At 52.6% G+C, this 57,671-nt stretch carries 39 protein-coding genes and 1 other RNA gene (1 of these 40 running past the window's edge); 18 read left to right on the top strand and 22 right to left on the bottom strand.

Translation table 11 applies throughout. The features are described 5' to 3' along the window. On the bottom strand, positions 1 to 827 hold the 5' portion of the coding sequence (locus C7B82_RS02310) for an aldo/keto reductase (protein WP_106254695.1). 133 nt of this gene lie to the left of the window's left edge; the window shows 827 of its 960 coding nt (coding positions 1–827); the start codon lies at positions 825 to 827; the stop codon falls past the left edge of the window. Between the two features lie 302 nt (positions 828 to 1,129). Between C7B82_RS02310 and C7B82_RS02305 the strand changes: the two genes are divergently transcribed. From C7B82_RS02305 to C7B82_RS02280, 7 genes are all read left to right on the top strand, one after another. Further along, on the top strand, positions 1,130 to 2,578 hold the full coding sequence (locus tag C7B82_RS02305) for a BCD family MFS transporter (protein WP_106254694.1): 1,449 nt from the start codon (positions 1,130 to 1,132) through the stop codon (positions 2,576 to 2,578). A gap of 100 nt (positions 2,579 to 2,678) precedes the next feature. Then, positions 2,679 to 3,497, top strand: a complete 819-nt coding sequence (locus tag C7B82_RS02300) for an inositol monophosphatase family protein (protein ID WP_106254693.1) — start codon at positions 2,679 to 2,681, stop codon at positions 3,495 to 3,497. Between the two features lie 211 nt (positions 3,498 to 3,708). Then, positions 3,709 to 4,227, top strand: coding sequence for an inorganic diphosphatase (locus C7B82_RS02295; RefSeq protein ID WP_106254692.1), 519 nt, complete (start codon positions 3,709 to 3,711; stop codon positions 4,225 to 4,227). Between the two features lie 599 nt (positions 4,228 to 4,826). Then, entirely contained in the window at positions 4,827 to 5,729 is a 903-nt protein-coding gene (locus C7B82_RS02290) for an MBL fold metallo-hydrolase (RefSeq protein ID WP_106254691.1), read from the top strand. 13 nt (positions 5,730 to 5,742) lie between these two features. Beyond that, on the top strand, positions 5,743 to 5,889 hold the full coding sequence (locus tag C7B82_RS31870) for a hypothetical protein (protein WP_181357313.1): 147 nt from the start codon (positions 5,743 to 5,745) through the stop codon (positions 5,887 to 5,889). Between the two features lie 390 nt (positions 5,890 to 6,279). Further along, a complete protein-coding gene (locus C7B82_RS02285) occupies positions 6,280 to 9,801 on the top strand; it encodes a response regulator (RefSeq protein ID WP_219903923.1) in 3,522 nt (1,173 codons plus the stop codon). A gap of 47 nt (positions 9,802 to 9,848) precedes the next feature. Continuing rightward, positions 9,849 to 10,796 (top strand): response regulator, encoded by a 948-nt coding sequence (locus tag C7B82_RS02280; protein ID WP_106254689.1) that lies wholly within the window; start codon positions 9,849 to 9,851, stop codon positions 10,794 to 10,796. A gap of 138 nt (positions 10,797 to 10,934) precedes the next feature. Here C7B82_RS02280 and ppk1 read toward each other — a convergent pair whose 3' ends face one another. The 6 genes from ppk1 to C7B82_RS02250 all read right to left on the bottom strand — a co-directional run bounded on the left by ppk1 (position 10,935) and on the right by C7B82_RS02250 (position 19,769). Next, positions 10,935 to 13,073, bottom strand: coding sequence for a polyphosphate kinase 1 (ppk1, locus tag C7B82_RS02275; RefSeq protein WP_106254688.1), 2,139 nt, complete (start codon positions 13,071 to 13,073; stop codon positions 10,935 to 10,937). Positions 13,074 to 13,280: 207 nt separating this feature from the next. Further along, positions 13,281 to 13,667, bottom strand: a complete 387-nt coding sequence (gene gloA2 / locus C7B82_RS02270; protein ID WP_106254687.1) for an SMU1112c/YaeR family gloxylase I-like metalloprotein — start codon at positions 13,665 to 13,667, stop codon at positions 13,281 to 13,283. 142 nt (positions 13,668 to 13,809) lie between these two features. After that, a complete protein-coding gene (locus C7B82_RS02265) occupies positions 13,810 to 14,109 on the bottom strand; it encodes a cupin domain-containing protein (RefSeq protein WP_219903921.1) in 300 nt (99 codons plus the stop codon). A gap of 49 nt (positions 14,110 to 14,158) precedes the next feature. Beyond that, positions 14,159 to 14,413 carry a cupin domain-containing protein gene (locus tag C7B82_RS02260; protein WP_106254686.1) on the bottom strand — a complete coding sequence of 85 codons (255 nt, stop codon included), beginning with the start codon at positions 14,411 to 14,413 and terminating at the stop codon, positions 14,159 to 14,161. Positions 14,414 to 14,499: 86 nt separating this feature from the next. Beyond that, complete coding sequence (locus C7B82_RS02255) at positions 14,500 to 16,899, bottom strand: tetratricopeptide repeat protein (protein WP_106254685.1); 2,400 nt, start codon at positions 16,897 to 16,899, stop codon at positions 14,500 to 14,502. 335 nt (positions 16,900 to 17,234) lie between these two features. Beyond that, positions 17,235 to 19,769: an ATP-dependent Clp protease ATP-binding subunit gene (locus C7B82_RS02250; protein WP_106254684.1), complete on the bottom strand. Its 2,535-nt coding sequence runs from the start codon at positions 19,767 to 19,769 to the stop codon at positions 17,235 to 17,237. Between the two features lie 434 nt (positions 19,770 to 20,203). On the opposite strand from C7B82_RS02250, the gene C7B82_RS02245 reads away from it, so the two are divergent. Continuing rightward, on the top strand, positions 20,204 to 24,721 hold the full coding sequence (locus C7B82_RS02245) for a tetratricopeptide repeat protein (protein WP_106254683.1): 4,518 nt from the start codon (positions 20,204 to 20,206) through the stop codon (positions 24,719 to 24,721). Next, the gene (locus C7B82_RS02240) at positions 24,634 to 26,055 is read left to right on the top strand and encodes a tetratricopeptide repeat protein (RefSeq protein WP_106254682.1); all 1,422 of its coding nucleotides are present in this window, start codon (positions 24,634 to 24,636) and stop codon (positions 26,053 to 26,055) included. Before C7B82_RS02245 ends, C7B82_RS02240 begins: the two co-directional genes overlap by 88 nt. A gap of 20 nt (positions 26,056 to 26,075) precedes the next feature. Here the strand turns inward: C7B82_RS02240 and C7B82_RS02235 are convergent, their stop codons facing one another. Both C7B82_RS02235 and C7B82_RS02230 read right to left on the bottom strand, forming a co-directional pair. Then, complete coding sequence (locus C7B82_RS02235; protein WP_106254681.1) at positions 26,076 to 27,920, bottom strand: glycosyltransferase; 1,845 nt, start codon at positions 27,918 to 27,920, stop codon at positions 26,076 to 26,078. 14 nt (positions 27,921 to 27,934) lie between these two features. Beyond that, on the bottom strand, positions 27,935 to 29,221 hold the full coding sequence (locus C7B82_RS02230; protein ID WP_106254680.1) for a molybdopterin molybdotransferase MoeA: 1,287 nt from the start codon (positions 29,219 to 29,221) through the stop codon (positions 27,935 to 27,937). A 213-nt stretch (positions 29,222 to 29,434) separates the two neighbouring features. Between C7B82_RS02230 and C7B82_RS02225 the strand changes: the two genes are divergently transcribed. Next, entirely contained in the window at positions 29,435 to 29,683 is a 249-nt protein-coding gene (locus C7B82_RS02225; RefSeq protein ID WP_106254679.1) for a hypothetical protein, read from the top strand. Between the two features lie 18 nt (positions 29,684 to 29,701). Here C7B82_RS02225 and C7B82_RS02220 read toward each other — a convergent pair whose 3' ends face one another. Then, a complete protein-coding gene (locus tag C7B82_RS02220) occupies positions 29,702 to 30,250 on the bottom strand; it encodes an alpha/beta hydrolase (protein WP_106254678.1) in 549 nt (182 codons plus the stop codon). Between the two features lie 306 nt (positions 30,251 to 30,556). Beyond that, positions 30,557 to 31,699 carry a pyridoxal phosphate-dependent aminotransferase gene (locus C7B82_RS02215; RefSeq protein ID WP_106254677.1) on the bottom strand — a complete coding sequence of 381 codons (1,143 nt, stop codon included), beginning with the start codon at positions 31,697 to 31,699 and terminating at the stop codon, positions 30,557 to 30,559. 149 nt (positions 31,700 to 31,848) lie between these two features. Here C7B82_RS02215 and C7B82_RS02210 point away from each other — a divergent pair, with 149 nt between their 5' ends. Together C7B82_RS02210 and C7B82_RS02205 are read left to right on the top strand one after the other, a co-directional pair. Next, positions 31,849 to 32,556: a TVP38/TMEM64 family protein gene (locus tag C7B82_RS02210; protein ID WP_106254676.1), complete on the top strand. Its 708-nt coding sequence runs from the start codon at positions 31,849 to 31,851 to the stop codon at positions 32,554 to 32,556. 422 nt (positions 32,557 to 32,978) lie between these two features. Continuing rightward, the gene (locus C7B82_RS02205) at positions 32,979 to 33,770 is read left to right on the top strand and encodes an ABC transporter permease (protein WP_339375152.1); all 792 of its coding nucleotides are present in this window, start codon (positions 32,979 to 32,981) and stop codon (positions 33,768 to 33,770) included. A gap of 135 nt (positions 33,771 to 33,905) precedes the next feature. Here the strand turns inward: C7B82_RS02205 and C7B82_RS02200 are convergent, their stop codons facing one another. Continuing rightward, positions 33,906 to 34,517, bottom strand: coding sequence for a molybdenum cofactor guanylyltransferase (locus C7B82_RS02200; protein WP_106254840.1), 612 nt, complete (start codon positions 34,515 to 34,517; stop codon positions 33,906 to 33,908). Positions 34,518 to 34,613: 96 nt separating this feature from the next. On the opposite strand from C7B82_RS02200, the gene C7B82_RS02195 reads away from it, so the two are divergent. After that, complete coding sequence (locus tag C7B82_RS02195; RefSeq protein ID WP_106254675.1) at positions 34,614 to 35,432, top strand: hypothetical protein; 819 nt, start codon at positions 34,614 to 34,616, stop codon at positions 35,430 to 35,432. Between the two features lie 116 nt (positions 35,433 to 35,548). On the opposite strand, the gene C7B82_RS02190 is transcribed toward C7B82_RS02195, so the two are convergent. Further along, complete coding sequence (locus C7B82_RS02190; RefSeq protein ID WP_106254674.1) at positions 35,549 to 36,742, bottom strand: GNAT family N-acetyltransferase; 1,194 nt, start codon at positions 36,740 to 36,742, stop codon at positions 35,549 to 35,551. Positions 36,743 to 36,993: 251 nt separating this feature from the next. Next, positions 36,994 to 37,728 carry a RibD family protein gene (locus C7B82_RS02185; protein WP_245939694.1) on the bottom strand — a complete coding sequence of 245 codons (735 nt, stop codon included), beginning with the start codon at positions 37,726 to 37,728 and terminating at the stop codon, positions 36,994 to 36,996. A gap of 180 nt (positions 37,729 to 37,908) precedes the next feature. Between C7B82_RS02185 and C7B82_RS02180 the strand changes: the two genes are divergently transcribed. Continuing rightward, a complete protein-coding gene (locus tag C7B82_RS02180) occupies positions 37,909 to 39,912 on the top strand; it encodes a sensor histidine kinase (RefSeq protein WP_106254673.1) in 2,004 nt (667 codons plus the stop codon). 66 nt (positions 39,913 to 39,978) lie between these two features. Here the strand turns inward: C7B82_RS02180 and rnc are convergent, their stop codons facing one another. The 8 genes from rnc to C7B82_RS02140 form a co-directional block, all read right to left on the bottom strand. Continuing rightward, entirely contained in the window at positions 39,979 to 40,695 is a 717-nt protein-coding gene (rnc, locus tag C7B82_RS02175) for a ribonuclease III (RefSeq protein ID WP_106254672.1), read from the bottom strand. A 93-nt stretch (positions 40,696 to 40,788) separates the two neighbouring features. Beyond that, positions 40,789 to 41,403, bottom strand: a complete 615-nt coding sequence (locus tag C7B82_RS02170) for a hypothetical protein (RefSeq protein ID WP_106254671.1) — start codon at positions 41,401 to 41,403, stop codon at positions 40,789 to 40,791. 270 nt (positions 41,404 to 41,673) lie between these two features. Further along, an RNA gene (gene rnpB / locus C7B82_RS02165) (RNase P RNA component class A) lies at positions 41,674 to 42,150 on the bottom strand. Between the two features lie 99 nt (positions 42,151 to 42,249). Beyond that, positions 42,250 to 42,996: a hypothetical protein gene (locus C7B82_RS02160; protein WP_106254670.1), complete on the bottom strand. Its 747-nt coding sequence runs from the start codon at positions 42,994 to 42,996 to the stop codon at positions 42,250 to 42,252. After that, a complete protein-coding gene (gene corA, locus C7B82_RS02155) occupies positions 42,993 to 44,198 on the bottom strand; it encodes a magnesium/cobalt transporter CorA (RefSeq protein ID WP_106254669.1) in 1,206 nt (401 codons plus the stop codon). Before corA ends, C7B82_RS02160 begins: the two co-directional genes overlap by 4 nt. Positions 44,199 to 44,462: 264 nt before the next feature. Further along, a complete protein-coding gene (locus C7B82_RS02150) occupies positions 44,463 to 45,278 on the bottom strand; it encodes an HAD family hydrolase (RefSeq protein WP_106254668.1) in 816 nt (271 codons plus the stop codon). Between the two features lie 133 nt (positions 45,279 to 45,411). Further along, a complete protein-coding gene (locus tag C7B82_RS02145; protein WP_106254667.1) occupies positions 45,412 to 48,738 on the bottom strand; it encodes an nSTAND1 domain-containing NTPase in 3,327 nt (1,108 codons plus the stop codon). A 346-nt stretch (positions 48,739 to 49,084) separates the two neighbouring features. Further along, entirely contained in the window at positions 49,085 to 50,410 is a 1,326-nt protein-coding gene (locus C7B82_RS02140; RefSeq protein WP_106254666.1) for a P-loop NTPase fold protein, read from the bottom strand. A gap of 123 nt (positions 50,411 to 50,533) precedes the next feature. Between C7B82_RS02140 and C7B82_RS02135 the strand changes: the two genes are divergently transcribed. The 4 genes from C7B82_RS02135 (at position 50,534) to gyrA (ending at position 57,479) form a co-directional block, all read left to right on the top strand. Then, positions 50,534 to 51,832, top strand: coding sequence for an acetamidase/formamidase family protein (locus C7B82_RS02135; RefSeq protein ID WP_219903919.1), 1,299 nt, complete (start codon positions 50,534 to 50,536; stop codon positions 51,830 to 51,832). A 521-nt stretch (positions 51,833 to 52,353) separates the two neighbouring features. Then, a complete protein-coding gene (locus C7B82_RS33530) occupies positions 52,354 to 53,052 on the top strand; it encodes a pentapeptide repeat-containing protein (RefSeq protein WP_245939692.1) in 699 nt (232 codons plus the stop codon). A gap of 720 nt (positions 53,053 to 53,772) precedes the next feature. Then, positions 53,773 to 54,456: a DUF4337 domain-containing protein gene (locus C7B82_RS02120; protein ID WP_106254664.1), complete on the top strand. Its 684-nt coding sequence runs from the start codon at positions 53,773 to 53,775 to the stop codon at positions 54,454 to 54,456. 314 nt (positions 54,457 to 54,770) lie between these two features. Continuing rightward, positions 54,771 to 57,479: a DNA gyrase subunit A gene (gene gyrA, locus C7B82_RS02115; RefSeq protein WP_106254663.1), complete on the top strand. Its 2,709-nt coding sequence runs from the start codon at positions 54,771 to 54,773 to the stop codon at positions 57,477 to 57,479. The last annotated feature ends 192 nt before the right edge of the window (positions 57,480 to 57,671 follow it).

Raw genomic sequence — 57,671 nt, 5'->3', positions numbered from 1 at the left:
ATCAACCAATTGAGCGCAACTTGAGCCGGAGTGCGCTGATGTGCAGCACCGATGGCCTGGAGCAAACTGATCACGGGTGCAATCTTCTCTAAACCGTTTTGGTTGAAGCGGGGATCGAGACGACGCGCACCCTGGAGCGGTTGACCCTGGGGCGATCGTGTCCCTTCAGCCGTATATTTCCCTGTCAACAATCCCTGTGCCAGCGGACTGTACGCCAGAATGGTGATGCCCAGTTCGCGAGCCGTATCGAGAATACCGTTGCTTTCAATTTGACGGGTCAGCAACGAGTAGCGCACTTGATTCACTGCCAGCGGGACGCCTCTTGCCGCCAGGAATTTGTGCGCCTGACGCATCTGTTCGGCTGAGTAGTTGCTCACGCCAATGGTGGCAATTCTGCCTTGCTGCACTTCATCTGCCAGAGCATTCATCAGCGCACGTTTGCCCAGGAGGAAGTCAAACGGCTGATGCACTTGATAGAGGGCTACCTGCGACACTTGCAATCGTTCTAGACTGGCGGTGAGGGCATCAGAAACCGATTGGGCATTAAAGCGCCAGGGCAATGGAAAGAATTTTGTGGCAATCTGTACAGGCTTGTCTGTTTGCCGCATGAATTGTCCGATCAGCCGCTCAGATTCGCCTAAACCATAGACTTCAGCCGTATAAAAAAAGTCTATACCCGCCTCTAGCGTGGCATCAAACGCTTCGCGCACCTGATCCGCACCGTAGTCGTTGCCATAGCTCCAGAAGAGTTTGTCGCCCCATGCCCAGGTGCCAATGCCGAGGGCTGTAACAGCGGGACCATCTTTGCCAAGCGTTACCGTTTGCACGCGATCGCTCCCTGTTCTTTAGATGTCTCATGCCCAGTGTATCGTCTGAGGAATGGAGAGGGGGCAAGGGGAGCGGAGGGGGCAGGGGAGCGGGAAGAGTTTTGAGTTTTGAGTTTTGAGGTCGGATCTTCTGTCTCCTGACCACTTGCTCTTGACCACTGACCGCTGACCGCTGACCGTTCGCTTCTACAGGCTCCTTCGCTAATCACATGAATGCCTGGTCGCGTTTGAGCTTAATCTGAATAGGAAGGCTGGATGTTGTTTAAAAATGCCTTAGTTTAAAGACGCTTTAGGAATGGGCTATGGCAACGAGCAAATTATCTGACTCGCACGACTTTCAATTGCCGCAGGATGCTGACCCAAGATCCAAAATCAGTTTGCTAACAATGTTTCGTCTGGGACTCTACCAGATGGGGCTAGGCATGATGTCGGTGCTGTTTCTGGGTGTGCTAAATCGAGCAATGATTGGCAATCTGGCGATTCCGGCAACGATCGCAGCAGGGGCGATCGCGGCACATCAATTTGTGGCACCCGCACGGGTTTGGTTTGGGCAGATGTCAGATGCTCGACCGATCGCAGGCTATCATCGCACGGGGTATGTTTGGGTCGGCACCGCGTTGTTTGCGATCGCTTCTTTTCTGGCGGTGCAGGTAATGTGGCGTTTGGGTGCGGCAGTGCAAATAGCGGGTGGCTGGACGTGGAATGCCGAGACGACTCTATGGACGATTGTTTTAGCAGGTGTTTTTGCCCTCTATGGCATGGCGCTCAGTGCTGGATCAACCCCGTTCGCAGCGCTGCTCGTTGATGTTTCGGATGAGACGAATCGCCCGAAGCTCATTGGTGTTGTCTGGTCGATGCTGATGGTGGGCATCGTCATTGGCGCAATTTTGATTAGCGTCTTGCTCAAACGGTTGACCCTGAATACATCGCTAGAGGTTCTGCAAGCGGCGATCAATCGCGTGTTTGTGATCGTGCCTGCGATCGTAGTCGGGTTAGCAGTGTTAGCAACGGCTGGTGTGGAGAAGAAATATTCGCTCTATGGTTCGCGATCGTCCTTAGCCGATCGTGAAGACAAAATCACATTGGGTAGAGCGTTACGAGTCTTAACTGCCAGTCCCCAAACGGGAATCTTCTTCACCTTCTTGCTAGTAATGACCATCAGCCTGTTCATGCAGGACGCGGTGCTGGAACCCTACGGCGCTAAAGTCTTTGGCATGGAGTTTTCTAAAACCACGCTGCTCAATGCCTTTTGGGGGACTGGCACACTCATTGGCATCAGCAGCGCTGGCTTTTTGGTGGTGCCACGTCTGGGGAAGCAACAGACTGCCAAAGTGGGCTGTTTACTGGTCGCAGCGTGCTTTCTCTTGCTAATTGTTGCTGGGTTCACGGCCAACCAAACCGCACTCAAAGGGGTCGTTTTCGCGTTTGGTTTAGCCTCTGGCATTACGACCACGGGCGCTTTAAGCCTCATGCTGGATCTCACTGCAGCCGAAACCGCCGGAACTTTTATCGGAGCCTGGGGCTTGGCGCAAGCACTGGCACGAGCCCTGTCAACCGTTGCAGGTGGTACGGTTTTGGACATCGGCAATAAGCTCTTTACGCTTCCTGTGCTGTCCTATGGGCTGGTTTTTGCGGTACAGGCGGCTGGCATGATTCTGGCCGTTGGGCTGCTTAGCCGCGTGAATGTAGCAGAATTTCAATCCAATGCCAAGGCGGCGATCGCCACCGTGATGGGCAACGAGCTTGACTAAGAAAGTTTTGAGTTTCGATTAGCACTTCGTGCCGCTACGCTAAAGAGGTATGAGTTAAAGGACGAAACTCAAAACTCATCACTTAAAACTCATCACTCTCATGTCAGATTTCTGGACTCAGATACTCGACTTTGCTCGTAGCACGACTGCTCGTGTGGGAACGCAACTACTGCAAGACTTTGGGCAGGCGCAGGCAGCAGAAAAAGCGGATGGAAGCCTGGTCACGCAGTCCGATCGCTGGGCGGATGAGGTGTTGAGAACCGCAATCGCCCAAACCTTTCCCACTCACGGCGTGCTCAGCGAAGAAGTCGAACACATTTTTCCGCCAAATGACTGGTGCTGGATTGTTGATCCGCTCGATGGCACGACGAACTTTGCCAGAGGTTTACCAATCTGGGGCATTTCGCTTGGCTTGCTCTATAAAGGTACGCCCGTTTTCGGCTATGTCCATTTGCCCCCACTGGGACAATCCTTTTACGGCTACTGGTGTGGCGCGTCTGGGTTAGAGATGCCAACGGGCGCTTTTTTGAACGATCGCCCCATCCATACCAGCACTGATGCCCTCACCTCAAACCATTTCTTCAACCTCTGCACTCGCAGCACTGCCTTGCTCCAAAACCCCTTTCCCTGCAAAATTCGAATGCTAGGAGTCGCGACTTATAACCTACTGACTGTCGCAGCCGGAGCCACTATGGGCGGTGTCGAAGCAACCCCCAAAATCTGGGATATTGCCGCGGTCTGGGCGATCATCCAAGCCGCAGGCGGCGTTTGGATGCCTTTAGAAGCAAACCCGATCTTCCCGCTCCTGGTTGGTCAAGACTACAGCGATCGGGCTTACCCTACCCTGGTCGTGAGCCAACCAGCATTACTGCCAATCTTCCAGCCCCTCGTACAACCATCAAGCTTGCACGAGGCCTAAGGTCTGATTCCCAGCGTAGGGACATGGCATTGCCATGTCTTTATAGGGTGGCTGCCCATTTACTACTGTCCTGCTCCTGTCTTCACCTAGAATGCTAATCGGGGAGAGCAGCAGAAAAGCTAAAAGATAAAGGTTAAATGATTGATTCTTTAGCCTTCATCCTTTAGCCTTTAGCCTTTCCCCAATCCCCTCGCTAGTTTGGAGAATTTCTGTGGATCTTTCCCGTATTCCTGCCCAACCCAAGCCCGGTTTGTTAAATGTCCTGATCGAGATTCCTGCCGGGAGTAAGAATAAATATGAGTTCGACAAAGACTTAAATGCGTTTGCGTTGGATCGTGTGCTCTACTCCTCGGTGCAGTATCCCTACGACTATGGCTTTGTGCCCAATACCCTGGCTGATGACGGTGATCCCCTCGATGGCATTGTGCTGATGGATCAACCGACATTTCCTGGTTGCGTCATTCCAGCACGCCCGATTGGGATGCTAGAAATGATTGATGGCGGCGATCGCGATGAGAAAATTTTGTGTGTTCCCGATAAAGACCCTCGGTATACTCAGGTAAAACGTCTTGCCGACATCGCACCTCACCGCCTGGATGAAATCGCTGAATTCTTCAGATCGTACAAAAACCTGGAGAAGAAAGTGACTGAAATCCTTGGTTGGAAGGATGTTGAAGCGGTCTTGCCGCTGGTAGAACAATGCATCAAGGCAGGCATCGGTAAAGGCTAAAAGCAGATTGAACTCTGCCTCTGTATAAAGCATGGCTTAGGAATGATGCTTCCTAAGCCATGCTGAAAATATCTATATTTAGGGAATATTAAGATTATCCTGATTGCTTCGAGACACCTGGTTTTAGGAAATAGGTGTGTTCTATTGACTCAGTCAAGAATGCTATTCTTTTACATTCTTGTTTATTCTGACTCTTTCTTAGAGAGGCTGACATCGTCCGATTGAGGTGCTGTCCTTCGGCTAGGCACAATTGCAGCTTGCTTGCTGCCAACGCTAACTATATGGGTAGCATAAGTATAAGTGGGACATTAGAACTTTACCGATGTATTCTATCTATGAATTAGGTTCGGTATTGGATCCCTTCAGGGTGAATGGTTGATGATCTCTATAACAATGAACTGTTGCATCGGTTCTAGTCGGGCTTCATGAAATAGTTACGGATCAGGCAGTACGACACAATCAACCTGTGACTGTGATCAATGCTCAGTCTATACCTGGAACCCTCAAAATAGTTGCCTCGATCGCTCTCCTTTTAACTAAGCTCAAGCAGCATTTTTATCATCTCCTAGACTTGTTAGAAAAGGCTAATCAGATCAGACATGTCAAATCCTGATTCACCTGCATCCAACCCCCAGAATCAAAGTGCAGACATCGAGTCTGTGTCTCCATCGCCAGAGTTCGTTGTTGAGTTCTGGGGGGTGCGAGGCAGCATTCCCGCTCCCGGCAGCGAGACGGTTCGCTACGGTGGCAACACCTCCTGCGTAGAGATGCGAGTGGATGGTAAACGACTCATCTTTGATGGCGGTACAGGACTGCGCATGCTGGGCAAGCATTTGCTCAAGCAGATGCCTGTGGAAGCCTATATGTTCTTCAGTCATTCGCATTGGGATCATATTCAAGGGTTTCCGTTTTTTGTCCCAGCCTTTGTGAAGGGCAACTGCTTTCACATTTATGGTGCGATCGCACCCAATGGCGCTTCAATGAAGCAACGGCTGAGCGACCAAATGCTGCATCCCAACTTTCCCGTACCGATTCAGGTGATGCAGTCTGATTTGAAGTTTTATGATTTGCTTGCTGGTGATATCATGCAACTGGGTGCTGTCACGATCGAGACGGGACCGCTTAACCACCCCAATTCGGCGATGGGCTATCGGGTGACATGGGAAGGGCGTACCGTCGTTTATGCCACCGATACTGAACACTACCCCGATCACCTGGATGAAAATCTACTCCATCTCGCCCGCAATGCCGATATCTTGATCTATGACGCTTGTTATACCGATGAAGAGTACCACGACCCCAAAGCACCCAAGATTGGCTGGGGACACTCGACCTGGCAGGAAGCCATTAAGCTAGCAAAAGCGGCAGGCGTCAAGCAAGCAGTCATTTTCCACCACGACCCCAACCATTGCGATGATTTTCTGGACAAGGTAGAAGCAGACGTGCGATCGGTGTTTCCTAATAGCGTGCTGGCGCGAGAAGGCATGATTTTGCCAGTCTAGTGAGAGCGTTGGGATGGCAACGCCAGTGGTTTCTTATGTGAGCGGTGCTGTCAATGACGATCGCGATACAGATTCCGTCAGTAGGGGGTTTGCCTTCAGCTACAGCGAAACCGATGACGTCGCACTCAAACCGATCCCTACGGCTGACTCCGTACTATAGCTGTTGTCACAAAGCTTAGGACATTGGGATCAAAGGGGGCGTGGGGGCGGTGCCCCCAGCCAGGGGTTCCACCCCTGCACCCCGTCCTAACCAGTATGGCTACAGCTATAAGACTGACGCAGTTGAGTCTTGAAAGCCCGATTTTCCCTGACGTACCTTGAAACGAGGGAAAGCTCTAAAGCCCTTTTTAAGGGACGTAGAGGTTTTCTTCTGCGTACGTCCTAAGTGTGCGCTTTCAGCGATTTAACCTCGGTTGAACGATTAAATTGGGTCGGTGTCTCTTACGATCTCAGTGGGCACTCTATAAAGATAATGTTGCTTGTCCATGTTTTGGATGAAGCCAACAATGTCTGGTTTGTGCGGTTTTCTCTGTTCCATAGTTGCTCCGTCATGCAGGCTCCACTTCCCACTAACGAAGCCCAACGTATTGAAGCGCTGTTGAGCTATTGTGTCCTCGATACAGCAGCAGAAGACGCGTTCGATGACCTGACAAAGCTAGCTGCTTCGATCTGTGGGACGCCGATCGCCCTGGTGAGTCTGCTTGACCAGCACCGACAGTGGTTCAAAGCAAGTGTTGGGTTAGAAGCAACCGAAACAAGTCGCGATGTAGCCTTTTGTGCTCATGCCATTCTGCAACCAGATGTGTTGGTTGTGCCCGATACTCTAGACGACCAGCGGTTTGCTGCCAATCCTTTGGTGACAGGGGTACCCTATGTGCGATCGTATGCTGGAGTCCCTTTAATCAACCCAGAAGGTTACCCGTTGGGAACGCTCTGTGTCCTTGACCATTGTCCCAGACAGTTGACGGAGCAGGAGCTAGACGCCTTGTCAGCGATCGCCCGTCAGGTCATCGCTCAATTAGAGCTACGACGGACGGTTGCAACGCTCACACGCACCCTTTTAGTGCAGCAGCAGACCGAAGTAGAGTACCGCGATCTCTTTGAAAATGCAGTAGAAGGGCTTTATCGGACAACGCTAACAGGACGGTATCTCAGGGCGAATCCAATGCTGGCCAGCATCTACGGTTATCGCTCGCCAGATGAGTTAATGGCTTCGCTTACGGATCTTCAGCAGCAGCTTTATGTCGATTCTGTGCAGCGACAGGCGTTTGTGCAGTTAATCGAGGCGAATGGCAAGGTTTCTGGTTTTGAGTCTCAGGTCTATTGCAAAACAGGTGAACGCATCTGGATTTCAGAAAATGCACGCCTTGTCTATGATGCCTTAGGGCAACCAATCGGCTATGAAGGTAGCGTGACGGATATCACCGATCGCAAGCAGGTAGAAGCAGACCTGGAACACCAAAACCATCGAGCTAATCTACTTAACGCCATCACATCACGGATTCGCCAGTCACTCAACTTGGATGAAATTCTCACTACCACTGTGACTGAAGTGCGGCAGTTTCTGCAGGCCGATCGAGTCATCATCTACCGCTTTGAGCCAGACTGGGATGGGACTGTTGTTGTCGAATCCGTTGCCGCTGGTTGGACATCGACCCTTGGCCTCACTATTGAAGACACCTGTTTTAAAGCAGGTGGTTGGCGGCAGTATGATGCAGGCAAAACGCAGGCGATTGACGATCTTGACCAGTCATCCTTAACGAACTGTCACAAAAAACTGCTAACTCAATTTCAGGTCAAAGCTAACCTGGTCGTTCCCATCATTCAAGCGCAGGGCACGATCGGTAAACCCCGTCTCTGGGGGCTTTTAATCGCGCATCAGTGTGCTCATCCTAGACATTGGCACACCTATGAAACCACTCTGCTGACTCAATTAGCAGACCAGGTTGGTATTGCCCTAGCGCAAGCGCAACTGCTGGAACAAGAGATGCAGCAGCGAGAGCAACTCACCATCCAAAATGTTGCCTTGCAGGAGGCACGATTGGCGGCTGATAAAGCCAACCAAGCAAAAAGCAACTTTTTGGCGACCATGAGCCACGAAATCCGCACGCCGATGAATGCCGTTATTGGCATGACTGGGTTGTTGCTCGATATGTCACTAACGCCTCAGCAGCAGGATTACATCGAAATCATCCGCACCAGCAGTGATTCTCTTTTAACGATTATTAATGACATTTTGGACTTCTCCAAAATTGAATCGGGCAACCTGGATCTGGAGCAACATCCCTTCAGTCCGCTGACTTGTCTTGAAGAAGCGCTGGATTTGTTGGCAACGAAAGCCTCTGAGAAAGGGCTAGAGCTCGCTTATTGGAGTACCCCTGCTGTACCCCAACGGCTGCTCGGTGATGTCACTCGTCTGCGGCAAATTCTCGTTAACTTGCTCAACAATGCCATTAAATTTACAGAGGCAGGCGAGGTTGTGGTGACGGTTGATGCCCAACCGCTTGATGCTGTTCCGCTCAAAACAGCTTATGCCAAATACGTCTCCCCACTCTACGAAATCCGGTTTGCTGTTAAAGATACCGGCATTGGCATTCCGAGTACGAAGCTGGAACGACTCTTCAAAGCCTTTAGTCAGGTTGATGCTTCGACCACTCGCCAGTACGGAGGGACAGGACTAGGCTTGGTGATTAGCAAAAAACTGAGTGAGCTGATGGGTGGCAAGATGTGGGTCGAAAGCCAGCCAGGGGTTGGCTCTACCTTCTACTTTACGATCGCCGCTCAGGTTGCTCCAGAGGTCGCAACGCCTGTCATACAACACTCTCTGGTGGGTAAGCGAGTGCTGTTGGTGGATGATAATGCAACCAATCGACAAATTCTGACTCAGTATACTCAATCCTGGCAAATGCTGGCTCAGGCTGCGGCTTCTGGGGCAGAGGCTCTGGAGCTCATGCGCCGGGGTGAACGCTTTGATCTGGCAGTTTTGGATATGCAAATGCCAGTGATAGATGGTTTGATGCTGGCTGCTGAAATGCGCACCATCCCTAGCTGCCAGTCCTTGCCGCTGGTGATGCTGTCCTCGATCGGCAAGCCCGAAAATCTGTCTCAGGAAGACCAGCTCCACTTTGCAGCATTTCTCAATAAGCCTATTAAAGCCGCCCAACTCTATAAAACGTTGAACAACACGTTTAGTACCCAGCCAATGTCAACACCACAACCGTTAGTGAATAGCAACTGCCAAGCTACAGCCGATCGCGTACACTCTCTCAGAATTTTGCTGGCAGAAGATCACCTGGTCAATCAGAAGATTGCCCTACTCATGTTGCAACGTTTGGGCTACCGGGCCGATGTCGCAGGGAATGGGCTGGAAGTTTTAGAGGCGTTGCAACGCCAACCCTATGATGTGGTGTTGCTGGACGTGCAAATGCCAGAAATGGATGGGCTGGAAGCCGCTCGTTGTATCTGTCAGCAATGGCAAGTGCCGAGGCGGCCCTACCTGATTGCGATGACGGCTAATGCCATGCAGGGCGATCGCGAAATTTGCCTCGCAGCGGGCATGGACGACTATATCAGTAAGCCAGTGCGCATGGAGGAATTGGCTCAAGTACTCAGTCTCTGCCCATCCTTAAAGATAACGATTGACCATCCTGAATCTAGCCCTGAGATGGCCGCTGCGCCACTTTGCCAAACTTCTCCCACACCAGAGCCAGAGCGCTCCGCGTTGGACTTAACGGTTTTGGCCTCTTTTCGGCAGGAAATGGGAGAAATTGGGAGTGAAGTGATTGCCGAATTAATTGATTGCTATCTTGCTGAGGCTCCTATCCTCTTGCAAACAGCTCACACTGCCATCGACCAACACAACCTGAAGGAAGTGCAACGGGTTGCCCACGGGCTCAAAGCGAGCAGTGCGTCCCTCGGTGCCATGGGTCTCAGTCAGGTTTGTCAGGAATTAGAAACCATTGCTCTCAGTGCACCGATCGACCAGAGCCTTGCAATCACTGTGCGCCTGGAAGCGGAATACAAACGCGTTGCAGTCGCTTTAAGGCATGAACAATCACACCAACCATCATGACGCCTGCAAGCTTTTCGCTGACCGGAACAGTTTAGTCTCTCACCTTTATGCCTAAAGCATCACCCTTGATCCTGCTCGTTGATGACGAAAACATGATGCGCACTCAGATCCGGCGTTTCTTAGAAAAAGGGAGCTACCAGATTATTGAGGCGACCAATGGTGAAGAAGGCATTGAAGCGTGCATTCGATTTCAACCAGACATTGTGCTGTTGGATGGCATGATGCCGGTAATGGATGGCTTTGAATGCTGCGCCCATTTGCAAGCGTTGCCTGGTTCAGACCATACCCCAGTGCTGATGATTACCGGTTTAGATGACCAGATCTCGGTCGATCGGGCGTTTGCTGCCGGAGCAACCGACTATATTACCAAGCCGATCCATTGGGCAGTCTTGCGCCAACGTGTGCGCAGGCTGATTCAACAATCTCAGTTATTGAAACAACTGGAAACAGCGACCAAAATGTTTCAGCGATTGGCAACGGTCGATGCCTTGACGCAACTGGCTAATCGCATGATGCTGGATGCGCATCTTGACCAGGAATGGCGACGGATGATGCGGCATGGAGAGACGTTGTCGCTGATTCTTTGTGACGTGGATCTGTTCAAACGCTATAACGACGCCGAAGGGTATGGGCATCGAGCTGGAGACGCTTGCTTGCGTCAGGTTGCGAATGCGATCGGTGCGGTAGCCAAACGCCCCGGTGATCTGGCTGCACGTTACGGCGGGGAGGAGTTTGCGGTGATTTTGCCCAGTACGCCGATCGATGGCGCGGTAAAAGTCGCCGAAATGATCCGCTCCAGCGTGCACGCACTACAGATCAAACATCCCAACTCTAGTGTGAGCCCGTATGTCACGCTCAGCCTGGGCGTGACCAGCGGCATCCCCGATCGCACTCTCAACTTTTTGCCCGAAACGCTGATCACGGCGGCAGATAAAGCGCTGTATGAAGCGAAGGCGAAGGGACGCGATCGCCTTTGTATTCACTTGCTGTCGTAATAACGTGCGGTTAGTCGTCAGTGGTCAGTGGTCAGTGGTCAGTGAAAAGCTGATAGCTGATAGCTGATAGCTGATAGCTATGTTTTAAGCTGATAGCTATGTTTTAAGCTGATAGCTATGTTTTAACAGTCTCTCCGCCTATTGCTGTGCCTGTTGTGCTAACTCGATTTGAGCATCGCGTTCCGGTGCAGCGTGAGGGTGCCGTTGTGTGTAGGCACCGTCGGGCTGTAAATCCCAGGCGTGACGGTTGTCGGCTAAGAAAATATCCAGAATGGCGCGGAGTTTCGCTGCGAGTGATGGCTCTTCAACCGGTGTGATGGCTTCGACGCGACGATCCAGGTTGCGGGGCATCCAGTCGGCACTACCAATGAATACCTCTTCCTCCCCGTTGTTGTGGAAATGGAAGATGCGGGAATGTTCCAAAAAGCGACCGACAATGCTGACCACCCGAATGCGATCGCTCACGCCTGGGACGCTGGGACGGAGGCAGCACATACCGCGAATAATCAGGTCAATCTCCACACCCGCTTGAGACGCTTCGTACAGAGCTTTGATAATTTTGGGGTCAACCAGAGAATTCATTTTGGCGATGATGCGACCGCGATCGCCCCGACTGGCGTGTTCGGCTTCTCGACGAATAAGGGCAATCATGCGATCGCGCAGATTCACTGGAGCTACGAGCAGCTTGCGATACGACTGTTGCCGCGAGTAGCCGGTGAGAAAGTTGAACAGATCGGTCAAATCTGCTCCCAGGTCTTCTTTACAGCTAAACAGCCCTAGATCGGTGTAGAGCTTCGCGGTCTTGGAATTGTAATTTCCCGTGCCAATATGCACATAGCGACGGATGTCATCGCCTTCCTGTCTCACAATCAGAACTACTTTGGTGTGAGTTTTTAAGCCGACCACGCCGTAAATGACATTGACGCCCGCTTCTTCCAGTCGCCGCGCCCAGTTGATGTTATTTTCTTCATCAAAACGGGCTTTCAGTTCGATTAAGACGGCAACCTGCTTCCCATTTTCCGCAGCTGTAATCAAGGCTTTGACGATCGGCGAATCGCCAGACGTGCGATACAGCGTCATTTTGATTGCCAGCACATCTAGATCGTGGGCAGAGTGGGTAATAAAGTGTTCGACCGATGCCGTGAATGACTCGTAGGGGTGATGAACCAGTAAATCTTGCTGACGAATGATCGTGAAAATATCTTCCCCTGTCTCTGAGGGCAACGTAACATCCGCTGTCGTCTCCGTGAGTTGACGCAGCCGAGCGGGTACTACGGGCGTCCAGGGCTCATCTTTCAAGTCTGGTAGCGGTACAGCTAACAACGACATCAGATCCTTGAGGTTCAACAGACCCTCAACGTCGTAGACATCACGATCGGTCAATTCCTTTTCTTGCATCAGGCGATCGCGCACGGCTTTCGAGGCAGAGGCTTCAATCTCCAGTCGCACCACTGCACCGCCCATACGACGCTTCCGCAGCTCTTGTTGAATCACTAGCAGCAGGTCGTGAGTTAAGTCCTCTTCCAGTTCCAGATCGGCATCGCGCGTAATCCGAAACAAGGAATACTCCTGGATATTCATGCCCGGAAAAAGCAGCTCCAAATTGTGGGCAATTACCTGTTCTAGCGGTACACCAGCCCAGACGCAGGTGCGATCGGGCGGATGCAGGTCTGAGGGCAGCGTGACAAAGCGAGGTAGACTATTGGGCACTTTAACCCTGGCAAACAGCTCTTTGTGCGTGATGGGATCTTTCACCAGCACTGCCAGATTGAGGCTGAGGTTGGAGATGTAGGGAAACGGATGGGCGGGGTCAACCGCCAGCGGGGTCAGAATGGGAAACACTCGCTGCTCAAAAAATTGCTGCAAATAGCGTCGCTGTTCCTGGTTTAGATCCATGTAGTTGAGGAGATGAACCCCGTTTTCAAGCAAGAGTGGACGCAGTACATGCTCGAAGTGGCGATGCTGCTCGGTCACCATTGGGCGCAAACGTTGACTCAGCGCGTCCAGTGTCTGCTTTGGCGTTTTGCCATCGGGAGTCAGCTTATCGACCTCTGCTTCAACTTGCTGCGTCAGAATCGCCACCCGGACCATGAAGAATTCATCCAGGTTGGAGCTAAAGATCGCCAAAAACTTCAACCGTTCTAGCAGCGGCGTGCGCGGGTCAAGGGCTTCATGCAAGACACGATGATTAAACTCAAGCCAGCTCAACTCGCGGTTGAAATAGTATTGCGGGTCACTCAGGTTAAGCTCTGGCTTGGCCTCTCTCGCTCTTGTCATGAATCTACCTGTGGCTCTTTGCTGAGATCCTCCCAGAAATGGCTTTGAATGGAAAGTGTTGCGGAACACATGGGAGCGGTGAGAGGAGTGAATGAGGGGAGGTGAGCGGTGAGAGGAGTGAGTGGTCAGCGGTCAGTGGTCAGCGGTAATGGCTAGCTGCTGACCGCTCATTGCTGACGGTTGATAGCTAATAGCTGAATGCTCTCCCTATATTTCATACAGCTCCAAAGGCAATCCATCTGGGTCTTTGAAGAAGGTGAAGCGTTTGCTGGTGAGTTCGTCGGTGCGAATGGCTTCGACAGCGATGCCGTTGGTGGTGAGGTAGGCAACAGAGGCATCCAGGTCATCGACTTTAAAGGCGAGATGTCTGAGTCCACAGGCTTCTGGTTTGCTGGGCCGATCGGGCGGATTGGGAAAGGAAAACAGCTCGATCGCCCCACTATTGCCCACATCTAAATCCAGCTTGTAGGAATTGCGAGCCGCTCGAAAGGTTTCCTGGATGATGGGGAAGCCCAGGATGTTGACGTAGAAGTGCTTCGATCGCTCATAGTCAGAGCAAATAATCGCGACGTGATGAATACCGTTGCTGAACATTGGTCATACCCTTTGGACGTTAGCGATCATAGTTCAGCAACGGCAAATAGCCTCTCCGATTCAATTCCAGGACAATCAAGGTGCTCAACAAGTTGGTTTGCCAACGGTACAGAGCCAGTAATTCTGCCATGTTTAGCAATTGTCAGGTCTTTTTCCCGGCAATTGGCTCATCAATGGTTTCAAGATCGACAAGGTTCCATTTCAAGCCTTTGTTTCGATAAATGCGCTTTTTCAGGTTTGGATAATCACCAACGTCATGCTCAAGGCGTTGACCAACAACGATGCACTTTAACAAGGTGTTACCGTTATTTCTAAGCTTATGTGGTTCTCCACCAGCCCGATAACCGATAAAATCGCCTGCTTTTACAGGATATACCTCGTCCAGCTTGAAAACCGTAGTTTCGAGAATATGGCTGGAAAGCCTACCCGTTAGGATCTCCAAACTCCGTTAGACTATGCTCAAAAACTCCAGGTCTCAACATGGATGGGGTTTAGGTGTTGTCTCCGATCGTTGCTTCTGCCTCGCCTTCAAGAATATAGACACACTCATCTTCGTGGTAGTGCTTATGTAACTCAGTCGAGTCATAGCCAGGTTGGATCTCGATGATATGAAACCCAAAACCAGATAAGCCTGTCAGGTCTCCCAACGATTTATTCAATCGACGAGCATTGACATTGAGAAAATGAGTTTTAGCAACGCCTTCGTATGTCTCAATTTCTTCTCTTGTAATGATGTATTTATCCACATCTTCCTCTCAACTCATACGGGCTACCTGAGACTAACCATGCACAGAGAGCAGTTGTTGCCTGTCATCAACCCAGCCTACGGCGATCAGCCCTCGCACTCCCGCAGCGTCGCCTGGGCACTGGCGAGGTCGGGTGAGCCGAGTTGGGTGTAGATGGTCACGGCCCGACGGGCGTAGGGCAGAGCCTCGGCGGCCTGGCCCTGGCGCACCAGGGCTTTGGCAATGCGGCGGCAATTGGAGGCAATCAATTGCTGGCGACCCACCTTTTCTGCTAAGGGCAGAGCCTCGCGGGCAAGAGTCTCGGCCCCCGACCAGTCTTTCCGATCCAGGACCAGCGCAGCCAGATTGCCCGTATAGCTGGCCACGCCCTCAGCGTCACCGATCGCCCGGGCTACCCGCAGCGCTTCGCGATAATCCTGCTCTGCCGCCGTGAGATCGCCGGAGCGCTGCTCGATATCAGCGAGGCTATTCAGGGTGAGGGCCACCTCCTCGCTCTCGGCAGACAAACTGCGATACAGGTCGAGCGCCTCGCGGTAGGCGCTGAGCGCGGCGGGGTAATCCTGCTTTAACTGGTGCCCTTTGCCACGCAAGTGGATGGCGGTAGCCCGCTCACGAGCACCCGCGGACTGCCAATGCGCCGCCGCCCGGTCGGCACAGTCCAGCACTGCGTCCGCCTGCTGGCGCAGCCTGTGAATCTCTCCCACTTGATAGGCCCGCCAACCCGCCTTGTTCCAATCGCCTGCCGCGATCGCCCTGGCTTCCGCCTGCTGGTTGAGGGAGAGCCATTCATCCCAGCGGCCCGTGAAGTTGAGGAAGGTTTGGAGCGCAGTGCACACTGTTTGCAGGCGGGGATTGGGACCGGCGAGAAACAGCGGTATCGCGGCGGCAACAGTGGGCCAGGCGGCATCCAGCACCGGGAAGCGATCATACTCCCGATAACCGTTCTCGACGATGAGGGCATAGGCGCGCTGCTCCAGGCGGTTGCCGGTCTCCGCCACGACCTCTGGCTTTTGCTTCCGCAGGAAGTCGGCAACCAGGGGCACGAGGGCAAAGTGGCGTTCCTCTGCGTCTGGCAGCACCAGTGCCCGGTTGGCAAGATCGCTCAGGGCACCCTGGGCGGCGGCTTCATTGAGGCTGGCGAGTTCGGCGATGAACGTTGTCGGCATCAGCCGGGTGAAATGGGTGAGCGCAGCGAGAACCTGGGTTTCGTTGGTGGTGAAGGTGTCGAGCAGGTCACCAAAGACAAATTCCAGCGGGTTATTCTCTGCTGGCGCACGGCGCAGAAAGTCGAGCGCAGCGGCGATGGTTTTGCAGCGCCCCAGTCCGAGCTGCCCCACGACCCAGCGCATCAACAGCGGGTTGCCACCGGTTTCCTCATAGAGGGCGCGGCGTTCTGGCTCGGTAGTGGGAGCCAGCCGGTCATTGTGCTGTGCCAGATCGGCGAGGAGGGACTGGGCAGCGGGCCAGTCGAGTCTATCAAGGCGCAGGATGCTAGCGCTGGCATCCGACCGACGGCGGCTGGTGACAATGGCGCTACAGCCACGGGGAAGACGATTGAGGAAGGTGAACAGCCGATCGCGATCGGTTTCTGGGAGGGTCTCCAGATTGTCGAGCACCAGCAAGACGTCCGCCTCCCGCAAAGCCCGTAGGATGACTTCTGAACGTTCGGCTTCCGGGGCTTTCGCCAGGTCCGGTTGCCCTAACTCACGGGCAATGGCATTAAGCATTTCCAGATAGCTCGGCAGCACGAAGTATCCCAGCGCCCGCTGCCCATCGGCGGTGAGTTCGCGCTCTTTCGACGAGAGGAAAATGATGCGCCGGAAGCGCCCGGCAGGGACTAATTCGGCGGCACGGATGGCGAGTGCGGTCTTGCCGATACCACCGGGGCCATCAATCAGCGCCCCCCAACCCCGCGCATCGGGTGCAAGGGCTTCGGCGATTTTCTGCAACTCAGCCTCGCGTCCGAAGAAGGATTGCAGGCGCGGGAGGTTGTGGGGGATGTTTGCGCTGGAATGCGTTCCGCCGCTGCCGGAGTCCTTTGTGTAGTGATCCCTGGGCCTACCTTCATTGAGGGCAAGCCGTTCGAGAATGAGTGTGGCGGCTTGCTCTGGAGTCTTTTGATCGAGTTCGATGAAACCAGAGGCGGGGCTAAGACCATCCGCGTTGGCGTACTCGAACCGGCAGGGTATGACGCGATAGCCATCTGCCTTGGTGAGTAACCCATAGATGTGTATCCATTCCCAACCCGTCCAGCGCTTCGTATCATAATTCGGACAGAGCACCGGGACGATGAGGTCTGACTGTTCACCGTAGAGCTTCGGTAGATAAATGCCGAGGTCATATCGGGCAAACTCTGCCTCGTGATACTTGTCGTAGAGGATTTTATCCTCACCAAATTGCTGAGCTAGAAGGGACGCGATCGCTTTGACAAAATCTCTCTTTTCTCCCGCAAAGGAGAAGGCGACGCGAAAACGCTTGGTACTCATAGGGGCAACCCCCGCACGCCGTCTGACCACACCACAGTCTTGTCCTTCCAACTCCCCCGAACGGCTTCGCTTTTCCGCATCATACGCCCTACCTGCTGCTTAGCCCGAAAGGTTCAGGATTTCTTCGGGCTGGTTTCCTTTAAAGTCCTGTCTAATCTAGCCAATACACGATCAGAACGATCGCCCCAACAACTTCTGCATCAAAACACGCCAATTCAATGCGATCGCTCAACACAATGAGAGACTGCAATCATCAGTCGAAAAACGATCAATTATTATGAAAAAGCCCTACACCATTGAAGTGCAGGGCATACGTTGTAAAACTTGATCAGCTTTTAAGCGACGATCGCTTCTAACAGCCGTTCTGCTAGTGCTGCCGGATGAACCACAACGTTATTGTCATCATCCAGATCAACGATCGCAGTATCGCCTTCCTTAATCGTTCCCGACAGCAAGGCTTCTGCCAGGGCATCTTCGAGCAAGCGGGTAATCACTCGACGGAGCGATCGGGCACCGTAGCTAGGATTGTAGCCTTCGACTACCAGCCGATCCTTAACGCGATCGGTGACTTGCAGGGCAATGCCGCGATCGGTGAGATTGGTCGCCACGTCACGGATGAGCAGATCCGCAATTTGCTTCACTTCATCACGGGTCAGTTGACGGAAGACGATGATCTCGTCCAGACGGTTCAGGAACTCGGGACGGAAGACCTGTTTGAGTTCTTCATTCACCGATGCCTGCATCCGGCTGTACTGTGCATCAGCCTGACTGGCAAACTCAAACCCAAACCCACTGCCGCCTTTTTCAACCACTCTGGAACCCACGTTTGAGGTCATGATGACCAGCGTGTTGTTGAAGTTGACCGTCCGACCTTGAGCATCCGTCAAGCGACCGTCATCCAACAGTTGCAGCATGAGGTTGAAGACATCGGGATGGGCTTTCTCGATTTCGTCGAAGAGCACCACTGAGTAAGGCTTACGCCGCACTGCTTCAGTCAACTGTCCGCCTTCACCGTAGCCTACGTAACCCGGAGGTGAACCAATCAGCTTGGACACCGTGTGCCCTTCCATAAACTCAGACATGTCTAACCGAATCATGGCCTCTTCACTGCCAAAGAAGTAGGCCGCCAGCGTTTTCGCCAGTTCTGTTTTGCCAACCCCTGTGGGACCTGAAAAGAAGAAACTCGCGATCGGGCGATCGGGACTCTTCAGCCCCACCCGTGCCCGTCGAAGCGCACGAGCTGTTGACTTGACGGCTTCATCCTGACCAATCACCCGCTCATGCAACGCATCTTCAAGGTACAGGAGTTGCTCAGATTCCAGTTCAGTCAGCTTCCGCACGGGCACGCCTGTCCAGGAAGCGACGATTTGGGCGATGTCGTCCTCTGTTACGGCTGGGGTGTGGGGTGTGGGGTGTGGGGTGTGGGGAAGAGAGTGTTGAGTTGAGTCTGATGGCTGACCGCTGACGGCTGACCGCTGACCGCTAATTTGCGCTTCTAGCTCTAGCTCCCGATCACGCAACTTCCCAGCCGCGTCGAAATCCTGAGCATTGACGGCTGCTTCTTTATCCTTCGTGACCTGCCGCAGTTCCTTGCGGAAGGCTTTGGTGGGGGAGTGCTGGGTCTGTGCCAACCGCACACGCGAACCTGCTTCGTCGATCAGGTCGATCGCTTTATCAGGTAGATGACGATCGGCGATGTAGCGATCGGATAGTGTCGCTGCCGCAACTAACGCAGTGTCTTCGATCTTGACTTTGTGGAACTGCTCGTAGCGATCGCGCAGACCGAACAGGATTTCGATCGTTTCACTGACGCTGGGCGCACCCACCTGAACTGGTTGGAACCGACGTTCCAACGCGGCGTCACGCTCAATGTACTGACGGTATTCATCCAGGGTGGTGGCTCCGATGCATTGCAGTTCGCCGCGTGCAAGGGCTGGCTTCAGCAAGTTCGCCGCATCCATACTGCCTTCAGTCGATCCGGCACCGACGAGTGTATGCACTTCGTCGATCACCAAAATGATGTTTTTGTTGGCTTGCACTTCGGCAACCACTTTCTTTAGGCGTTCTTCAAACTCACCACGATAGCGGGTACCAGCCACGAGCGAACCCATATTGAGGCTAATCACCTGCTTGTCTTCGAGGTTGCTGGGTACATCACCACTGATGATACGCTGGGCAAGCCCTTCGGCGATCGCGGTCTTCCCCACACCCGGTTCCCCAATCAAAATCGGGTTGTTTTTGGTGCGGCGACCGAGAATCTGTACGACGCGTTCGATTTCAGTTTGGCGACCCACAACGGGATCGATCTTGCCTGCAGCCGCAAGCCGGGTCAGGTTAGTGCCAAATTCTTCTAGGGTCAGCGTTTGGGCATTGCTACGGCTGGTGAATGGTGAGGCTTCACGCCCACCCACAGGCACAGCCGCTTCGCCAATCGTCTCAAGACCGATCGCCTGCAAAATGCGATCTTGCACCTGAAACGGATCAACATTAAGCGTTTGCAGCACCTTAGTAGCAACTGTTTCGTTGCCTTGTGTCAATGCCAGCAGCAGATGTTCAGGCGTGACAAGGCTCTGCCCAAGTTGTTGCGCTTGCTGCATTGCTTCAGCAAACATGCGCTTAACTCTGGGTGTGAAAGGCAATTCTGCTGGGATGCTTCCTGTGCCACGACCCACAATTTTTTCACATTCAGTGCGAGCTGCGTCTAAGGTGACGCCCAGATCAACCAAAATTTGTGCGGCAAGGCTTGTTTCTTCACGGAGGATGCCTAGCAGCACTTGCTCAGTGCCAACTAGGTTGTGTCCCTGACGACGGGCTTCTTCCTGGGACAGCATCACTGCCCGAATGGCTTTTTCTGTGAACAGTTCAAACATGATTGGTTCTCCTACCACGCCATTTGTAGCGATAAATGAGACAACTGATAGAGCAAAAGGCAGCGGTTACAGGGACATCGCCAGAACCTGGCGTCTTCAGTTGTGATGAATCAAATCAATTGCAGTAGTGGGGTTCGGCTCCCCATGAGACCGTATGTATTTTTGTGTACTGATACTGTATCGCTGGTGGCCCTGCTACAGCAGTAGTGAAAGCCGTATGCACTGAGCGGTAGTAACCGTAGAGGGGAGGGGGATGAGAGTTTTGAGTAGCGCTTCGCGCCGCGTTGCTAGAGAGTTTTGAGTTAGTTTTCTCCGGACTTCTGACTTCTGACCGCTGACTGCTGGATCCTTTTCGTTACAGGCCATTACGAGCTGTTACTCGCTCTGATGAGGCGGGTAGAATAGACTGCCAGCACAGGATAGGAATCCTGCCAATGACGCCTCCCCCCGACTCGTTGACTGCTGCATTACAACTTCATCGTAGTGGACGCACTGCTGAGGCAGAATCTGCCTACCGCCAGATCATTGAGCAGCAGCCTCATGCTGTAGACGCCCTGAATCTTTTAGGTGCGCTGGTCTACCAGCAGCATCGTTTTGAAGAGGCGATTGCCTGCTTTGAAACGGTGCTGACCGTGCAACCCGACAATCCCGATGCCTACAACAGCCTGGGCATTGCGCTCAAAGGGCAGGGCAAGTTAGACGAGGCGATCGCGCACTATCAGCAAGCGCTCACTCGACAACCAGACCATGTTGAAGCGTCGAACAATCTTGGCAACGCGCTGAAGGAACTGGGCGACCTGGACGGCGCGATCGCTGCCTACCAGAAAGCCCTCACCTTACGACCTCACTACCCCGAAGCGCATAACAACCTGGGCATTGCGCTCAAAGATCAGGGGCAGTTCGATGACGCGATCGCCCACTATCGGGAAGCCATTCTCCTGAAGCCCAACTATGCAGAGGCGCATCACAATCTGGGCGTCGCTTTGCAGCGTCAGGGACAGTTTGAGGACGCGGTTAACTATTACCAACAGGCGATCGCCTTCAAAGCCAATTATCCTGAAGCACATCACGCTTGGGGCAATACGCTGCAGCAGCAGGACAAGTTGGAGGATGCTATCGTGCACTATCAGCAGGCGATCGCGCTGAAGCCAGCCTATCTTGAAGCGCATCACGCACTCGCCAACGTCCTTCAGCAGCAAGGCAAGCTGGAGGAATCTATTAAGATCTACCGTGACACACTGGCGTTGCGGGAGGAGTATCCCGAAGCGCACAACAACCTGGGCAACGCGCTCCAGGAGCAAGGCAAGCTAGAAGACGCGATCGCGCATTACGAGCGGGCACTCAGTTTGCGATCGCACTTTGCGGAAGCCCACAGCAACCTAGGCTCTGTGCTAAAAGAACAGCGAAAGTTTGACGACGCGATCGCTCACTTTCACGAAGCGCTTGCCATTCGTCCCGACTATGCTGAAGTGCATAACAACCTGGGCAACACCTACCAGGAACAGGGTCATATTGAGGCCGCGATCGACTGTTATCGTCAGGCGTTAGCAATCAACCCCAACTATGCCGAAATTAGCAGTAATTTGGGCAACTTACTCCAGCAAGAGGGTGCGTTTGCGGAGGCGTTTGAGCACTTGGAGGCGGCGATCGTCGCGCAACCCGACTACACAGGAGCTTACAACAACCTCGGCATCGCTCGACGCAACCACGGTGATATTGACGCCGCCTTTGCGGCTTACGAACAAGCCCTGGCAATCAATCCCGATTTTGTGGAGGCGCAGTGGAACAAAGCCCTCACGCAACTGTTTACAGGCGATTTGGCGCAAGGTTTCGCTGGCTACGAATGGCGCTTGCAGTGGAGCAAATTTCGAGAACAAAACCCAGCGCGATCGTTCCCCCAGCCACTCTGGGACGGTACGCCACTAGACGGTAAAACCATCCTGCTCTACACCGAACAGGGCATGGGCGACACCATTCAATTCATCCGCTATGCCTCACTGGTCGCCCAACGCGGCGGACGAGTCATCGTCGAGTGCCAGCCCCTTTTGATGAACTTACTCCAGGGTGTTGCAGGCATTCAGCAATTCATCCCTTACGGCAACCCCCTACCCAATTTTGATGTCCATGTCCCGCTACTAAGCCTCCCCCACCTCTTCAACACCACCCTGGAGACGGTTCCCGCTGACATCCCCTACCTTCAACACCCCACACCCCACACCCCACACCCCATCCCCTCTCTCCTCACCCCTCACCCCTCACTCAACATCGGCATCGTCTGGCAAGGCAACCCGCAAAACCCCTACAACCGCAGTCGTGCCTGCCCGCTAGAGCGACTTCTAACACTGGCAGCCTTGCCCAATGTCCAACTCTATAGCTTGCAAAAAGAGCCCTCTTTGGCAGACCAGCAACAACTGGAAGCGAACCCCAACGTGCAGGATTTGCGATCGCACCTGCACGACTTTGTGGATACCGCTGCCCTCATCCATCAGCTTGATCTCGTCATTGCAGTAGACACCGCGATCGCGCATTTAGCAGGCGCGCTAGGAAAACCCGTTTGGCTCTTACTGCCCTTCGCCCCCGACTGGCGCTGGATGCAACAGCGCGACGATAGCCCCTGGTATCCCACCATGCGCCTGTTTCGTCAGCCTGCCTACGGCGATTGGGAGAGCGTGATAGAGCAGGTAAGAGAAGTGCTAGTGGTCAGCGGTCAGCGGTCAGCGGTCAGCGGTCAGCGGTCAGGAGGCATGAGGCATAAGGCAGGAAGGGAAGCAGGGGAAGCAAGGGAAGCAGGAGGTAGGAGGCAGGAGGCAGGAATCAGAAAAACTCAAAACCCAAAACTCTCTAGCGTAGCGGCGCAAAGAGCTACTCAAAACTCAAAACTCTCTTCCCACACCCCACACCCCACACCCCACACCCCCAAATCACCTCTTCCACAAGCACTCAAAGACGCGGTGCGCCATCATCAAGCGGGACGGTATCAAGAGGCGGAGCAGCTTTGTCGTCAGGTGGTGGAGCAGCAGCCGGAGCAATCGGAGGCGTGGCATTTACTGGGCATGATTGCGCATCAGGAGCGGCGGTTTGACGATGCGATCGCTGCCTATCGTCGTGCGCTGGTAGCCAGTCCCGATCATTACGATACCTACAATAATCTGGCAGTCGCGCTTCAGGAGCAAGATCGCATTGACGAGGCGATCGCGCATTACGAAAAAGCGATCGCGCTCAAGCCAGATCATGCTGATGCACACAACAATTTTGCGAATGCCCTACGCCATAAGGGACGGACGGATGAAGCGATCGCGCACTACAAGAAAGCGATCGCGCTACGCCCCCAATATGCCGATGCTCACAACAACCTGGGGCTCATCTACTTTGCACAGGAGCAGTTTGCACAGGCGGCGGCTTGTTATCGGCAGGCGATTGCGCTCAAACCAGACTTCTCGCAGGCACACAACCACCTGGGCAATGCGCTGAAAGAATTGGGCGACTTTGAGCAAGCCATTACGCACTATCAACGGGCGATCGCGCTCAAGCCAGACTACGCCAAGGCATACAACAACTGGGGCAACATCATTCGCGATCGGGGCGAGTTGCAAGAAGCCGTGGGGTATTACAACCAGGCAACGGCGATCGAACCAAATTTTGCGGAAGCACACTGGAACAAAGCCTTAACACTTCTGTTGGATGGCGACCTGCAAGCTGGCTTTGCTGAGTACGAATGGCGTTGGCAGGTCAAACTGCCCACTTTTCAGCCGTTGCGACCCTTTTCACAGCCCCGCTGGGATGGCTCGCCCCTAGACGGCAAGACCATTTTCCTACTCGCCGAACAGGGTATGGGCGACATGATCCAGTTCGTTCGCTATGTGCCGCTGGTCGCCCAACTCGGCGGACGGATCATCCTGGAATGCCATACGCCCTTGATGAACCTCTTCAAAGGTATGCCTCATGTTCAGGCGATCGTCTCCTACGGCAGCACGCCCCCTGCCTTCGATGTCCACGCTCCCCTCATGAGCCTGCCCCACATCCTGGGCATCAGCCTGGACACCGTACCCGCTACCATCCCCTACCTCCCACACCCCACACCTCACACCCCACACCCCATACCCCCTCTCCTCATCCCACACCCCACACTCAAAATCGGCATCGTCTGGGAGGGCAACCCACAAAACCCCTATAACCGTACTCGCGCCTGTCCATTAGATCTACTTCTATTGCTGGCAGATCTTCCCGGCATTGCCCTTTATAGTCTGCAAAAAGAATTGTCTTCGGGCGATCGGGCACTACTACAAACGCAACCTCACATCCACGACCTACGAGAACACCTGCACGACTTTGTGGACACAGCCGCTTTGATCAACCAGCTTGATTTGGTGATTGCGGTTGATACGTCAGTGGCCCATTTAGCCGGTGCATTGGGTAAGCCCGTCTGGCTACTGCTACCCTTTGCTCCCGACTGGCGCTGGATGCTCAAGCGTGATGATAGCCCCTGGTATCCCACGATGAGGGTGTTTCGGCAGCCTGGATATGGCGATTGGGCAGGAGTGATCGCGCAGGTGCGGGAGGTGTTGGGAGAAGAAGGGGAAAAGCGGTCAGCGGTCAGCAGTCAGCAGTCAGCAGTTAGGAGTCAGCGGTCAGCAGTTAGGAACCACGAGTCAGGAGTTAACGTTGTTGCTTCCACAAGCGAAGCAGGAATCAATGACGTTAGAGGGAGTCGGAAGTCAGGAGTCAAAAGTCAGGAGTCAGAAGCCAGGATCAATTCAAAACTCTCTAACGTAGCGGCGCAAAGCGCTACTCAAAACTCAAAACTCAAAACTCAAAACTCAAAACTCAAAACACCCCACACCCCACACCCCACACCTCACTCCCCATCGCCCTCCAGCATTACTACAACGGTAACTTTGCTGAAGCTGAACAGGTTTGTCGTCAAATCCTTCAACAGCAGCCTGATCAGGTAGAAGCACTACAAATTCTAGGGGTTGCGTTGTGTAGTGTGGGGCAAGCAGTAGCGGCGATTCCCTTTCTGCAACGGGTGGTGCAACTACAGCCTGATGCCGCTGAAGCCTGGGGCAATTTGGGGACAGCATTGCAGGAGCAAGGTTGCTATGAGGACGCGATCGCCCATTTCAACCGTGCGATCGCGCTCAAACCAGATTATGCAGAGGCTCACTACAACCTGGCCTTGGTGCTGCAAAAGCAGGATCGCTTAGAAGATGCCTTGTTCCATAGCCAGCAGACGATCGCGCTGAAGCCTGAGTTTGTGGATGCGTATTACAATCAGGGCTTTCTGTTGCGACGGTTGGGTCGGCTGGAGGAAGCGATCGCCCACTATCGCACTGCCACTCAGCTGGCTCCCAATTCGGCCGGTGCGCACAAGAACTTAGGTCATGCCCTGTTGCTCACAGGCGCTTTGCAGCAGGGTTTTCAGGAATACGAGTGGCGCTGGCGGCAGCCTGGTTGGGCACCCCGATTGTTTGCGCAACCGCTTTGGGATGGATCGCCGCTGATAGGTAGAACAATCCTGCTTCACGCAGAGCAAGGCTTTGGAGACACGATTCAATTCATTCGCTATGCCGCCCTGGTGCGCGATCGAGGGGGACGGGTAATTGTCGAGTGTCAGCCGTCTCTGTTGCGTTTGCTTGAAACAGCGGCAGGTATTGACCAATTAATTGCTCAAGGTGCGCCGCTACCAGACTTCGATGTTCATGCACCGTTACTCAGTTTGCCGCATCTGTGCAGCACAACGTTAGAGACGATTCCCGCTCCGGTTGCTTACCTGTCTCCACCCGTTGACCATCCGTTGCGTTTAAAGGTGCCACCAGGCACTCGTCTCAAAGTCGGCATTGCCTGGACAGGGAATCCTGATCACAAAAACAATCGCTACCGTTCCTGCGCGATCGAACAGTTTCGAGCGTTGTGCCAGTTGCCCGGAATTGCTTTCTTTAGCTTGCAAAAAGGTGCTCCAGAGGCGGATCTCCAAGCCCTGGCTGAGTTGCCCATTCAGTCTTTGAGTGCGTCACTGGACGATTTTACGGCTACGGCGGCGGCGATCGCTCAACTCGATTTAGTAATCACGATCGATACGGCGGTTGCCCATCTAGCAGGCGCATTGGGCAAGCCTGTTTGGTTACTGCTCTCGGTTGCCCCCGATTGGCGTTGGCTGCTAGAGCGAGACGATAGCCCCTGGTATCCCACCATGCGACTGTTTCGGCAACGGCAACGGGGAAGCTGGCAAGGGGTGTTTGAGCGCGTTGCCGCAGAGTTGGCGCTGTGGGTAGAACGCCAAACGTAAGGGCATGGCACGTCCTGCCCCTACTCTGCGATTTTCTCCAGTAGTACTGCGCTGCCTTGATAGAGTCGCCTGAGCTTATTGCTAAACAGATTGGCGAAGGCCTCGATCGCGCTCTTGGGTGGCAGTTCAGTCAGGGTTTGCCCTGGCTTCAACTCATAGTCTGCAAAGACAATCACGCCGCCAACGGTGAGCAAACTCCAACTGAGTACCGCTATTTCGAGTGTTTCGCTGGCAGTTGTCATACCACCGACATAGACTAATGGGTAATGATGGTTGGGCTGCGATCGCAATACCTCACCCGGCTTGCCAGCGATCTGACGCACTTTTTCAGCCGCACCTGTACGAGCAATATTTGCCTCGAAACGCTCCAAAATCGGTTGCTCATCAGTCAAGCCTTCAAAGCGATCGACGCAGGTGATCGTTGCGGCTGGTTGAAGTAACACATTGTCCAGTAGCCAGCAGGTGACGCGTCCATCGCGGCTCCCAATCTCTAAGGCGTTCAGTGCGACTGACTTAAAGCGATCGAAATAGCTCGACAAGGGGGTGAGATCAGCCGCAGCAAAGCCGCTCGAAAACTGATAGCCTTTCGTCAGCAGTTGCCATTGATTCGTTACGGCTGAAAGTTCTGCGATCGCCTCTGGAAAGCCGGGTTGTAGGGCAACCGCTTTTTGCAAATACGGTATTGCTTGCTCAAATTGTCTCTGCTTATGCAGCACCGTACCCAGGTTAAAGTGGACTCTCGCAAGATCACCAGAAGAGAGGGTTGGATTCAGATCGATCACCTTTTTGAAATAAAGACCTGCGTGCTCCAGATCGCCTTGTTTGTGGAACGCGGAGCCGAAGTTATTGTAAGCCGCTGCTAGAATGTTTCTAACGTTTTCGCGGGTGTCAGGTTCTGCAACCATGCCCTGTTCATACAGCGTAATGGCTTCGGAGTAGCAGTCTTGTGCTAAATAATCGTTAGCTAGCTGCTGCCAGTTCAAAATAGGAAAAAAGGCAGCATTCCAGGTCACTTTTTTGAACTTTTCGGTGAGATAGCTAAAGCGATCGTGCTCCAATTTTCGTCGCAGCAAGTGAAGCGCTTGTTCCTCTGGCGGTGTTTCATCCTGGTATTGATCCGGTGCCGCTTGAAATTTCTTCAGCTGCCGATCGAAATTGTTGCCGGGATAGCGAATATACTCAACCGTTTCAATCTCGACTTTGAGTACCTTAAAAAACTTCGCCATCCACAAATCATAGGACACATCTTCACACCCACCAATTTGCTTATAAACGGGTGCTTCAGGAAAGCCTTCGATAAATTCATGACAATCTCGACGGATGCATAAATTGAGGGCAAGCGTATTTTCGATCGCGGCTTTCCAATAGGGATGAAGTGCGTCTTGCATCTGCACACCCGTCCTTACAATGCCAACTGGATGCGGCGGTAATGTCAGTGGATAGGATTTATCGCCAACCGTAATTTCAACGTTCTTCAGCGCTGTTTCACCTGGAGTGGGCTGATGGTTGAGCAGCATAAAGCAGAGATAAATATGCTCTTTGAAAACTAAGTCATCACCATCACAGAAAAATAGAATATCGCCCTTCGCAATCTTGGCTCCAGTGTTTCTGGCAGGGCCAATACCTAGGCTTCTGAAGTGCTTAATTACTTTGAAATAAGGTTTATTTTGACTAAACGCTTCAAGCAATGCTGGTGTGCGATCAGTCGATCCTTCATCAACCACAATCAGTTCGGAATGAACCGCTTGAGTGCCGTCATGATGCTGATGAAAGAAAGCGATGCTGGCATCAATACTTTCCAATGTGCGAATAATCTCATTTTCTTTATTCAGCACTGGGACGATGACAGAAAATGAGTTGATCATGCACTTTTATTCCTTCAAAATGCCTTGCTGAGCGCTGACCCGATTGACATTACTTGAATCGAATCCCCGCTGCTAATGTGAGTTTGCCCAATTGGCACGATCGCTAACCCACTGGCTCCAGCTAAATTGATCAAATTTCCCGAACTATGGCTACCGCCCGCCAGATTAAACTCATACAGTCCGTCGACCAGATGCAATTGCCCCCAGAGGTATGATTCGCGTTTGCCATCCGATCGCAACGCCACTCGCGTTTTTGCCCTCACAAACGTCGGTTTCCAGGTTGGTTCCGGTAGGCCCGACAGCTTGCGTAATGCTGGTTCCACAAAGCGCCAAAAGGTCACCAGTGCCGAAACGGGATTGCCGGGAAGACCGAAGTAGAGGAGGGGTGGAGGGGTGTGAGGATGTGAGGGTGTGAGGGTGGAGGCAAAGGTTGCTACTGTCAAGGGCTTCCCCGGTTTTACAGCGACGGCGCGAATGTGGATCGTGCCACCCAGAGCAGCGAGGATGTCTTCAACGTAGTCGTAGTCGCCAACAGAGACCCCACCGGACGAAAGCACCATATCGGCACGATCGAGGGCATTGGCGATCGCCTGCTTGAGTGCTTCTGGCTCGTCCCGTACAACGCCTAGCCTTAGTGGAATCGCTCCTGCCTGCGCGACTAAACTTGCCAGCGCATACTGATTGGAATCCACAATGTCGCCCGGTTGGAGCGGTTGATCGATGCTCACTAGTTCATCGCCTGTAGACAGAATGGCTACCCGTGGTTGACGGTAGACAGGCACCTGGGCGCACTGAGCCGCTGCCAGCACGGCGATCTCTGGAGCCTGCAGCCGTAGCCCTGACGACAGGAGTGGGCTGCCTGCTTGATAAAAGGCAGCCCGACGCCGCACAAAGGCATTTGGCTGGGGAGCCGCCAAAATTGTGACCAAGTTCCCTTCTCGTTGGGTCTCTTCTTGAATGACGATCGTGTCCGCGCCATCCGGCATGACTGAACCCGTGAGAATGCGAGCCGCCTGCCCTGCTAGCACGGTCTGTTGCGGTTGATAGCCGGCTGGAATGGTTTCAATGATCTCCAGCGTCACAGGAGACTCCGCTGAACACGCCTGTACGTCGGCGTAGCGCACCGCATAGCCATCCATGGCCGAATTATCCCAGTGCGGAAAGTCCAGCGCGCTGGCGATGGAGCCTGCCAAGACTCGACCAGTGGCATCCGGTAGCTCCAACACCTCCCGATTGCGATCGGCATCGAAGGGATGCACGAGGCTCAGGATCATTGACTCTGCTTGCTCAACTGAAATCATGTGGTCGGAGATTAGAGAGTAGAGTCTAAGAAAATCAGAACGCTGAGCGTCTTCGTGTCAAAAACATGGTACTAAAATGTCGTAGCCAACACACTCCAATTTTTTGGGTGCGCTATTCTGTAATGGCATAGCATTTGCTCTGCTAAGTTACCCATTGGTGGTAATGTATCTATCTCTAGCAGAGCTTTGAAGTCTTTTCTCCTTGAGGTGTTTATGGCTAATTCGCAGTTTCCCTCCTCCTTTGAGAATACTTCCCAACGAGGAGGTGTACCCAAAGACCTTCTTGGTCAGCTTCCCGTTGATTCTGAGATTTGGCATAACCTCAAGCAGGCGATCTCGGCAAGTTCTGGGTTTGAGCGCTGGCAGCTAGAGCGCAACACAGACGGTCGGTTAACTGGTCTTAACCTCGACAATTTGGTGCGGTCTTATCTCCGTGAAACCCTGGAGACACTGGCTTATTAGATCCGGTTGCTTCAACCATTAAAGCTGATTAAAAACGCCTAAAATTTTGCGAATACTACTCTCCAGTTCGCTGAGCTTAGTGGCAGTATCGACTAACCGATCGCCTTCAACCTCGACTTCTTGAGTCGGATACTTTTGGATCGCCTCTATGAGCGAGATCTTGCTGTCATCACTGGCAGATAGCACCAGCGCTGAGCGTAACGCTTGACGGTTGGCTGTGTCGGTAGACGTATGTACCGTTTTCCCAACTTCGTCAAGCAGCCGTTCTCCCACAACGTTATTCAACGCTTGGTCAAGCACGACTGGGCTAACTTTGACCTGCTTAGTTAACGCATCGCGTACTTCTTCTGGTTTCTTGTTTGCTAGCTTCATGTAAGCCGCTAGTGTCGGTGATGGATCGCCTGTTTCCGCAAAGCTTGAGAGTTCGGCGACGGAAAGGGATTCCTGAAAGATGCCGTACTTTAAGACAACTTTTTCAGCGGCTAAGCTGGTCGTGCTGTAGAGCATCGTGCCCATACTGGCGGCTAAGAGCACGAAGTAGCGAAGCGGTAGAGTTGAAAAACGCATAGATTCGATCGCTGGAAACAACTAATCGCTTTGACGATATCTTGATGGTATTCGTTTCTCTGGGGCAACTCATCTAACACGAGGTATACAACTCCCAGGTATAGCTATAGCCATACTGGTTAGGACGGGGTGCAGGGGTGGAACCCCTGGCTGGGGGCACGCCCCCACTCCCCCTTTGATCCCAATGTCCTAAGCTTTGTGACAACAGCTATATCTGGCGAGAAAAGCTTATCTGTGGAGCACAAGCAAAATTCTGTAGGCTACAAGATTCTGTAGGACGCCAACCATAGACAGAGACGCGTTGCCCTACAGAATGGTTTTGAGCCCTTGCACCAGTCGTTCAATGCCCGCGATCGCGGTTTCCGGTTGAAGGGCACCATAGGCAACGCGTAGATGACAACCGTCTTCTAGACCGAACGTGGTTCCTGGGATCGCTGCCACCCCATGCTCTCGAATGAGCCGTTCTACTAATGAGAGGGCGTCGATGGCTGTGTGAACGTTCAGCAGCACGTAGAATGCACCATGACTTGGCGGCACTGTGCAGCGATCGCTGATCCCAGTCAAGGCATGGAGCAACTGTTGCCGAACCGCTGCGATCGCGCCTAATTTCGCTCGACAATAGCCAGCACCCGCCTGCAACGCACCCACTGCAGCATACTGAGAAATTACGGCTGGACAAATCACGTTTGTATCCTGAATTTTCATCACGGCTGCCATGAGATGTGCTGGAATGACCATGTAGCCAATGCGCCAGCTAGCAAAACCATAGGCTTTTGAGAGTGAATAGAGCGAAAGGGTGTGCCCACTGCTGTCGGCGATCGACCCTGGTGAGAAGTGCTGGGTGCCGTCATAGGTAAAGTACTCATACGCCTCATCGTTGATGTGATAGAGGCCATGATCGCGGCAAAGATCATTCACTTGCCGCAACGCTGCTTCTGTATAAACAACGCCAGTGGGGTTATTCGGCGAAATGGTGACGATCGCCCGTGTGCGGGCAGTGATGGCTTGTGCGATCGCCTCTGGGCGCAGTTGGTATTGCTCATTGGTTGCCACGAGGATCGGATGACAGCCTGCGATCGTCACTGCCATCTCATGATTGAAGTAATATGGCGTTTGTAAAATGATTTCATCGCCAGGGTTGGTGATTGCCAGCACTGCATTCAGAAACCCCATGTTGCTTCCGGCGGTCACGACAACCTGACGCTGCTGGTCGATCGCCATCCCGTTTTCGGTTTTTAGCTTGCTCGCAATCTGCTCTAATAGTGATGCAATGCCCTCGACTGCCTGATATTTGTGATGCTCTGGATTCGCTAGAAAGGTCGTGATTTGTTCGATCGCCTCCGGTGGTGGGCCATAGTAAACCACACCCTGACCCAGTGAGATAGTGCCTGGATGCTCTTGAATCATGGCTGCTACGGCAGGGATGATCGGCGACTGCACGATGTCCATGCGGGATGGTTGATGGATCACTCAGGTTTAACGTTGCCTCTTTTGAGTTACGTTCTTAGCTTAAAGTGAACGTCACATACCTTTGCAGCCGTCTTAAGTCGTACTGCCAGGTTACATACGATCGATTCGACACCTGTTGCTAGAAGCCAATGCCGCTAAGAACCTACAAGACTGTTTTATGGATTACTGTTGCCGTCTTCGTGGTGGCGTTAATTTGTTTGTATACCCCAGTCAATTTGCTGTTTAATCAGGCGTTTCTGGTGATGGAACTCAATCACCTGGGCCCCTATGCGGCGTTGTTTTTTATCGTGGGGTTTGCGATCATTACAACCTTGGGCTTTCCTGGCAATGTATCGACGATCGCGGGTGGTGCGGTCTTCGGCTTGTACTGGGGCTCGCTATGGTCGCTCATTGGTGCCACTCTGGGAGCCGTTGGCGCTTTCCTGCTAGCACGACATTTGCTGCACGATTGGGCCTCTCAACGCTTTGGGCAGAAGGCACTGTTGCAACGGATCAATCAGGCGATGACCCACCGACCCATGAACTTTATTCTGGCGGTGCGCTTTACGCCATTGTCTCCCTTCAGCCTTGTCAACTTTCTGTTTGGTTTAACGCCTGTTGACCTCAAGACTTATACGATCGGTACCTTCTTTGGCATTATTCCCCTGACGATCGCCAATACCTGGCTGGGCGTAGCGGGTAAAGAGGCCTTGAGCGGGGGCGATCGGCGACCGTTTTTTTTGGCGCTGGGCGTGTTGACGCTGCTCTCTGTCCTCCCGCTATTGGTCAAGCAGAAACCTGTAGCGAGAGAGATGAAAACAAGTGCCCGCCGCAGTCGTCAGCGTCTACTCAAATAGTAGGGACAATGACCTGCAGTTTAGCTGCGCTAAGGCTTTCGAGTGAACTAAGGGGCTGTAAAGAAATAACGTCATGGACTGTAGCGGTCAGCGGTCAGCGGTCAGCCATTGGAGAAAAGCTGACCGCTGATGGCTGATAGCTGATCGCTAATCCAAAAGTATGCAGTTATTTTTTGACAAGGCCTAACTCCAAGCATGCAAACTCCGTATAGGGATATGGCGATGCCCATTGAGTGCCATCATCCCCCTGCAACCGAATCGATCGGCGATGTTGTTTTCCGGGTGGAATCTCCTATGGCTCTCATGCTAGCAACGCATCTGTTGCTAAGATTCCTGTAGGGGCAGTTCGCTCTTGTCAAGGCTATACCGCCCCTAAGGTTTGCTTTTATTGGGCAGCCGCTGCCAGCCACGGAGGGTTCTCAATGTACACAATAAGACGTTATTTCAACGTGTTGCGGTTGTTTTGGGCAACGGCGATCGCGGCAGAACTGGAATATCGATTGAACTTTTTGTTAGCAGCGCTCAGCAGTTTGGGTGGGCTGGCCGGAAGCCTGTTTGGGCTGTTTCTGTTCTACCGCACGGGCTACTCGTTTCAACGCTGGAGTTGGGAACAGGCGTTAGTTGTGCTGGGCGTGTTCACCATCCTGCAAGGGTTCTCCAGTACCTTCCTGGCACCCAATTTGAACCGCATTGTACGCCATATTCAGCAGGGCACGCTGGATTTTGTGTTGCTGAAGCCGATTAGCTCACAGTTCTGGCTTTCAACCCATACCCTCTCACCGTGGGGCGTGCCGGATCTGGTGTTTGGGCTAGTTGTCGTCGGCTATGCAGGGGCGCGATTGAACCTGCAATGGAGTGATTATCTGCTGAGCCTAGTGCCTATCGCCTTTGGCTTTCTCACGCTTTACAGCCTCTGGTTTATCCTCGGCGCGATGAGCATCTGGTTCGTCAAAATCTACAACGTGACCGAAGTCCTGCGCGGTTTGCTGGAAGCCGGACGCTACCCAATGGCGGCATATCCCACGGCATACCGTTTTTTCTTTACGTTTGTGGTGCCCGTCGCTTTTCTGACCACCGTTCCAGCAGAAGTGATTCTTGGTCGTGGTGAATGGGGTTGGACGCTGGCAGCAGGGCTGTTGGCGATCGCGCTTCTCTTTGCCTCCGCTGCGTTCTGGCGGTTTGCGCTTCGCTTTTATACCAGCGCGTCGAGTTAGGTGTTAGAAGGAGGCAGTGGTCAGTGGTCAGTGGTTAGTGATCAGTGGTAAAAGGTAACTCAAAGCTCCTCTTAGAAACTCAAAACTCTCTAGCGTAGCGGCGCAAAGCGCTACTCAAAACTCAAAGCTCTCTCCTTACCCTTCACTTCCCACTCTCTCCAAATCTTGCGGTGTGTTGCAGTTGAAGAGCATTGACTGGTTTTCTATAGGGAGTTCTTTCACGTATTCTTGGGCAAGCCAGCGTTGGAAGGATCGATCGCCTCGCTCGATCGCTGCCCTTAAACTCTTCAAACAACTGGTTCGGTAGAAGCCACAGAGCGGTTCCCAGCCTTTTGATGACTTAGGGAGGAGAGCCACCGCGTCTTCTGCATGATCTAGTTCCTTGACCCACTGTTGCAGTGTTTCACCTGACAACCGAGGCAGATCACACGCCAGCAGCAGCACCCATTCGGTCTGCACACCGTCTCGTTGCATTGTCTCTAGCGCTTGAGCGAACCCAACAAGTGGGCCGTGAGGCGTCGTCGCCCCTGGTAACGCGTGTTCCTGAAGTAGGTGACAGGTGGCTGGCACGATCGCGCGATACTGTTCTGGCTGGAAGGTAATGACGTCAACGATCGGCGTACATTGCAGCGCCACATGGCAGACTCGCCGGAGTAGGGGAATCCCTTCAATGTCAAGCAGCGCTTTGTCTCGTCCCATACGCTTGCTTTGCCCACCTGCGAGGACGATCGCGGCTAAAGATGCCATCAAGTTCACACCGCCTTCATCATTAGAACCATTGCCAAACTCTCGGCATAGAATCGAGACGATTGATTCAACTGCACCAGTCGCAGACGGTCAACCATGCAGAAGCTTTCAATCGTCCTGCTGAGCTTAGTCGCCCATTTCAACCTGGTCTTCTGGCTCATGATTCTCAGTGGCTACAGTTTTTCAGGCACGCTTTGGAACTTGCGCGCTACCCCTATCGTTGGTAGTGTCGCTGTTGTTCTATTGTCTGCCTTTATTGTCAGAGTGAAGCAACTTGCTTTATACAGGTTCTTTGGAGCCATCCGATCTCCCTGGCACGCTCGGCTACTCTTGCTGCTTTTACCAATCTTGTTCTTAGCCACAGGCTGTTTGCCGCTCGTGTTGTGGATCATCTTATTGATTGGTTATTCAGTTCTGTCACAGGTCTTGCCCGCGAACGACTGGCATCACAGCCTTTCTATGATTGGAAGCTTGGTAAGCATTATTTCCGGTTACACTGCCCTGGTCTTGTTCTTCCATTGGGTTGTCTCTGCGCTCAACCAGGCAGCTTTACCCAAGTCTGTTGAACGAGCCGTCTATGTGTTGCAAGCGGTCAGCTCAATGACTTTACTTGCTTTCGTGCTGAGCCTATTCCACAGCAGTCCAGGCGATGCGCTGTGTTCTAAACGCTATCTGTCTCCGAGTGGTCAGCGATCGATCGTGGTTGAAGACTATGAGAATGATGATGGAGACTTTGCAGGCATGTATATTAGCCGTGCCTACTTTAATGGATCAATGTTTAGAAAAGACTTGGGCGACCTTGAGCATTCGGGTTGGCTTTGTAGACAAGAACCACTTACGCTCGAATGGAGCACCGATGAAAGGCACGTTGATTGGAAGACACCGACGAAGGGGCAAGGACGCTGGCACTTCTGAGCATTCTTTGCAGGGTGATCGAAAGGCTCATTAAGCTGCTTTCGGTAACTTGCTAATCACGCTTCAGTAAAAGCGTATCGACATAAATATCGCTGACTCTTGACTCCTGACTTTCTCTACTTACACTCTGGTTCAGCCTCATCCTGCTTAAACGGCAAGCCCTGATTGATTGCATCCATTTCCCGCTGTTCCATATCATTCACTTGACCGATGTAAGAACGAAACACCTGAGCCAATCGAGGATCATAGAAGCGATGGAGTGAATGGTTGGGAGTTGCCGGGAAGCCGCGCCGTTTTTTATGCCGTCCACCTGCGCCAGGATCGAAGGTTTTGATACCCTTTGAAATTGCCCATTCGATCGGCGTGTAGTAGCAGGCGTCAAAGTGGAGACAGTCGATATCCTGAAATGAACCCCAGTAGCGCCCGTAAAGATTAGTGCCTTTCGTGAGGCAAAAGGACATCCCGATCGGCTGGGGACTCTTTTCCTCATAGGCAGCAACAAAGACTACGCGATCGCGATAGTTGGGATAGAGTTGCTCAAAAAAACTGGGAGTCAGGTATTTACTGCCCCACCAGCCAAACTTGTCGCAGGTATCGCTGTAAAAGCTGTACATCAAGGGGAATAGGGCTTGTGGGATGTTGTCACCGGTCAATGTACGAATGGTTAGTCCCGCTTTTTCAACGGCTTTACGTTCGCGCTTGATGTTGCGACGTTGATTCGCGTTGAACGCACCCAAATAGTCGTCAAAGGTCTCATAGTCCTGATTTTGCCAGATAAAGCTGTGATGCAGCCAACTCAGAAAGCCATGACGCTCCATCGTTAAGCGCCACTCTGGATCGGCATACAGAAAATTACAGCCCGAAAGATTATTGCGCACGCAAAACTGATCGATCGCGCTCACCATGATACCCGTCAGTTCGTCCTCATCTTCTCCCGGTGCCATCAAAAAGCGGTAGCCTTCTGCGGGCGTAAAGGGTGACATGCCCAGCAGCTTCGGGTAATACTCAACACCCAAACGCGCTGCTACATCCGCCCACTGGTGATCAAAGACAAACTCACCGTAGCTGTGCCCTTTCACATAAAGGGGTGCAGTCGCAATGAGGTTGCGGTCTCGCCAGATGGTTAAATGGTTGGGCAACCAGCCCGACTCAGCGGTGGTGCTGCCCGATGTTTCCATGTTGTGCAACCACTCCCATTCAAAGAAGGGCGTTTGTAGCGGCACCGCAAGGGCATCCCACTCTGCTTGGGGAACGTCGTCAAGAGAATTAATCCAGGCGATCGAGTAGCGAGGCTTCAGTGGTTCCACCATACGAGAGCTTAAAGGACTTCATATAGCGTAATACATGTGGCGGATGAGTGAGGGGTGGGGATTGGGGATTGGGGATTAGGGCGTGGGGAGGGGCAAGAGGAGATGGGGCAGAGGAGGTAGGGGAGGCAGGGGGAGCAGAGGAGAGCGCTTGCAAAACTCAAAACTCTCTAGGGCAGCGGCACGTAAAGTCTTTGGCAGACAAGAAACGTGAAGCGAGTCCGAAGAACTCAGCGCTACTCAAAACTCAAAACTCAAAACTTTCTTACTTTTCTCACCCTGTAGTGTAAAAACACTTCATCGTCGATCGTGCTCACGTCCAAAAGTTGCAATCGGGGTGCCAGTTCTGCCATCAGTCCAGGCCCATCGATCGGGGTTGGCGCACTGGCTCCGCCTAACAGCAGTGGGCAAACCGTCAGCCAGCATTCATCCAGCAAGTTTGCCTCCAGTAGGGAACCAACTAAGGTGCCGCCGCCCAGCACGGCAAGCTGGCGAAGTCCAAAACCCCACAGTTGACGGAATGCGGCTTGCCAATCAATGTCTCCGGCAGCAGTCTCTACCGTTAGAATGCGCTCAAAGGAGTCTCCGTCTTGCCAGCCTTGCGCGCCTACGGTTGTTGTGAGCAGCCAACGGGGTACAGTCTGCCGAAAAAAGGGGAGTTGGGGAGAAATGACGGCCGATCGCGAACAGACAATCTGCACGGGCTGGGATGGTTTACCTTGTTGCTGGCGCTGCGTTACCAATGCTGGCTGCTGCACCCGTAGCGTTGTGCCATAGGCTCTTAATGTGCCTGCCCCCAGCAAAACACCATCCGCCAGGGCGACCTGTCGTTCTAGATGAGCCTTGTCTTGAGCAGACCCAAAGCGAGCAGCAGCACGGCTCACGTCAGCAATCTTGCCATCCACGCTCATTGCCAGAATGACCGTGGTTTTGGGGCGATCGCCCCGGCCATCAGCAGCCTCGGATTTGATGTTTAAATCGGCTTCCAACTAGAATAATCGGTACAACCGTTGTAATAATTGTGGATAGTTCTTTTCTCATAGCAGTTTAGCTGCATCATTAGACGATCGTCTGGCGATCGCCGCATACATGGATGGGTGTGAAAGGGCAGAGCAGTCTTCGGTTGATCATGGTTGCTATTGGGTATCGCATTTCAGTTTAAACGTCCTATGGCTAAACCAGGTCAGTCTTCGTTTCGCCGCATCCTCTTGTCGCGAATTTTGTTGTTGAGCATTCCTGTCTTGCTGACGGGTGAACTGGTAGCGTACAAAAAAATGCGCTCTAGCATGTTAGAAACAGCTCGCCAAAACTTGACCGAGAGCGCTGTCAGAAAAGGGGAGAACATTCGCGACCTGATCGAGGTGATGCGATCGAACCTGGTGTCTGCTAGCGAAGATTTTTCAACCAGGCTTGACCAATCCCAGGACGCGCAGGAGTTTGTCACCCGTATCAATCGCTGGCTGCCGAAGGGCGTCCAATGTGTCCAGTTGATTAACGTCCAAACCGGACAAATTGATGGCACGACCTGTGGCAACCGCTCAATCAGCCAGGTACTCGATAACCTCTGGTCGGCGCAGAGTCAGGTGATGCGTGCTCCGCTCTCTAGTGTCCGGGTTTCGCCTGTCACTCAGACTAGAGTGGCAAAACCATCCACTCCCCTACGGCAGCTTGATCTGGTGTTTAGCGCACCTGTGTACGACTCGTTTGGGCGGTTGCGCTATGCGTTGAGCATTCAATGGGCAGCCTACCGCCAGGAAACGAGCCAACCGGGATCGTTGTCTGGCTATACGGTGGTCATTGACGAGGATGGCACCATCCTGGCTCACCCGAAAGCCGATCGCATTGGTCGTAATATTCAGCAAGAAGCTGACTCTGAGCGCCTGCAAGCTATCGTCAACAGCGCGATCGCGGGTAAAGAAGACTTTTTCAACTTACTTTTCTTTGAAGACAGCAATACCGAATGGCTGGCTGGCTACAACCGTATTCAACTGTCTGTGACCCCTGGTGAGAGCCGCACCTGGGTTGTGCTCGCTGTCGCCCCACTCGAAAATGCACTCTCTGGACTAGAAGATATCAAGCAAGTCCTCCTGATTCTCACCTTAGGACTGCTCGGTGCAAACTTGTTAGCAACCATCTACATTGCCCGTGATCTGGCACGACCGCTTGAACAGCTCGGCGGCTATGCCCTCCACATCCATCAACGCCAGCCAGCTGGTCAGGCACCCAAAGACTTCAAAATTAAAGAAATCAACCAGTTGGCTGGCGCGCTCGACAACATGGTGCAGCGTCTTGAAGAACGGGCGGAAGAGCTAGAAGCCGCCTGGCAGGAAGCCCAAGCTGCTAACCAGTTAAAGAGCGAATTTCTAGCCACCACATCTCACGAACTGCGAACACCCCTGAATGCGATTATTGGCTGCATTCGTCTGATTAAAGATGGCTATTGCGACAGCCGTGAAGAAGAACTAGACCTGCTGCAACAGGCAGACAAATCAGCCATTCATCTGCTGGAAATCATCGAAGATCTACTGAGTATTGCCAAGATTGAAGCTGGCAAGCTAGAACTCAATCTGCAGTCGGTATTGATTCAGGATCTCTGCCAGGAATGTCTCAGAATGATGCGTCCCGCCGCCGAGAACAAGCATATCTTGCTTTCTGAAGAGATTGACACCCATCTCAATGCGGTGCAAATGGACAAACTGCGGGTAAGTCAGATGGTCATCAACCTGCTGTCTAATGCGGTGAAATTTACGCCAGAGGGTGGACAGGTGAAACTTACCAGTCGCATTGGCTATGGTCATCAACTAGAACAGGATGCTCGGCCCGATCGCAGCCCTGTCAATGCCAACACGCCCTATCTCTGCCTTGAAGTTGCCGATTCTGGGATTGGCATTCCACCCGAACGGTGGCATCTCTTATTTCGCCCCTTTCAGCAGGTCGATTCGTCACTAACGCGCAGACACGAAGGCACTGGCTTAGGTTTAGCACTCACCAAACGCTTTGCCGAACTGCATGGTGGCACCGTTTCGTTTCAATCGACGCTTGGCAAAGGCAGTACGTTCCGGATCTGGCTGCCGTCGCGTGAGACAAACCCACCGGCTGAAACGGGCAGCAGCACCGACGCAGTACCTCCTGACGGGCACAATCGTGACACCCCAAGCGCGACGCTAGCATGAAGTCTCCGATCACTCCCTTTCCTCTGTCGGCTAGAGCACTGAGTAGGCCCGGTCATTGGCTGTGAGCTAAGGCAAACTCTTGCTAACCAAGGTAAATGCTACTTGTGCAGCGGCTTGCTCTGCTGCTTTAATCGATCGTCCTCTCCCCTGCCCCAGCCGCTCATTGTGCAACCAGACTTCTGCCGTAAAGCGCTGATCCTGATCTTGAGCCTGCCCTGATTGAATCACTCGATACTCTGGCAGCGTCTTGTAGTGTGCCTGGCTCCATTCCTGCAGCGCGGCTTTATAGTTTTGGCGTGCCGGATCACTAAGGATCTCGGCAACCAACTGTCGAAAGTGGTGATCCAGACAGGGACGTACCAGTACGAGCGTCTGCGTACTCAGGTAAAGAGCCGCTAACACGGCCTCAAACGAATCCGCCAAACGGGATTCTTGACCGAGTTTGTCCTTCAAAGCGCTGTCGGAAACCAGCAAATATTGTTCTAACCGATAGCTAGCAGCCAGTTGCGCCAGAATGCGATCGCTCACCAGTACCGATCGAATGGCTGCAAACTCTCCCACTGGCAACTCAGGATAGGTTTCTAGTAAAAAAACAGCCGTCGCTAAACGCACCACTGCATCACCAACAAACTCAAGCTGCTCGTAGTTTGCAGTCGCTGATACGGTAGGATGCGTCAGGGCCAAATCGAGCAACTGCCATTGGATCGGTGATGGCTCAGGCAGCCCTAGTTTTTGCACCAAGCTTTGCAGCTGCTTTTGGCGGTGGGGGTACTGAAGTGTCATGCCTGACAGTGTATCAGGTCTCTGAGTATCAGGTCTCTGAGTATCAGGTCTCTGAGTATCAGGTCTCTGAGCCTCAGCCATGCTACGACTCGGTTAGTCGCGGCTAGGGATGTTGTAGAGCGCATCTAAAAAGCTAGCAGAAGTTTTGGTCGATGTATGACTGCTGCTAGTATGAGACAAGCGTGTATGCAGCCGGGCCGAGCCAAATTTCTTCGGCTCATAGGAGGATGGAAGCTCCAGTGCATGCAATGATTCTGGAAGCGGATGGCGCGATCGTACGGTCATGATCGTTGGTGGCAACACACCAATCAGTAAAGCCAGCACCTCATCGGATAAGTGCATCAGCGCTTGCGCACCAAAAAACTCTTCAAAGCTGGCAAACAGTTTCTCAGCTCTCTGAAGCGGGTCTGTATGTTCTGTAATCTTTTGCAGCCAACGAATCCACTGAATTCTACGGCTGTAGGCGGTCTGACGCTGCTGGTGCGTGACAACGGGTATGATTTCGGGAGCACCGATCGCAATGACGTGCACACAGGCTTGCTCTACCACCGTCCCTACAATGGCACCGGGACCCGCAAACTCTGCGTGGTAAGCCTTACAGATAATTAAGCCACTCCGTTTATGCTCTCCCACCGCTAGTAGCTGCTGAGCATTCAACGCTGTTTCAAGTCCACTTGCTACTGAAATCTGGGAGGTCTGGTTACTCACGTCCTTACCCTGTAAACGCTGCTACGTAACCTCTCAAGGCATCATCTGTTACGCATATCTAACAGCGCATTCAACAATACATACGCGTCAATTTCGTCGCTGGTGCCCTCATCCTAGTGCAGGTTCAAAAGAGCGTACAGGCTACCAATGCTGCTTTGCCGAAACTATATATTTCGTTGTTGAATCAACAAAGTTCGATAAAACCATCCAGAAAGCCCGTTCGCCAGAAGAACGTTTTGGGAATCAGGACGTTTTGGGACTATGGGAATAGAGGAGAGCAGGACATAAGCCGGGTTCTGTTGTCCTAAATGCCATGCATCTAAGACGGCAGTTATCTATCTGGGTCACTTGTTACCAAGCGCCTCAAGCGGACGGGCAGAGATGAGGCAACCTCACCTTTGCATGGAACTGGTAAAAGACCAACCGTTGTTCCGCAGCCTTGCTTCCAACCGGGGTTTACCGAGCCAGCACCTCTCGATGCTGCTGGTGCGCTCTTACCGCACCTTTGCACCCTTACCGAAGAAGTTTTGAGTTTTAAGTTTTGAGTTTTAAGTTCGTAACTCAAAACTCGTAACTCGTAATTCAAAACTTCTGACCGGCGGTATCTTTCTGTGGCACTATCCTCACGGTCACCCGCACTGGGCGTTACCCAGCAAGTTTGGTCTTTGAGAAGCCCGGACTTTCCTCGGATTGCAGTCCTAAGCACGAGGCTCTTGACTACTAGCCGCAACTGCCTGCGCCTACTCTCCTCCGTCTTCAGTTTAGTCTGTGGTGGAATCGTCTGCTCTTGCTTCCCTTGCCTGCCTCACTCCCTACTTCCCATCTTTACCTGTTTCCGTTTACGCGCTATTTCTTCGGATTCCACGGTAAACCAGCTGTCCAAGGGAGTTTGTGCATGACAAATTTGCAGAGGATGTAGACACGATCGCCACCAATAGATTGGTTTGGACCCACAATCCGCAATGACAATTCGAGAAAAAAAATCAGGTCTTCGTATCGTTGCATAAACTTTGCATAGCGTTCTTTTTCATCCGCAGATGCTTTTGGATCCGGCTTTGATAAGTCAATAAGGGGTTTGACCACTTCAATTTCCAGGTTCATTGGAGACGCGCTATCGAGCTTGTCGTCTTTGCGTTCGCCTTTGCGCTGCAGCAGGTCTTCCGCTGTGATGGTTTCTTTGAGTGTGGTGTTGGGCGCGATCGTGCTGAACACTTGATTTTGAAATAGATCCACGGTTGTACCAGGCATTAAGCGGGTAACGCGGCGCGATCGACCGTCCAGATTAGTGAACGCGCAGTAGTCCCAATCCACATAAATGGAAATGCCGTGTGGTTTGTTATCCGCTTTTTCATACCCGGCTTTGTTGCTGATGCTCACTGCCAATTGCTTCAGCTTGTCAAATTCATAGCGGCTATCAAATTTAAAGCTAATAGCCAGTAAGTCCTGCAGATTTTGTTCGTTGAGTTGAGTATTCAAAAAATCTGTATCCAGCCGCACCGTGAACTCATCGTTGAACGCCTCAATAATGCGATACAGAAAATAGGTGATACACAGCAAATAAGCGGTCAGGATAATTGGATCAACGAGGTTCATCGGCGCATCAAAGAATGGGGCAAATGCTTACCAGAAGCAGTGTCTTTAGTTACAACAGTCGAAAGGTTTTCAAACCATCCTCGTCGCCAAAAGAAGTAGACAAGCCCGAATGCTGTTGTTAGCATAACAGCCCAACAAGCCGGATAGCCCCAATACCACTCAAGCTCTGGCATGTTGAGAGGCGACTTAGACGGATCAAAGTTCATGCCGTAAACGCCAGCAATGAACGTCAGGGGAATAAAGATGGACGAGATCACGGTTAACAGCTTCATGATTTCGTTCATTTTATTGCTGATTGACGATAAGTAGACGTCCATCAAGCTAGCTGTGAGTTCGCGATACGTTTCTACCATATCGAGCACTTGAATTGCATGGTCGTAGCAATCTCTCAAGTAGATATTCACCTCATGGCTAATCAGGTCGTTACCATCGCGAATGAGGGCATTGATCGCATCACGTTGAGGCCAAATAGCACGCCGCAGTCCTAACAATTCACGTTTGACAGAGTGAATTTTCTCCAGAGTTTGGCGAGAAGGGTTAGAAACAACTTCATCTTCTAGTTCTTCAATTTTTTCTCCGTACTCTTCTAGTACAGGAAAAAAACCATCAATGATGGAGTCTAGCAGGGCATATGCCAGGTAATCGGCTCCTTGTTTGCGGATGGTACCTTTGCCAGTGCGCAAGCGTTCACGAATGGGTCCAAAGCAATCGTACTCAGGTTCTTCCTGAACGGTAAGCAGGTAGTGACGGCCCAGAATCAGGCTGACCTGCTCGCTCACAAAGCCGCTGCCGGACGACTTCATGGTTACCATTCGCGCAATGATCAGGAGTTGATCATCATATTCTTCGATTTTAGGGCGCTGCGGCACATTAACAATGTCCTCCAATACCAGGGGATGGAGGCTAAACACTTGCCCCAACCGGCGCAGAATATCTTCGCTACCAAGTCCTTTGACATCGACCCAGGAGACCGATTCGCTGTCTAAAAAGGGGACGCATTCTTCAGGCGTCTCAACCTCCTGCCGCACGGCTTGCGCTTCGTTGTAGTCAATCAGCACGATGATAGGTGGAGACGCATCTGACTCAATGTTGAGCGTGCCTGGCATACTGCCTGGTATGTCGTAGAAGTAGTCGAGGTAGGAATCATCGTCGAGGGAGTGATCAGCCAATGGCTTGGTGTTTGGGAAGCGATGCTCGACCATTCGGAGTTACCTCGTTGACTACTGGGTTAAGGCCTTCCCCAATTTAAGCAACTTTACTCAGCGATCGCTCATGCTGATTTGCCCGTCGCGACTAAACAGCTCAAGTGTTGCTGCGCTGAAGGCTGCAAGAAACACAGACTTGGTCGCGCTTGCTTTAACCTACAGAGGTTTGATAGCCCTTCAGTCATGGCTTTGCGCTAGTTATGCAGCCGCACTTACCCTGCAGAAACGCTCCATGAACAACCGCTAATCTGGCGATAGGCTTTACTTTAAGCGGTTTTCGGTTATCCACGCTGTCCAACCTTGGCTGAGCTGTGGCAATGATAATAGATGGATGCGCGGCTCATGCATGACAGCATCGCGTTCTGCTTGCGTGTTGTAGCCCCAGTCGGCTAGAAACAAGTCCACGTCGGCTAGATCTGCCTGATGACGCACGGCCTGTAGCGTTTGTAGGCGATCTTCTACAAACCAAAAGGTAGCAGCACGATCGCGCTGTGTGCTGTTGTGTTCTGCTATCAGCGATCGCAGCGTTTCCGGTTTAGAACGCTTTACCTCTTTGCCAAAAATTTGCAACCTGGTGAAATCGACGTTTTGCTGCCGCAGTAGTTGTTGGATAAAGCGTCCTTCTTTAGTGCTGATAATCACCACTTGCGTTGAGCTGGTCAACCAGGCTTGGAGTTGCGGAATGATGCCGGGATAGAACGTTTGCTCTGCTAGCCAGCTATCCACGTCTTGCTTAATCCATCGATCGCGAACCCCATCGACTTCGGCGGCGAGCTGGGCTGGTTCTACGCCATCCGTGGCTGCCTGTTGTTTGGCGATCGTGCTCCAATTGAGGAGGATATCGGTTTCAGGTGTGCCGAGTAGGAGCGATCGCAGCAATAACGGCATTTCCCACCCCGTTTCGACGACTGGGCGAGTGCGGTAGAAGCGCTCAGCCAAGCCGTCTGGAGGCGTGGAGACTTCTAGCTGCCAAAGGTTGCAGTAAGCACGCCATGCCGTCTGAAAGTATTCCTTCATGCCATTGCAGAGGACACCATCAAAGTCGAGCGCAAGTACGGTAGGAGCATTGACAGACATGGCTGTAGGAGGTTCAATGACATTGCTCTTTACCCTACCGCAACTGACTCAATCACAGTGCAGTATGAGGCACAGCGGTTTGCTGTTAGAAAAAGAAGTTAGGAAAAGGGCTTAGACAAAGCCTGAAAGGTCTTTAGAGTCTGCCTTCTGGCTCCTGTGTGCTCAGTCCAAAGCTGATAGGCTTCGGGGCGTCTTGACTGGGCAGAGGTGGCTGGTGGCTGGTTTTGACAAAGGTATAAACGCTTCCTATCTCAACTTGCTGTTCTACCTCTGGTGGTGTCATGCCAAATACAGCAACCACTAGCAGCAGAGCCAGGGAAACAATCACCAGTAGCGATGGCAGCACACGTCTAAGCGCGTGCAGTTGTTTGAGTTTTGTTTTGAGGAAAACGTTTTGCTGCCGTAGACTAATCAGCCGTTTGACCACTGGTTCGGGTATTAACGAGGCTGACTCATAGCGATCGCGCCGCTCCAAGTCGGCAACGGTTTCGCCCTGCTGTTGACGAATGAAGCTAACGAGATAATCGTGTACCAATTGATAGCGATTAGCAGGGTTTTCGGGCACTAGAAACAGTAGCCCAGAGCCCACGAGCACCTCTAGCACGAGATCAAGTTTATTAATTTCAGCGGTCAACCCCAGATCGACCAGATCGGTTTCCAGATCATCGCGGCTTTTGAGCGGGCGCGTGCCATTTTCGTTCGTCAACATAAAGAGGACAATCCGCGCGGCATCTTCATTTTCAGGACCACAATCTTCGATGATGTTTTCGAGCGATCGGGCCACCAGTTTTTCTTTGGGGCCTTTTTGGCGGTAGTCTTCTAAGGTCGTAATGCCCTCGGCTTGCAGTTCAGCACCGACCGCTTGCAGTTCGATCGCCCGGACTTCGCCCAATTCATCTGCCAAATCGCTTACTAACGCATCGACCAGTGCGTCGTCCAGGTAAAACTGAGCGCGATCGGTCAGGCTTTTGATAATTGATCGCGCATCAGCTGGTGAAAAGTCTCCCAAGGGATAGCGAACATCTTTGCCCAGAATATCGTTGATGCTATCCAGGTTGATGCCATCCCGACTGGCAAGACGCTGAAACTCCAGCAGGTAGTGGAGGTAGTCTTCCCGCAGCGTTAAGACAACTTTGACAAAATCAAGATTCAGGCAGTCGCGCAAAAACTCATAAAACGGCCGACGCTGTTGCAATGGCTCATGGACAAAGAAGAACTCTTCAAACTGGTCAAAGATGAGAACAGGGGTGAAATTGAGACTGGTTGCCTGGCGGAGTTGGGCAATAAGTGAGGATGTGGGGGAAGGAAGTTTTGAGGTTTGAGTGTCGAGTAACGCTGAGTCCTCCGGACTCGCTTCGCGCAGCGGCGCTAGAGAGGGTTGACTGATTGCTGACGACTGACCGCTGACGGCTGACGGCTGACCGCTATTGCTTGACGGCTGCCCCATTGCGATCGCCAATTTCTCTTCCAATGCTGTTTGCCAATCGGTGTAGATATCCAGCAGGATGGGCAAGGCAATGCGATCGCCAATCAGCCGATCGTGCAGCGCTGGGACTAACCCCGCATTGACGATCGAACTTTTGCCCACTCCAGAGGGGCCGTGAATCACAGTCAGTTTGATGTCGTTGCGCCCCATGCGAACGACCAGACGATTGACATCTTGCTGACGACCAGAGGCTTTAATTTCCTGAGCTAATGGCGCTTCGGGGGGGCGTTGGCCAGGAATGAGAGTGAGCAGAGATTGCTGCGGTTCCAGACGGAGTGCGCCAATAAACGCGCGAAAGCCATACTGGTGTTCAAGCGATCGCCGCGTTTGTTTGGTCTGAAACGCTTCGTGGTAACGTCCCTGCTGGAAGTAGAGATCGCGCAGTTTCCGGAGAATTTCGATGTAAAGTTGAGGGTCATCAGGCGGATAGGCCTGGTTTTGAGCTGTTTCCAGATGCGCGATCGCGGTTTCTACGTGTTCCAGCTTTTCTTCTGCCTTCGCCAGCAACAGTAGATACCAACCCTGGTGATAGCGCCTTGCGACTTCCAGGCTGTATTCCAGGTGGACGTTGTGTGTATCGACCCCATTCTCTAGCGTGGCGGCTGTTGTCGTCAGTATTTGCAGCGCTGTTTCCACCTGTTGCTTGGCCTCTGTCCAGTCAGAACGCGCTAAAGCCACCTCTGCCAGAAAGCCATGATCACGAGCCTGTCTAACTGGATCGGCATAGAGCTTGTGCAACACTAACGCATGTTTGGCCAGTGCCTCTAACTCATGCCACTGCTGCAGTTTCTGCAAGGCCTCTGCCTGCGGGATGATAAAGCGCGCCACGAGATCCTGACGGTTGGCCTGCTCAAAGACTTGCAGCCCGCGCCGAAAGTAGTTTCGCGCCTGCTGGCACGCATTGGTATAAGTCGTGCGCTGTTGCATGGCCTGCGATCGCCACCACAGCCCTAGATAAACGAGGACACAAGCCGCACGTTCAATGGCAGACGGCAACAGGACAAATGTCTCCGACAGCTTTTGCGCTTGCTGTCGTTTACTTTCTTCGCGCCAAAACGCCAGACTATGTTCATAACAGGTGCGTGCGGTCTCCAATTCCCCATGTGCATGCGCATCTTGAGCAAGCAAAAAGTCGAGGCTGGCTTGCAGTGCTGGATCAAGGGCTTGACCACTCGTCAGAATGCGATCGAAGGCAAATTCCAGCTCGGTTCGCCGGAGCGAATTGGTGCCCCATAGGCTGGCATTGCCCTGTTGAAGCTGTGCCCAGTTGGGTAGAAACTGTTCATCGCCTGCTTCAAGGATGGATGTGAACAGGCGATCGGTATGCTGACGCAAGCCCTCTAGCAACGCGTCGATGGCCACATCAAAGGGAATAACGGTATTTCCTGCCCAACTTTTCAAATCGGGTGCCAGCCGATCGAGTTTTGCCAGCACGCGATCGTTCATCCACAGCACCAGCGGAAACGGAAATTTTTTGCTCAACTCCTCGCGCACCAGATTTGTAGCTACCAGCACCTGGTCGAGCGCTGTTACCGACTCCAACCCAAAGATCATGAGGGCATTAGGCGGCTGGCAAAGGGGGGGAGAAGAGTGTTGAGTGTTGAGTGTTGAGTTAGGTTGGTGGTTGGTGGTTGGTGGTTGGTTGTTCGCTATTCGTTCTCTCTCAGCCTCTACTGCTCCCTCGCTTCCCCGACTCTCTGCGTCCGCCTCGCCTCCCTGCTCATTGTCTTCTAGCTTTGTCCGAATCCGGGTGTAAAGCGTTGTGGTCGATTCCGGCAGCGTATATTCTTGGATGGGAAAGGGGCAGCGTTCTTTCAGTTGCTCTACCATGCGCTCGCGTAGCTTGGTGTAGTTGCAGCGCACCAAAATCAGCGCGAACTGATGCTGCGAGAGCGTAATGGCACGCACCAGCGTATCCAGCGATCGCTCATTCTCTACCTGCACATCTAGTTGTGGGTGTTCGGTCGTACTCATAGCTGGTACAGCCCTTCTAATACCCTATAGTTCTACGTTACATCCTCGGATGGGAATGGGGAGTAGGGTGTGGGGTGTGGGGTGTAGGGGAATGGATGCCAGATTTCAGGTGATGGATCAGTAGACGCCCCTTCCTACGACCATAGTTCCCCGCTCCTTGCCCCTCGCCCAACTCAAAACTCAAAACTCTTACCCCTCTCCCCTCTCCCCTTAGGACTTGTTAAAAAATAACTGCATACTTTTGGATTAGCTATCAGCTATCAGCGGTCAACTTTTCTCTAATGGCTGACCGCTGACGGCTGACCGCTACAGTCCATGACGTTATTTCTTTACAGCCCCTTACCCCTCACCCTAACTGCGCCACAGCCCACGTTTGATACCGCTTTGTTTCTGCCAGCATCGGGTTGATGCCAAACCAGCCACCCTGTTGATCCTGATACTCAAACATGAACATGCTGCGGAGAAGGGTTTGATACTCCACTTCACCTCTAGCACTTTGCTGTTCCACAACCTGGAGAATGAGCGCCCATTCCTCATCGTCGATCGTTCTCACCAGTGCATCGCGTTGCCCTCGAATCACATGTTCGATCGCATGGTGAGAAAAAGGCGGATCGCCTTGCTGGACGCAATTGCGCAAGAGACCCAGCAAATTTCGGACATGACCACCGCTGACGAGGCAGAGGCGATCGAGGGTCTCAACGCGTTCGAACACCTCTTGAATGCGGGCCAGTCGTTGCGTCGCGTTTACACCGGGAAAGGCGCGTGCCAATACCATTTGGCGCAAGAGCGCAATGCCCTCATCATAGGGGTGCCCATTGCGCTTTCGGACTGGCACCATCGGCAAAATTTTGGGTGAGACGCCACCGCCAAACCACTGCTTCAAAATTTCAACTTCGTTGGAAAAAACCAGCGCGAGTGGAATGGTATAGACCACATGGCAGTTGAGTTTGGATAGCTGCTCGCCCCGATCGACAAACAAATATTCTGGCTGCGTCCGCCCCGATGGCAGCTGTCGTGCATCCACGCGATCGAGGTTATCAATAATCACCACCAATCCTTGTTTGCCGCGCTGCTTAAGCTCCAGGTTTGCCTGTCCAAGCAGTTCCTCATTTAGCGATTGCAGGATACCGTTGGTGCGGGGTTCCATGTACTGCCGAAGCTGATTGCGCAAGCGCGGGCTGTCTTTGGTACGAGCAGTAATTTTGCTAATGCCAACAGAGAAATCAACCTGCGAGATTTCAATGGGAGTTTGCAGAATTTCGCCAATTTCGGCAAATAAATTCGCGAAGTATTTAGGCTTCAGTTTGATCTGATCAGCTTCCAGTTTTTCGCTGACTTGATGAGCGATCGCAATCAAAATGTCCGTGACATCCACGTCTGACATATCCAAATCTTCAGTCGACACAAAGTAAACGACGTAGAAACCCAACTGTTCTAGCTCGGTTTTAAGACGTAACAATTCGGTCGATTTGCCGCAGCCGATGTGTCCTGTAAAAAGCTGGCAAGTACCTTCGTTGGCGAGTAGAGCGATCGTGCGCTTCAACTCCTGGATAATATTGCTACCTCGCACAGGTGCAAAATCAATGTAATAATTCCGGTCTTGCGGATTGCCGATCGACAAGGCTCGGCTTGGATCGCAGGCTTTGAGGAACTCAGACGCATTGATAGGCATGTGTAACAAGATGTCTCAAGCGATTAAGTAACGTATCGATGTAATGACCTATACAAATGAATCTCTGTACAATCCGTAGGATTTTGCCTGTCACAATAAACTGGCACAGGGTTAAACAGATTCATGACCAAGCACAAGCATCAGCACGATCATAACGAGCCTCACCATCACCATGATGCAACCAGTGAGCACGAAAGTGGTACTAGCCCAGCCGATGTGACTGAAGCAGAGTTTTTAAAGAAACATCCGACCTTCCTCTCACAACAATCTCGACGAGCGTTTCTGGCCTCTGCTGGAGCCGCCGCTGCGGTGGGTGGCAACTTTGCCGTGAGCTTTCTCCGGGGTGACAAAGCCGAGGCAAAATCGGAAACTCTGATGGCGGCTGACATGATTCGGGATGCGAAAAAGCTTCACGTCCTCAAAGCCACACCAGAAACTTGCTTTTGGGGCTACTTTGACAAAACACAACCCCCAGTGATGACGGTCGATCCGGGCGATATCGTCTACATTGAAGCGCTAACGCACCATGCAGGCGATGCCCCTGATTTGCTGATGGATGCAGGTGTGAAAGCGGTGTACGACAAAGTGCTCGATCGCGGTCCCGGTGTCCACATCATGACGGGTCCAATCTCGGTACGAGGAGCAGAACCGGGCGATACCTTAATGGTACGCATTCTCAAGACTGAACCGCGTCTGCCCTACGGCAGCAACATTGCAGCGCACTGGGGTTACCTGTACGACACCTTCAAAAAAGAGCGCATCACCATCTACAAAATTGACATGGAAGCAGCGCTGGCGTATCCCGCCTTCGCCTACGACTTCAAAGGCCGTCCCAAGTATGATAAACCCGGCTTTGTAACCGCTCCCGACGCAGCCTCGCGGGAGAAAATTAAGATGAAGGTGTCGATTCCGCTCCGTCCTCACTTTGGTGTAATGGGCGTGGCACCGCAAGAAAGCGGACGCATTAACAGCATTCCGCCGGGTCCCTTTGGCGGTAATATCGACAACTGGCGCATTGGGGCAGGTGCGACGATGTACTATCCCGTGTTCAACAAAGGTGCAAACTTCTTTGTGGGCGATAGCCACATGGCGCAGGGTGATGCGGAACTGGCGGGAACGGCGATCGAAGCCTCCATGAATTCCTATATCCAGATCTTCGTGCTGAAGGATTTCCCCATCACCAACCCGATCCTGGAAACCGATTCACACTGGATCACCCACGGCTTCAACCAGGACTTGAACAAAGCCATGCGTCAAGCCGCTGACCAGATGCTGGACTTCCTCACCACCAAACGCAAAATGAGCGCCGATGAAGCGTACTCTATGATCTCTGTCGGTGTTGACTTTGGTGTCACGCAAGTCGTGGATATCCGCCAAGGTTGTCACGCTGCCGTGCCGAAAAACCTGTTTGTGCCGAAGTAAGGCAATAATGCTCAGATCCCCGGTTTCTTCTAGCAGAGCTTGCAAAGTAACGCGATGTGCCACTAATTTGCCCTCATCCCAACCCTTCTCCCCAAGGAGAAGGGCTTTCGGACTTTTCTGGTTCCCTCTCCTGCTGGGAGAGGGCTAGGGAGAGGGCAGTCTTGGCAGACGTTTCAGGAAAGTCGCACGTCGCGTAAAGTAACCTTTCAGTATCAGAAACCGGGGATCTTGGCTTGAGTTTACGGTAACTTGGCTGTGAAGAATATTGCTGACCAGCCGTGAAGCGATCGCCATGACCACCCAAACCCAATCCCTTCACTGAAGCCCAAATCCGCGAGCGGGCTTACAAACTCTGGCAGGAGCGGGGTGAAAGCGCATCTTCTGATGACAACTGGCAGGCAGCGATCGAGGCACTGAAGCAAGAGCGATCGCCCGTCTGGAAAATTCGTCAATGGCTTCTATTCCCTTTTCGACTGCTGGCGAGATTCCTACGGTTCTTGTGGCTACTCCCCGGACAGGTTGTGCGATTAGTACGGCTAGCATTGACCGCTGAGACTCCTAGTGCTGCACTGGATGTCGTGAAAGTGGTGATTTCTGGTCTGGGGCTGATTGCGACGGTCTTTGCTGGGATTGGGTTAGTGGTCAACTACCAGCAGGGTCAAGAGCGTCTCATCACCGATCGCTTTGCGAAAGCAGTGGAACAGTTAGGGAGCCAGGATATTGATGTGCGGTTAGGTGGGATTTACTCACTAGAGCGGATTGCGAAGGACTCACCCAAAGACCATTGGACAGTGATGGAAGTGTTAACAGCGTATGTACGGAACAAGTCATCACTCCCCAAAGCATGGGAAGACACTCCACCTAAGAAGCGTAAGCCATTACCAGCCGTGACGACGGATGTACAGTCGGCATTAAAGGTAATTGAGCGACGTAAGGTAAAAAATGACCCAGAGTATAGGTACCCTAACTTAAGTCACAGTAACTTGAGTCATGCTGATCTTGACGTTTACAATCTCCACGGTTTCAACCTAAATGGAACCAGTCTCAGCGGTGCCAACCTTCTCTTTGCCAATCTCTACGATGCCAATCTCTACGGTGCTGATCTCAACGGTGCAAAAGGCATCACCTCCGAGCAAATTAGACAAGCCCTAAACTGGCAGGATGCCCACTACGACTCCGCCTTCCGTAAAGAGTTAAGACTCCCACCCGGAAAGCCCTGACCTAGGTGGCTCAGCGATCTTCAAACCCCTGATTTCGGAACCACCTCAAAACCAGTCTGTAAAGATCCTTTTGGGAAGTTTGGGGCATGAGACCTTACAGAAGATTGTTAAAGACTTGTCGTTGAGTGTGAAAAACTCGTTGAGAAGGTTCAAAGACTCTCTGGCGAGGTTCAAAGACTCTCCGGTGAGTGGTCAACACTCGTCAGAGAGTATAAAAGACTCTTGAGCGAGGTTCAAAGACTCTCTGGAGAAGCTCAAAGACTCTCCGGAGAGTGATCAACACTCTTCAGCGAATATCAAAGGCTCATTCAAGAGGTTCAAAGACTCTCCGGAGAGTGCTCAACACTCGTGAGCGAGATTCAAAGACTCGTTAGAGAGGTTCAAAGACTCGTCGATGAGGTTCAAAGACTCGCCAGAGAGCGATCAATACTCGTCGATGAAGTTCAAAGCGGATTATCGGACAACCGTCATGAGAGGCTGCTTGCTCCGTTGTTCACCCGCCCGTGATTGAAATCCGGGCTAACGCAAACCCATTTTGCCAGTAAGTCCAGTGTCAGTCAGCCAGGGGTCGGGTCTATCTCAACCCTGTGTCGTCAGGAGGTTCGACGTTAAGAAAAAAGGACGTCTGCCGTTAGATCTCCTAAACCCCTTCAGCAAGGTTACATTCGGTCTCTTTTGATAGAAGATCAAAAGCAGTTGAGTGGAGCGTAACTAAATTGTATGGCTATTGACCCACTGGATATCGTTGAGACAGACGAGAATCAACCCGATCGTGACAAAGCGCTTGACCAGGAGCAACGTAAGGGTCGCTTAAATACCGCTGTCGCGATCGCGGTTGCCCTACTAGCAACGTTTATTGGTCTTTGCAAAGTTAAAGACGACAACATTGTGCAAGCCATGCAGCAAGCACAGGCAAACCGCATTGATGACTGGGCGCTGTATCAGGCTCGTAATCTTCGAGCTGAAATTGCGAAGGCAACAGTGGCTCAACTGCAACTGCAAAGCTTGTCTCAACCAGCAACCAATCGAGCGGCGTATCAGAAACAAATTGAGGCATATCAGACCCTGGCAACGAAAGAGGATCAGAAGAAAGCACAGCAAAAGATTGTTGCAGAGACCGATCAGCAAACCTACGATCAGCTCAACTTCCATGATGATCAGTTTGATCTCTCCGATGCCGCCTTATCGTTAGCGATTTCCTTATTAGCCATCACGGCTCTGTCTCAGAAGCGCTGGCTATTTGGCATCGCCATGATTCCGACTGTCTTTGGCGTCGTGATGGGGTTAGCCGGGTTGTTAAGTTGGAATCTGCACCCTGATGCTTTGATTAAACCGTTGACGCAGCAACCTCAGCCTGCCCCCTGGCAAATTGCTCGTCGCGAACCGCTCAGTGACCACCGATGAGAATGACGACTGCCGCTCCCTCAATGGTCAAACCACTGCCATCGATCGCCCCTCTACATTGATCGTCTTCTAATCTCAATCCGAGTCTTAGCTCAAAACCCACGTTCAAGGTAAGCCCGTAGTTCGAAAAGCACTCTCAGTAAGCTTTTTGGCGCAAGCCGCCGCACGGCATCGGTCGGCTGAAATGGCCGATCGATGATACAATAAAGAGGTACAAGTGATCGCATCTTCGCCGATGCGACCGTCGATGCTGGGATGCCCTCAAAGCCTCTCCCACGGCGACTACTGGCTTGCGTATTGGAGTTTTTCGCACTATGACCTTCTCCCAGGATACCCCGCAAGATCGGGTCGTACCAACCGATTTGCGGAACGAGATGTCCCGCTCCTACCTGGAATACGCGATGAGCGTGATTGTGGGACGGGCGCTTCCCGACGCTAGGGATGGTCTGAAGCCAGTGCATCGTCGCATTTTGTATGCCATGCATGAATTGGGTTTGTCGCCCGATCGCCCCTTCCGTAAATGCGCCCGCGTGGTTGGGGATGTCATCGGTAAATACCATCCTCACGGTGATACCGCTGTGTATGACGCGTTGGTGCGGATGGCGCAAGACTTTTCCATGCGATCGCCCCTCATCAACGGGCACGGCAACTTCGGCTCGGTCGACAACGATCCGCCTGCCGCCATGCGATATACCGAATGTCGCTTGCAGTCGCTTACCACCGATGCACTGCTGCAAGATATTGAAGCCGAAACCGTTGACTTTGGTGCCAACTACGACGGGTCGCAGCAAGAACCGCTGGTCATGCCTGCACGTATTCCGCAACTGCTGCTGAATGGGTCATCGGGTATTGCTGTCGGGATGGCGACGAATATTCCGCCACACAACCTGGGCGAACTAATCGATGGGCTGACGGCACTGATCCACAATCCTGCTCTGACGGATCTGGAGTTGATGCAGTACATTCCAGGACCCGATTTCCCGACAGGCGCGCAAATCCTGGGGCGAACCGGGATTCGTGAGGCATACACCACCGGGCGCGGCTCCATCATCATGCGGGGTGTCGCGCAAATTGAGACAATCGAGCATCGAGGTCGACCCGATCGCGAAGCCATCATCATCACAGAGTTGCCCTATCAGACCAATAAGGCAGCCCTGATCGAGAAAATCGCTGAGATGGTTAACGAGCAGCGACTGGAAGGCATTTCCGATATTCGTGACGAGAGCGATCGGGACGGGATGCGGATCGTCATCGAACTCAAGCGTGATGCCTATCCCCGCGTGGTGCTCAACAACCTCTACAAGCAAACGCCGCTCCAAGCCAATTTCGGCGCGAACATGCTGGCGCTGGTCAACCGGGAGCCGCAGTTACTCACGCTGAAGCACTTCCTGGAAGTGTTCCTCGACTTCCGTATTGATGCCATCACACGCCGTACCCGCTACTATCTGCGGAAAGCGGAAGAGCGCGACCACCTGCTTCAGGGTTTGCTGATTGCCCTGGGTAACCTGGACGCCATCATCAACTTGATTCGTCATGCGGCTGATGCACCCACCGCGAAACAGGAACTCATCGACACCTATGGGCTGTCGGAACAGCAGGCAGATGCCATTCTGCAAATGCAACTCCGCCGCTTGACGGCTCTGGAAGCTGAAAAAATCCAGCAAGAGCACGAAGCGCTGCAAACCCAGATCGCTGACCTGCGCGATATTCTGGAACGCCGCGAACGAATTCTCGAAATCATCGTGACCGAGATTACGGAAATTCGCGCTAGGCACGCCACGCCACGCCGTACTGTCATTGAGCAATCGGAAGATGAACTGGGCGACATTGACCTGATTGCCAACGAGAAAGCCGTCATTCTGCTGACCGAGCAAGGCTACCTTAAACGGATGCCCGTCAACACCTTTGAATCCCAAAGCCGTGCAACGCGGGGTAAGGCTGGCACTCGCATGAAGGAAGACGACGGTGTAGAGCATTTTCTCACCTGCTGCGACCACGATAGCGTGCTGTTTTTCAGCGATCGCGGAGTCGTCTATGCGCTCAAGGCATACCAGATTCCAATCGGTTCGCGCACCTCACGAGGAACGCCGATCGTTCAAATGCTGCCGATTCCCCGCGAAGAAAAAATCACCGCGTTTATCTCCGTCACCGAATTCAGCGAAGACGAGTATCTGGTGATGCTCACTCGCAAGGGCTACATCAAGAAAACAGCGCTGACGGCGTTCAGCAACATTCGTGCAAATGGTCTGATTGCGATTTCCTTAGAAGAGGGCGATGAGCTGCGTTGGGTGCGGCGAGCGCGAGTGGATGACAGCATCATTGTTGGTTCCAGCATGGGGCGATCGATCCACTTCCGCGCCAGCCACGAACAGTTGCGTCCTCTCGGTCGCGCAACGCGGGGTGTGCGATCGATGTCCTTGCGTGAGGGCGATCGCCTCATCGGCATGGACATTTTGCCCAGCCAGATAGTCGCAGATTTAGCTCAGGTTTTGGAATCAGATGCTGAACCTGAAGCAGAGGAACTGAACGGTGAACTGGTTGAGAATGGCGAGAGCGGAGAGAGCGATCAGCCATCAGCCGTCAGCGGTCAGCTTGGGCCGTGGATTTTGGTCGTCACAATGGGCGGCTATGGTAAGCGCGTTCCCGTCTCTCAATTCCGGCTACAAAACCGTGCTGGTATGGGGCTGGTTGCTATGAAGTTCCGGAAAAAAGGCGATCGTCTGGCAGCCCTTCGCATTGTCAATGAAGGCGCTGAACTCATGATGGTCACCAACCGGGGTATCATCATTCGCCAGGCAGTTGACGCCATCTCATCGCAATCGCGATCGGCAACAGGGGTTCGCGTCCAGCGGCTAGATGAGGATGATGCGATCGCTGCGGTGGCATTAGTACCGCTCTCTACAGGAGAAGAGGATGGACTGGAGGATAACCCTGAAGAAATGGCGATCGCCGAAATGCCTATTGATGTAACCGCAGTTGACGACACGACAGCTCATGAGTCAACAGGTGAGGCACAACAGTAAGCAATCTTAATGCTAAGAACCCTGGAGGAACGGTAGTGGTTCATCCAGGGTTTTTCTATACGTCAAGCTCATAGCAATTTTCAGTTGTATCAGCCCCACCGTTACAGTGGAGCTTATACCAATTAAATATGAAGTTGCGCCAAACTAAAGGAGTCCCCTTTGAGGTCATGGGTCATGCCAGGACGCCCCTTT

The organism is Stenomitos frigidus ULC18 (assembly GCF_003003795.1).
Classification (GTDB): Bacteria; Cyanobacteriota; Cyanobacteriia; order Leptolyngbyales; family Leptolyngbyaceae; genus Stenomitos; species Stenomitos frigidus_A.
This window is presented reverse-complemented; position numbering and strand designations above follow the sequence as displayed.

Bases quoted from the DNA above. Each gene is read 5' to 3' on its own strand.
- C7B82_RS02245 (WP_106254683.1), top strand. From the start codon at position 20,204: ATGACGCCTCCCCCCGACTCGTTGACTGCTGCATTACAACTTCATCGT.
- C7B82_RS02255 (WP_106254685.1), bottom strand. From the start codon at position 16,899: ATGAGTACCAAGCGTTTTCGCGTCGCCTTCTCCTTTGCGGGAGAAAAG.
- C7B82_RS02305 (WP_106254694.1), top strand. From the start codon at position 1,130: ATGGCAACGAGCAAATTATCTGACTCGCACGACTTTCAATTGCCGCAG.
- C7B82_RS02230 (WP_106254680.1), bottom strand. From the start codon at position 29,221: ATGATTTCAGTTGAGCAAGCAGAGTCAATGATCCTGAGCCTCGTGCAT.
- rnc (WP_106254672.1), bottom strand. From the start codon at position 40,695: ATGACACTTCAGTACCCCCACCGCCAAAAGCAGCTGCAAAGCTTGGTG.
- C7B82_RS02195 (WP_106254675.1), top strand. From the start codon at position 34,614: ATGCAGAAGCTTTCAATCGTCCTGCTGAGCTTAGTCGCCCATTTCAAC.
- C7B82_RS02135 (WP_219903919.1), top strand. From the start codon at position 50,534: ATGACCAAGCACAAGCATCAGCACGATCATAACGAGCCTCACCATCAC.
- C7B82_RS02225 (WP_106254679.1), top strand. From the start codon at position 29,435: ATGGCTAATTCGCAGTTTCCCTCCTCCTTTGAGAATACTTCCCAACGA.
- C7B82_RS02280 (WP_106254689.1), top strand. From the start codon at position 9,849: ATGCCTAAAGCATCACCCTTGATCCTGCTCGTTGATGACGAAAACATG.
- C7B82_RS02250 (WP_106254684.1), bottom strand. From the start codon at position 19,769: ATGTTTGAACTGTTCACAGAAAAAGCCATTCGGGCAGTGATGCTGTCC.
- C7B82_RS02300 (WP_106254693.1), top strand. From the start codon at position 2,679: ATGTCAGATTTCTGGACTCAGATACTCGACTTTGCTCGTAGCACGACT.
- C7B82_RS02205 (WP_339375152.1), top strand. From the start codon at position 32,979: ATGTACACAATAAGACGTTATTTCAACGTGTTGCGGTTGTTTTGGGCA.
- C7B82_RS02160 (WP_106254670.1), bottom strand. From the start codon at position 42,996: ATGAACCTCGTTGATCCAATTATCCTGACCGCTTATTTGCTGTGTATC.
- C7B82_RS02180 (WP_106254673.1), top strand. From the start codon at position 37,909: ATGGCTAAACCAGGTCAGTCTTCGTTTCGCCGCATCCTCTTGTCGCGA.
- C7B82_RS02215 (WP_106254677.1), bottom strand. From the start codon at position 31,699: ATGGACATCGTGCAGTCGCCGATCATCCCTGCCGTAGCAGCCATGATT.
- C7B82_RS02145 (WP_106254667.1), bottom strand. From the start codon at position 48,738: ATGAGTACGACCGAACACCCACAACTAGATGTGCAGGTAGAGAATGAG.
- C7B82_RS02220 (WP_106254678.1), bottom strand. From the start codon at position 30,250: ATGCGTTTTTCAACTCTACCGCTTCGCTACTTCGTGCTCTTAGCCGCC.
- C7B82_RS02200 (WP_106254840.1), bottom strand. From the start codon at position 34,517: ATGGCATCTTTAGCCGCGATCGTCCTCGCAGGTGGGCAAAGCAAGCGT.
- C7B82_RS02150 (WP_106254668.1), bottom strand. From the start codon at position 45,278: ATGTCTGTCAATGCTCCTACCGTACTTGCGCTCGACTTTGATGGTGTC.
- C7B82_RS02290 (WP_106254691.1), top strand. From the start codon at position 4,827: ATGTCAAATCCTGATTCACCTGCATCCAACCCCCAGAATCAAAGTGCA.
- corA (WP_106254669.1), bottom strand. From the start codon at position 44,198: ATGGTCGAGCATCGCTTCCCAAACACCAAGCCATTGGCTGATCACTCC.
- C7B82_RS02190 (WP_106254674.1), bottom strand. From the start codon at position 36,742: ATGGTGGAACCACTGAAGCCTCGCTACTCGATCGCCTGGATTAATTCT.
- C7B82_RS02120 (WP_106254664.1), top strand. From the start codon at position 53,773: ATGGCTATTGACCCACTGGATATCGTTGAGACAGACGAGAATCAACCC.
- gyrA (WP_106254663.1), top strand. From the start codon at position 54,771: ATGACCTTCTCCCAGGATACCCCGCAAGATCGGGTCGTACCAACCGAT.
- C7B82_RS31870 (WP_181357313.1), top strand. From the start codon at position 5,743: ATGGCAACGCCAGTGGTTTCTTATGTGAGCGGTGCTGTCAATGACGAT.
- ppk1 (WP_106254688.1), bottom strand. From the start codon at position 13,073: ATGACAAGAGCGAGAGAGGCCAAGCCAGAGCTTAACCTGAGTGACCCG.
- C7B82_RS02140 (WP_106254666.1), bottom strand. From the start codon at position 50,410: ATGCCTATCAATGCGTCTGAGTTCCTCAAAGCCTGCGATCCAAGCCGA.
- C7B82_RS02210 (WP_106254676.1), top strand. From the start codon at position 31,849: ATGCCGCTAAGAACCTACAAGACTGTTTTATGGATTACTGTTGCCGTC.
- gloA2 (WP_106254687.1), bottom strand. From the start codon at position 13,667: ATGTTCAGCAACGGTATTCATCACGTCGCGATTATTTGCTCTGACTAT.
- C7B82_RS02285 (WP_219903923.1), top strand. From the start codon at position 6,280: ATGCAGGCTCCACTTCCCACTAACGAAGCCCAACGTATTGAAGCGCTG.
- C7B82_RS02235 (WP_106254681.1), bottom strand. From the start codon at position 27,920: ATGATCAACTCATTTTCTGTCATCGTCCCAGTGCTGAATAAAGAAAAT.